At 70.2% G+C, this 57,671-nt stretch carries 46 protein-coding genes (1 of these 46 running past the window's edge); 30 read left to right on the forward strand and 16 right to left on the reverse strand.

Annotated elements, in window-relative coordinates:
• Positions 1 to 113 precede the first annotated feature (113 nt).
• Positions 114 to 1,772, forward strand: a complete 1,659-nt coding sequence (locus tag QOZ88_RS17270; protein WP_306000952.1) for an IS1634 family transposase — start codon at positions 114 to 116, stop codon at positions 1,770 to 1,772.
• Between the two features lie 106 nt (positions 1,773 to 1,878).
• Here QOZ88_RS17270 and QOZ88_RS17275 read toward each other — a convergent pair whose 3' ends face one another.
• From QOZ88_RS17275 to QOZ88_RS17310, 8 genes are all read right to left on the reverse strand, one after another.
• Positions 1,879 to 2,019, reverse strand: a complete 141-nt coding sequence (locus QOZ88_RS17275; protein WP_306000953.1) for a hypothetical protein — start codon at positions 2,017 to 2,019, stop codon at positions 1,879 to 1,881.
• A gap of 84 nt (positions 2,020 to 2,103) precedes the next feature.
• Complete coding sequence (locus QOZ88_RS17280) at positions 2,104 to 4,716, reverse strand: DEAD/DEAH box helicase (RefSeq protein WP_306000954.1); 2,613 nt, start codon at positions 4,714 to 4,716, stop codon at positions 2,104 to 2,106.
• Positions 4,713 to 6,734 carry a site-specific DNA-methyltransferase gene (locus QOZ88_RS17285; protein WP_306000955.1) on the reverse strand — a complete coding sequence of 674 codons (2,022 nt, stop codon included), beginning with the start codon at positions 6,732 to 6,734 and terminating at the stop codon, positions 4,713 to 4,715. Before QOZ88_RS17285 ends, QOZ88_RS17280 begins: the two co-directional genes overlap by 4 nt.
• Positions 6,735 to 6,744: 10 nt before the next feature.
• On the reverse strand, positions 6,745 to 8,247 hold the full coding sequence (locus QOZ88_RS17290; RefSeq protein WP_306000956.1) for an AAA family ATPase: 1,503 nt from the start codon (positions 8,245 to 8,247) through the stop codon (positions 6,745 to 6,747).
• 3 nt (positions 8,248 to 8,250) lie between these two features.
• On the reverse strand, positions 8,251 to 10,974 hold the full coding sequence (locus QOZ88_RS17295; RefSeq protein ID WP_306000957.1) for a hypothetical protein: 2,724 nt from the start codon (positions 10,972 to 10,974) through the stop codon (positions 8,251 to 8,253).
• Between the two features lie 176 nt (positions 10,975 to 11,150).
• Positions 11,151 to 12,506, reverse strand: a complete 1,356-nt coding sequence (locus tag QOZ88_RS17300) for a RecB family exonuclease (RefSeq protein ID WP_306000958.1) — start codon at positions 12,504 to 12,506, stop codon at positions 11,151 to 11,153.
• A gap of 42 nt (positions 12,507 to 12,548) precedes the next feature.
• A complete protein-coding gene (locus tag QOZ88_RS17305) occupies positions 12,549 to 12,962 on the reverse strand; it encodes a 3'-5' exonuclease (RefSeq protein WP_306000959.1) in 414 nt (137 codons plus the stop codon).
• Complete coding sequence (locus tag QOZ88_RS17310; RefSeq protein WP_306000960.1) at positions 12,959 to 13,870, reverse strand: ATP-dependent helicase; 912 nt, start codon at positions 13,868 to 13,870, stop codon at positions 12,959 to 12,961. Before QOZ88_RS17310 ends, QOZ88_RS17305 begins: the two co-directional genes overlap by 4 nt.
• Positions 13,871 to 14,107: 237 nt before the next feature.
• On the opposite strand from QOZ88_RS17310, the gene QOZ88_RS17315 reads away from it, so the two are divergent.
• The 5 genes from QOZ88_RS17315 to QOZ88_RS17335 all read left to right on the forward strand — a co-directional run bounded on the left by QOZ88_RS17315 (position 14,108) and on the right by QOZ88_RS17335 (position 20,998).
• A complete protein-coding gene (locus QOZ88_RS17315) occupies positions 14,108 to 14,584 on the forward strand; it encodes a hypothetical protein (protein WP_306000961.1) in 477 nt (158 codons plus the stop codon).
• A complete protein-coding gene (locus QOZ88_RS17320; protein WP_306000962.1) occupies positions 14,581 to 15,873 on the forward strand; it encodes a 3'-5' exonuclease in 1,293 nt (430 codons plus the stop codon). Before QOZ88_RS17315 ends, QOZ88_RS17320 begins: the two co-directional genes overlap by 4 nt.
• A gap of 67 nt (positions 15,874 to 15,940) precedes the next feature.
• Entirely contained in the window at positions 15,941 to 18,136 is a 2,196-nt protein-coding gene (locus QOZ88_RS17325) for a DUF262 domain-containing protein (RefSeq protein ID WP_306000963.1), read from the forward strand.
• Positions 18,114 to 20,609 (forward strand): AAA family ATPase, encoded by a 2,496-nt coding sequence (locus tag QOZ88_RS17330; protein WP_306000964.1) that lies wholly within the window; start codon positions 18,114 to 18,116, stop codon positions 20,607 to 20,609. Before QOZ88_RS17325 ends, QOZ88_RS17330 begins: the two co-directional genes overlap by 23 nt.
• Complete coding sequence (locus QOZ88_RS17335; protein WP_306000965.1) at positions 20,606 to 20,998, forward strand: hypothetical protein; 393 nt, start codon at positions 20,606 to 20,608, stop codon at positions 20,996 to 20,998. The genes QOZ88_RS17330 and QOZ88_RS17335 overlap by 4 nt, the downstream gene beginning before the upstream one ends.
• A 52-nt stretch (positions 20,999 to 21,050) precedes the next feature.
• Here QOZ88_RS17335 and QOZ88_RS17340 read toward each other — a convergent pair whose 3' ends face one another.
• Positions 21,051 to 21,950, reverse strand: a complete 900-nt coding sequence (locus tag QOZ88_RS17340) for an HNH endonuclease (RefSeq protein WP_306000966.1) — start codon at positions 21,948 to 21,950, stop codon at positions 21,051 to 21,053.
• Between the two features lie 403 nt (positions 21,951 to 22,353).
• Between QOZ88_RS17340 and QOZ88_RS17345 the strand changes: the two genes are divergently transcribed.
• From QOZ88_RS17345 to QOZ88_RS17380, 8 genes are all read left to right on the forward strand, one after another.
• Positions 22,354 to 24,621, forward strand: a complete 2,268-nt coding sequence (locus tag QOZ88_RS17345; RefSeq protein ID WP_306000967.1) for a HelD family protein — start codon at positions 22,354 to 22,356, stop codon at positions 24,619 to 24,621.
• The gene (locus QOZ88_RS17350) at positions 24,605 to 30,709 is read left to right on the forward strand and encodes a DUF4011 domain-containing protein (protein WP_306001057.1); all 6,105 of its coding nucleotides are present in this window, start codon (positions 24,605 to 24,607) and stop codon (positions 30,707 to 30,709) included. Before QOZ88_RS17345 ends, QOZ88_RS17350 begins: the two co-directional genes overlap by 17 nt.
• 1,677 nt (positions 30,710 to 32,386) lie before the next feature.
• The gene (locus QOZ88_RS17355) at positions 32,387 to 33,412 is read left to right on the forward strand and encodes a hypothetical protein (RefSeq protein WP_306000968.1); all 1,026 of its coding nucleotides are present in this window, start codon (positions 32,387 to 32,389) and stop codon (positions 33,410 to 33,412) included.
• A complete protein-coding gene (locus tag QOZ88_RS17360) occupies positions 33,409 to 33,840 on the forward strand; it encodes a hypothetical protein (RefSeq protein ID WP_306000969.1) in 432 nt (143 codons plus the stop codon). The genes QOZ88_RS17355 and QOZ88_RS17360 overlap by 4 nt, the downstream gene beginning before the upstream one ends.
• An 87-nt stretch (positions 33,841 to 33,927) precedes the next feature.
• Positions 33,928 to 34,362, forward strand: coding sequence for a ribbon-helix-helix protein, CopG family (locus tag QOZ88_RS17365; protein WP_306000970.1), 435 nt, complete (start codon positions 33,928 to 33,930; stop codon positions 34,360 to 34,362).
• The gene (locus QOZ88_RS17370) at positions 34,359 to 34,712 is read left to right on the forward strand and encodes a DUF5615 family PIN-like protein (protein WP_306000971.1); all 354 of its coding nucleotides are present in this window, start codon (positions 34,359 to 34,361) and stop codon (positions 34,710 to 34,712) included. Before QOZ88_RS17365 ends, QOZ88_RS17370 begins: the two co-directional genes overlap by 4 nt.
• A 124-nt stretch (positions 34,713 to 34,836) precedes the next feature.
• A complete protein-coding gene (locus QOZ88_RS17375; RefSeq protein WP_306000972.1) occupies positions 34,837 to 38,112 on the forward strand; it encodes a TM0106 family RecB-like putative nuclease in 3,276 nt (1,091 codons plus the stop codon).
• Between the two features lie 94 nt (positions 38,113 to 38,206).
• On the forward strand, positions 38,207 to 39,319 hold the full coding sequence (locus tag QOZ88_RS17380) for a DUF4268 domain-containing protein (RefSeq protein ID WP_306000973.1): 1,113 nt from the start codon (positions 38,207 to 38,209) through the stop codon (positions 39,317 to 39,319).
• A gap of 30 nt (positions 39,320 to 39,349) precedes the next feature.
• On the opposite strand, the gene QOZ88_RS17385 is transcribed toward QOZ88_RS17380, so the two are convergent.
• From QOZ88_RS17385 to QOZ88_RS17395, 3 genes are all read right to left on the reverse strand, one after another.
• Positions 39,350 to 39,505: a hypothetical protein gene (locus QOZ88_RS17385; RefSeq protein WP_306000974.1), complete on the reverse strand. Its 156-nt coding sequence runs from the start codon at positions 39,503 to 39,505 to the stop codon at positions 39,350 to 39,352.
• On the reverse strand, positions 39,477 to 40,925 hold the full coding sequence (locus QOZ88_RS17390; RefSeq protein ID WP_306000975.1) for an ADP-ribosylglycohydrolase family protein: 1,449 nt from the start codon (positions 40,923 to 40,925) through the stop codon (positions 39,477 to 39,479). The genes QOZ88_RS17385 and QOZ88_RS17390 overlap by 29 nt, the downstream gene beginning before the upstream one ends.
• Positions 40,926 to 40,990: 65 nt before the next feature.
• Positions 40,991 to 41,773, reverse strand: a complete 783-nt coding sequence (locus QOZ88_RS17395; protein ID WP_306000976.1) for a thioesterase family protein — start codon at positions 41,771 to 41,773, stop codon at positions 40,991 to 40,993.
• A 284-nt stretch (positions 41,774 to 42,057) separates the two neighbouring features.
• Here QOZ88_RS17395 and QOZ88_RS17400 point away from each other — a divergent pair, with 284 nt between their 5' ends.
• From QOZ88_RS17400 to QOZ88_RS17470, 15 genes are all read left to right on the forward strand, one after another.
• The gene (locus QOZ88_RS17400) at positions 42,058 to 42,375 is read left to right on the forward strand and encodes a DUF3303 domain-containing protein (protein ID WP_306000977.1); all 318 of its coding nucleotides are present in this window, start codon (positions 42,058 to 42,060) and stop codon (positions 42,373 to 42,375) included.
• Between the two features lie 170 nt (positions 42,376 to 42,545).
• Positions 42,546 to 42,938 (forward strand): hypothetical protein, encoded by a 393-nt coding sequence (locus QOZ88_RS17405; protein ID WP_306000978.1) that lies wholly within the window; start codon positions 42,546 to 42,548, stop codon positions 42,936 to 42,938.
• 132 nt (positions 42,939 to 43,070) lie between these two features.
• Entirely contained in the window at positions 43,071 to 43,715 is a 645-nt protein-coding gene (locus QOZ88_RS17410) for a hypothetical protein (RefSeq protein WP_306000979.1), read from the forward strand.
• Positions 43,702 to 44,814 (forward strand): Lsr2 family DNA-binding protein, encoded by a 1,113-nt coding sequence (locus QOZ88_RS17415; protein ID WP_306000980.1) that lies wholly within the window; start codon positions 43,702 to 43,704, stop codon positions 44,812 to 44,814. Before QOZ88_RS17410 ends, QOZ88_RS17415 begins: the two co-directional genes overlap by 14 nt.
• An 88-nt stretch (positions 44,815 to 44,902) precedes the next feature.
• Positions 44,903 to 45,109, forward strand: coding sequence for a ribbon-helix-helix protein, CopG family (locus QOZ88_RS17420; RefSeq protein ID WP_091932094.1), 207 nt, complete (start codon positions 44,903 to 44,905; stop codon positions 45,107 to 45,109).
• Positions 45,106 to 45,477 (forward strand): type II toxin-antitoxin system death-on-curing family toxin, encoded by a 372-nt coding sequence (locus QOZ88_RS17425; protein WP_306000981.1) that lies wholly within the window; start codon positions 45,106 to 45,108, stop codon positions 45,475 to 45,477. The genes QOZ88_RS17420 and QOZ88_RS17425 overlap by 4 nt, the downstream gene beginning before the upstream one ends.
• Before the next feature lie 269 nt (positions 45,478 to 45,746).
• Positions 45,747 to 47,048, forward strand: a complete 1,302-nt coding sequence (locus QOZ88_RS17430) for an exonuclease domain-containing protein (RefSeq protein WP_306000982.1) — start codon at positions 45,747 to 45,749, stop codon at positions 47,046 to 47,048.
• Complete coding sequence (locus QOZ88_RS17435; protein ID WP_306000983.1) at positions 47,045 to 48,703, forward strand: nuclease-related domain-containing DEAD/DEAH box helicase; 1,659 nt, start codon at positions 47,045 to 47,047, stop codon at positions 48,701 to 48,703. Before QOZ88_RS17430 ends, QOZ88_RS17435 begins: the two co-directional genes overlap by 4 nt.
• Positions 48,704 to 48,787: 84 nt before the next feature.
• A complete protein-coding gene (locus QOZ88_RS17440; protein ID WP_306000984.1) occupies positions 48,788 to 49,075 on the forward strand; it encodes a hypothetical protein in 288 nt (95 codons plus the stop codon).
• A 60-nt stretch (positions 49,076 to 49,135) separates the two neighbouring features.
• Entirely contained in the window at positions 49,136 to 50,143 is a 1,008-nt protein-coding gene (locus QOZ88_RS17445) for a hypothetical protein (RefSeq protein ID WP_306000985.1), read from the forward strand.
• Between the two features lie 144 nt (positions 50,144 to 50,287).
• Positions 50,288 to 50,524 (forward strand): hypothetical protein, encoded by a 237-nt coding sequence (locus QOZ88_RS17450; RefSeq protein WP_306000986.1) that lies wholly within the window; start codon positions 50,288 to 50,290, stop codon positions 50,522 to 50,524.
• A 143-nt stretch (positions 50,525 to 50,667) separates the two neighbouring features.
• Positions 50,668 to 51,345: a helix-turn-helix domain-containing protein gene (locus tag QOZ88_RS17455; protein WP_306000987.1), complete on the forward strand. Its 678-nt coding sequence runs from the start codon at positions 50,668 to 50,670 to the stop codon at positions 51,343 to 51,345.
• Entirely contained in the window at positions 51,342 to 52,091 is a 750-nt protein-coding gene (locus QOZ88_RS17460) for a hypothetical protein (protein WP_306000988.1), read from the forward strand. Before QOZ88_RS17455 ends, QOZ88_RS17460 begins: the two co-directional genes overlap by 4 nt.
• Before the next feature lie 75 nt (positions 52,092 to 52,166).
• On the forward strand, positions 52,167 to 53,042 hold the full coding sequence (locus QOZ88_RS17465; RefSeq protein WP_306000989.1) for an NUDIX hydrolase: 876 nt from the start codon (positions 52,167 to 52,169) through the stop codon (positions 53,040 to 53,042).
• A 260-nt stretch (positions 53,043 to 53,302) separates the two neighbouring features.
• The gene (locus tag QOZ88_RS17470) at positions 53,303 to 54,226 is read left to right on the forward strand and encodes a DUF4253 domain-containing protein (protein ID WP_306000990.1); all 924 of its coding nucleotides are present in this window, start codon (positions 53,303 to 53,305) and stop codon (positions 54,224 to 54,226) included.
• Between the two features lie 236 nt (positions 54,227 to 54,462).
• Here the strand turns inward: QOZ88_RS17470 and QOZ88_RS17475 are convergent, their stop codons facing one another.
• Entirely contained in the window at positions 54,463 to 55,098 is a 636-nt protein-coding gene (locus QOZ88_RS17475) for a hypothetical protein (protein WP_306000991.1), read from the reverse strand.
• A gap of 270 nt (positions 55,099 to 55,368) precedes the next feature.
• Between QOZ88_RS17475 and QOZ88_RS17480 the strand changes: the two genes are divergently transcribed.
• The gene (locus QOZ88_RS17480) at positions 55,369 to 55,542 is read left to right on the forward strand and encodes a hypothetical protein (protein ID WP_306000992.1); all 174 of its coding nucleotides are present in this window, start codon (positions 55,369 to 55,371) and stop codon (positions 55,540 to 55,542) included.
• A 46-nt stretch (positions 55,543 to 55,588) separates the two neighbouring features.
• Here QOZ88_RS17480 and QOZ88_RS17485 read toward each other — a convergent pair whose 3' ends face one another.
• The 3 genes from QOZ88_RS17485 to QOZ88_RS17495 all read right to left on the reverse strand — a co-directional run.
• Positions 55,589 to 56,383, reverse strand: a complete 795-nt coding sequence (locus QOZ88_RS17485) for a transglycosylase domain-containing protein (protein WP_306000993.1) — start codon at positions 56,381 to 56,383, stop codon at positions 55,589 to 55,591.
• Positions 56,384 to 56,809: 426 nt separating this feature from the next.
• Positions 56,810 to 57,484: a hypothetical protein gene (locus QOZ88_RS17490; protein WP_306000994.1), complete on the reverse strand. Its 675-nt coding sequence runs from the start codon at positions 57,482 to 57,484 to the stop codon at positions 56,810 to 56,812.
• A 149-nt stretch (positions 57,485 to 57,633) separates the two neighbouring features.
• Positions 57,634 to 57,671: the 3' end of a DUF5925 domain-containing protein gene (locus QOZ88_RS17495; protein WP_306000995.1), read on the reverse strand. The gene runs 1,024 nt beyond the window's last position; 38 of the gene's 1,062 nt are visible here — the last part of the coding sequence; its start codon lies off the right edge, out of view — the gene reads right to left on this strand; its stop codon occupies positions 57,634 to 57,636.

Consider the following 57,671-nt stretch of genomic DNA (forward strand, 5'->3'; position numbering starts at 1 on the left):
CCTGACTTGGCTCACTGCAGCGTGATCGTTCCGACTGCTCGGCGCTGACCTGCGACTACGCGTCGTCTTGGTGCGTGGTTCACGCACTAACGGGGTCGGCCTAGGGTCGTGGTGTGGCGTTCATCCGGCGGGTTCGGACCGCGTCGGGGGCCACCGCCGTGCAGGTCGCGGAGTACTTCGCAGGTCGGCAGCGGATCGTCGCCCACGTCGGGTCGGCGCACACCGACGCCGAGCTCGGAGTGCTGATGGAGCGGGCGCGGGAGTTGCTGGCCGACCCGGCGCAGGGGATGTTGGACCTCGGCGTGGAGCCCACACCGCCGGTGGTCGGACTGGTGGGCACCCCCTCCGGACAGGGCGTCCTCCCCGGATCGCAGACTCCGGCGGTGGCAGTCGGGCGTGATGCCGCCGGCCGGGTCGTGGGCACCGGTTCACGTCTGCTGTTCGACGCCCTGGCCTCAGTGTTCACCGCGCTCGGGTTCGACGCGGTCGACGACGAGGTGTTCACCGATCTGGTCATCGCCCGAGTCGTCGAGCCAACCTCGCTGCTCGACACCGGCCGGGTGTTGCGCGATCTGGACCGGGCCCCAGCCAGCTACGCCACGATGAAGCGAACCCTGACGCGGGCCACGACCGGCAAGTACCGCGACCGGATCGCCGCCGCCTGTTTCACCCACGCCGCCGCCAGCGGGGACCTGTCGTTGTGCCTGTACGACGTGACCACCCTGTACTTCGAGGCCGAGAAGGAAGACGACCTGCGCAAGGTCGGCTACTCCAAGGAGCGCCGAGTCGACCCGCAGGTCGTGGTCGGTCTGCTGGTCGACCGGCACGGTTTCCCGCTGGAGATCGGCTGCTTCGAAGGCAACAAGGCCGAGACCACGACCCTGGTCCCGATCATCGAGCGGTTCCAGGAACGGCACGGGATCGCCGACATGGTCGTGGTCGCCGACGCCGGAATGCTCTCCGCGGCCAACCTGCGCGCACTGGATGACGCGCAGTTGCGGTTCATCGTCGGCTCCCGGGTGACCAAGGCCCCGGTCGATCTGGAGTCCCACTTCCACTGGCACGGGGATGCGTTCACCGACGGGCAGGTCATCGACACCCTCACCCCCAAGACCAGCCGAGGCAGCAAGAGCGCCGGCGGGGGCAGCGAGAACGACGTCAAGCGCAAGGCCGAACCAGTGTGGGACCCCGCAGCCCACCCCCGCTCGTGGCGGGCGGTGTGGGCCTACTCGGCCAAGCGAGCCGCGCGGGACCGCAAGACCCTCGCTCTGCAGGAGACCCGGGCCCGGGAGGTCATCGCCGGCGAGCGGGCTGCCCGCACCCCGCGATTCGTCAAAACCGCCAACGGCACACGCACGCTGGACGAGACCTCACTGGCGCGCGCCCAGTCGCTGGTCGGCTTGAAGGGCTACGTCACCAACATCGGCGCCCAGCTGATGCCCGCCAGCGAGGTCATCGCCAGCTACCACGACCTGTGGCGGGTCGAGCAGTCCTTCCGGATGTCGAAAACCGATCTGCGGGCCCGGCCGATGTTCCACCACACCCGCGACGCGATCGAGGCTCACCTGACCGTCGTCTTCGCAGCCCTCGCCGTTGCCCGAGAGGCCCAGAACCGCACCGGGTTGGCGATCGGCAACCTGATCCGACAGCTCCGGCCGCTGCGCTCGGCGACGATCGCGATCAACGGCACCACCCAGACCTTCGCCCCCGCTGTCCCGCACCCCAGCAAGCGATCCTCGACGCACTCCAAGGCCGGGAAGGTCACGCACTAAGCAAGTGAGCCAACTCGGGAGGAGGATGACGGCGATGATTCGGGAGGCGTTCATGTCGTCAGGTTCACCTCGACGCCTGCGGCGGCCTGCCGACGCGGGTCAGACCTCACCCGTCGAGAGCCGGCTTCCACGTCTCGAACTCCGGTGTCGCATAGGGGCGCCAGAGGACCTCGTAGGCAGCCGGGGAGTCGCTCGCCTGCAGGGTGTCGGGATCGAAGCCGCCTCGGTAGGACCTGACTTTGATCATGCAGCCCTGATCAAGGTCAGGCCGGAGGATGCGCACAACAAGACCCGACTGTGGGACTCAACCTTTCCCGGCGACGTAGGCACGTCAGCTATGCGATGTACCAGCGGGTTTGTAGACGAACGCGACGTCGGACTCGTAGAGCTCAATCGGAGACCGCCCGCCAGCTCGGATCGCTTCCCTCGTTGTCTCGATCTTGAGGTTGAGGACCTGCATGACCGAGCCAATCTTGGTGGCTGACCAGATTCGGTGAAACTCGTCGCCGTAGTGCTCTGCGAAATCGGCTAGGGCTCTAAGCTTCATCTCTGCGTCGTCGAGGTGGTGCCCGTGCGGGTCCACAATCGATGGCCGTACCTGACCGTCGACTTCCTCGAAAAAGATGAAGTCCGGGTGCATGGACCGCCAGTTCCCGTGGCCGTCTCGATACGTGATACCAAGTGAGTCCACCGCCGCGCGGGATGGATTGCGATACCAGGCAATGCACTCCGGGCGCGCCAGCTCGCGCCTAATCACTTCCCGCTCCCAGGGGTTCAGAGAACTCAGTGGGAACTGTCCGTCCGCGTCAGACATGAGGTGGCGGTTCACCAGCTCAGCCATTTCTTGCTGGCCATTGGTGTCCAGCTCGATGTAGTCCTCCATACGCGACCGAGGGCGCTGCAGCTCTCCGCGCTGCGGCTCGGTCGCAAGCGCACGAATTTCTTCATATGCCTGTACCCGCTCGTCCGGGAGGGCCCGGACGGCATCGCGGTGCTCGTCGAACCATGCCATGGCGAAGGCGTCCGCTTCCTGGTCCACCTTCGTTCGCACCTCCGCGACGTAGGCGAGTGCTGAGGTGCGGACGTAGGCCTCGCGGAGCCCGTCGTCATCCTCAGAGTCGTCGGCAGTGAGATGGTTTACGTACGAGATGGCGATATCTGCACCAAAGGCCTTCTTTGCGTCTTCGAACGCAACTCGGATGGCCCGGTCGTCGGCTCGCTCAACGAAGTCCGTGTAGGAGAGCCCATCCGCGTCAACTTTCCCACGAATGGTCTGGCCGCGAACCTGCCGGACCTCCTTGATTGCCTCCTCGACCTGGGTGCGGTAGGCGGCGGTGTAGTCGTCGAAGATGCGGTGCATCACCCGCTCAACCTCCGAAAGAGCACCCGATCGCACCCCGTCGCTCGACAGCGCATGTGCCAGCGTGACAAGGCGCTTGACCGGGCGCACGCCCCGCTGCGGAACAGTAAGGGTCGGCAAACCATCCCAGCACTTCCACACGGCCTCCGATATGGCCGCGTTGACGCTGAGCTGTCGGCCGTCGAGCAAAACCTTCTTGACGCCGCTGGCCGGCATCTCGTCCAGCTTCCCGGTCAGGTACTTGACGACGTTTCCGGCGGTCGTGCGGTCGAAGAAGGGGAGGATGCAGTCGACCGCGTTCAGGCGTTCGTCGCCGGGGACTCGACGAGCGAGTGGATTGCGCACCATTCGGCCGAGCAGCTGCGTGATGTGCGTCGGGTTGTCCTTGGACGACCGTCGGAAGGAGACCAGAACCTCGGCCCTTGGACAGTCCCAGCCAGTCGAGATTCCGTCTTTAGCCACGAGCACGCGCACGCGGGTGGTTTCCTCGACGCGCTGAGGCTCGATCCACTCCACCTCATGGCTACCGAACATCTGGGTGGAATGGTCCCCGAGGACGTGACGGACGGCGTTGCCGTAAAGCTCCGGATACTCCTCGAAGATCTGGTCAAGGGCTCGTCCTACCTCGTCCGGGTCGGGGGTGTTCGGTGTCTGGAGGACCAGCAGTGGGTGGACCTTGTCCTCGATCCCTTGCCGGTTGGTGTATTCCTGCCATCGCTCCGTTGACTCACGGAGTCTGCGGGCGGCCCGACGTACCAGCACTGTGTCAAAGTTCCCCGCCTCTGCTGGGATGTCGAGAACAATCGTGTCCTTGACAAGACCTGACTCCTGAACTCGGGTCGCGTCCACGTGGACGCCCGGCAGCCGCCGGCGGGTCTCATCCGCATCGGCTGCCTTCATCGCCTGATCGAAGTTTTCGATGGTGGCCGAGATGCCCCACACGACCGGGATCGGCGGGTAGCCCGCGTGGCCGTTGATCAATCGCCGCACAATCGTGGGTTTGTCGGAGTTAGCGCGCGTGTTGAAGCCGCGATGCGCCTCGTCGAGGACAAGGTAGACCGTCAGGTCGTCGTCTTGAATCGTGTTTGCGATTGTCTCCCAAATCGTCCAGCCCTGTAGGTCAGGCTGAACTGAGGCACGCAGTTCTGGGATGACGTCCGGGTCGTCGACATGTCCACGGGTGAGCAAAGACGACTTCGTCAGCTTTCCTGTGTTGAGAAAATAGACGTTGCCCGGCTCAAGCTTCGGCTTTGAGAATGGTGGCTTCACGGACACAAGCATCTGAGAGGTGAGTTTCTCCGATGCTTGCATCAAGCGCATGCGGGTCTGGTCGTTGAGGTTCGGGTCGTCGGAGAACCAGATGACGACGGCGCCTTCGTCGGCGTCGAACTCGAAGCGGTCGCTACCGAAGAAGAGAGATTCGATCGCGGCGGCGGCCATGACCGTCTTGCCGGCACCGGTGGTGGCAGTCAGTGAGAACGACGTCTCCTCGCCGTCGCGCTCGTAGGTGGTGCGAGCGCGGTCGAGGCGTTCGAGCACTTCCGCGACGGCGTCCGCTTGATAGTCCTTGAGCGTGAACTTCACCGGGCGCCCCTGCCAGACTCGATCTCGAAGTTTCTGAGGTAGGCCTCGTACAGCCGCACCGGCTCGACGTGCTCGGGCAAATCTCGGACCACCGACTCGAACAGTCGGTCCTCATCGGTGACGATAAAGGCAATGCGGGCATCAGCCTGCTCGCCTAGTGCCGTGACGAATTTGTCTGCTTGGTCAAGGTCGGACAGGACGCCGTAGGTGTCGGCGACGGCCCAGCCGTCCGATAGTGCGTCGATTCGGCGACCAACGGAACCGGCCCGCATCCAAAGTAGCGGCGCTATGCGCTCGAACTCCCTGTGTGACTGGACGCGAAGCGGCGACTCATAGGTCAACGTGAGGAACTCCACGTTGGCCGCCACCGTCTTGTCGTGCGTTGATCCGTCGGGGCGAACGCCTGTAACGGCAGATGTGATTCGCGGCCTTGTCACGTAGTTGTGCACCCCCTTGGTTTCCCAGTCGGAATCGCCGTGACGGTGGCCGGCCTTCGCTAGCGTGCGCGCTTCCTTAATGCCGACTTCGTTGTTTGTGACCAAGATGCACTGACGCGTGCCGCCGTCCTGATGGTTCAGCCGTGTGACTGCTTCTACTGTCGAGCCGGATCCGCCGAAAAAGTCCAAGATAATCGCGCTCGGCCCGGCGACGATGCTGATCCAACGGGCCAGGACCTGGTCGTCCTTGGGGAAGGGGAAACGACTGTCGCCAAGAAGGCCTTCGACCCGCTTCGACCCCGGCATTCGCGCCTGCGTGAAGCTAGGATAGGGAACCTGCTCCGACTGGTCAGTTAAGAAGCGCTTCAAGCGGGGTGATGTCCTCTCGTCGGGCCCAAAGAGGATCGCGTCTCGTCTGATGCGGTCAGCCATCAAGTCTTTGCTATATCGCCAGCCGTTTGGGTGCATTCGGCACGGCTTTCCTGTCGTGGGATGTGGCAAGTCGTATTGTAGGTTAGGGCGAGGAGTCGGACTCATGATATTGTCCGCCTGAAAAATGCGACCGTGAGTATCAATCTGGTCATAGCGAAAGACAGCAGGCTCGAGCGATCCGCGCAGGGATCTCAGTGCCGCCCTGTAAAGACGCGTGGCAGTGCCTGCGTCACCGTCCGCCTCGGACCATGCCTTCTCGCCGGCGGCAATAGCTAGGTCGAGGCCAGGCTTCGTCTCTCGCCACCTAGTCTCGGTCGCAGTCAAGGCCACTTCGTCCCTTGCGTACATCAGCATGTAGTCGACGCCACCGGCGGTGTATCGGGCATCATTCTTGCCGCTTCCCTGCCAAGTAACGTTCGCGAGAAAATTCTGGTCACCAAAGACTTGATCGAGCAGCATACGTAGTCGGTGGTGCTGATCGTCTCCGATAGCGACGACAATGACACCGGTGTCCTTCAGGAGTTCTCGTGCGAGCTCCAGGCGTCGTTCCATAAAGGCCAGCCACTTTGAGTGGCGATACAGGTCGTCCCCGTTGACGTACCGGTCGCTATAGATCCAATCGTCGTTTCCCGTATTGTAGGGCGGGTCGATATAAATGCAGTCGACCTTGCCACGGTGGGTGAACAGCAGCGTTTGAAGAGCGTGATAGTTTTCTGCATTGATGATGCAGTGAAAGGGAGAGTCGCCGCCGTACTCGAGCCGACCGGTCGAGAGGAGGCCCGGGTAGATCGGGTCGCGGAACTCTGCGACTACGATCAGATCCTCAACCGCACAGGTGCTCGTCTCGTCATGGTCCGGGAGTAGCGACAATTCTGCGACTCGTGCGCCTTGCTTGGCGCGCGCGATTGACGTGACTAGCCAGAGTCGTTCGTCGGCACCTGTGGTTGTGCCTCGAGGGGGAAGGACCCGCACCTTGTCGCCCGTGCGCACCTTGCGCCCAGGAAGCTCGACCGCCTCCGGAACGTGACGCTCGAAGTTGAGGCCGAATGACCGTCGGTCGGCAAGCGCGGCGACTTCGCGCCGGATGTCGTCTGCCAACGCGGGGTTGCTCTGCTGGAGCTGACGGATCAAGTCGTTGAGCCGGGACAAGAGCTCTCCTTCAAGCGGGGACGTGCGTGAGGGTGCCGCGGGCAAACGTGGCGAGGATGCGTTCGTGAGTCTGTCGGGGAAGCTGTCGGTTTCCTGGCTCTCCGAGCGGCGTGCCAGGGCGGGCCGGCGCCTCGGTGAGCAGCGTCTCAAGGCCGGGGCGGGTAACCATCAGAAGGCCGTGGGTCGCGCGAGTGCAGGCCACCGCCAGGCGTCCGAAGGCGGAATTGAACTCATCGAGCTGCGTGGCGCCGCTTAGCGGGTGAACGACGACGGTGAGCCCGTTCGTTTGGCCCTGCCAGGAGTCCACGGTCGATGCCAGGAGATCCCGCTCGGTGAGCCCATGCCGCTCACGAAGCCGTTCGACGATGTCGGCGGCGTCGTCCACCGCCTGGTTACGGGTGGCCAGCACAGCGACCAGGGGGTCGGCGTGAGAGCCACCTGGACGCATCTCCACTGTCTCCCCCGTCGGCGTACCCGCGGAGTCGTAGCGGGCCTGACGGAGCGAGAAGCCGGCGGCTAACAGTTCGTCAAGCAGCGATCCGACGACCTCCAGCAACGGAAGGTCGACGTCAGCGGTCTCCGGAGCCGGTAACCCGTCGACCTCCAGGAGGGTCGGTACACCGCTGCTCACCTGCGCCCAGACTTCTCGTGAGACACCGGCGAGGCCAGGGGCTGTCATGCCTCTGTCGTCCGGTCCGGCGACGCAGTTCAGTTCCCTCCATTCGGGATAGAACGCACGCCAGAGCGGCAGGTGGCCCACAGCCGGGCGCCACACGGCGGGCAGCTCGAACGCCGTCGTTCGTTCGTCTCCGTCGAACTCGGTAGGCCACGCTCGGAACGGGTTGAAGCCGGGGTCGCCCCGCCAGGGGTTTGTACCGATCTCGAGCGGGGGCAACTGCCCCACGTCCCCAACTCCTACCGTGACGGGCGCGGCCTTGGAGACCTTGTCAAAGAGGTGGTGGGCGAGTTGCCATGCCTCGTCGACAAACAGCACGTCGTAAGGCGCCGAGCCGTTGTATCCGGCGCCCAGGTGATTCTTCTGCCGGTTGAGCTCGTTGATTGCGCCGAGCTTGTGCGAGGTGGCAACGACCACGTCGCAATTGGTCGGGATGCTCGAGGTTGAGGTGACGACGGTGCAGACCTGGTGGGCCTCGTCGGGGACGTCGCCCCATCGGTCGCTGCTGACGAACAGACAGACGCGACCGCCGGGGAGCTCTTTGCCGAGCTCCACCGCCAAGGGAAAGATCTGTCGATTCATGAAGGCGACGACTGCTACGCGTGCGCACCGCGGGTGTTCGAGCGCGTCCGCGACCAGGCGGCGCAGCAAGTAGGACTTTCCGGCACCCGCGGAGGCCTTGAGCAGGATGCGGTCAACCGGAGCGGTTCCCGACAGCGCGTCCCGCAAGACGCCGCTGGCCTCGTCGGCGACGGCGGCGTTGCCCGCAGCGGCCTGCGCGTGGTGGACGGCATCGGTCGGGACCTGTTCCGTCGGGAGGCTGAACGTGATGGTCACGGCTCAGTCCAGGTCGTCGATCGTCAGGTGATCTGGCACGGGTACCGCCGCTGGCGCGGCCGAATCGGCGGTGGCGGCTCCAACCGGTGAGACTTCGAAGGCGTCCCCGTCAATCACCGGCGGCCATACCTGTGGGTTGAGTTCGCCTCGCGCTCGGCGGTCGGCCAGCTTGTCCGACCACTCAGCCTCCGCCAGCTCGTGGGGGCGGCAGCAGTACTGGTGCTCCTCGGGGTTGTTGACGTAGGAATCGGTCGTGCACGTGGGCTTGGGGGCCGACGTGCTGTCGGGCTTCGGACGGGCTACGGGCAGGTATCGATTGCCCTTCAAATCTCCGAACCAGGAGAAGTCGGCGACGATCAGTGAGTCGCCGACGGACACGCGAGGAGCTTGAGCGGGACGCCAGACGAGACCCGTCCCGCCGTCCGTTCGGTCTTCCAGCGTCCCAATCGCGAGACCGTCGATCTTGAACGATCCGGCGAGGTGAGCGATGCCCACTCCGTCTGCCTCGATGCATGCGCGGTCCCCGACGTGGAGCAGGGCGATGCGGCTGCCGTGTGCGATTCGGCGGGAGTCGATGTCAAGGATGAGCGGCGCGGTCGACACCACTGCGGCGGTTGCGATCTCTCGGCTGCCGGCGTCGGCTGCGACGTCGCGTGCAGCTTGCGGGTTGGCCAGTGCCAGCAGCTGACGGCGGCACCTGTCGTCGCTCTCGAGGATGGGCACGAGCGAGTTGCGCCAGTGGCGATAGGTCCGACCGAAGCGGACCAGATCGGATGCGCGCAGCGAGAGCCGTCTACGCCACACCGCCTGAGCGTCGCCCTCGATCGCCCGGTAGACGTCCCGCAACTTCGAGTCGGGCAGCAAGGCGAGGGTGTGGCGAGCGGACTCGAGCACTTGAGCCTTGTAGTTCAGCTCCTCGTGAATTTGGGCCGCGTAACCCTGAGGGTCTGCAGGACCGTCTTCCGGTGCGCGACGTCCTCTTCCCGAGCCGATGAGCGCGCGGTGGATTGCATCGGACCGGCGGTTGGTCAGTCGTGCGCCGGGAGTGCTCTCGGACGCTTCGATCTCATCGGCGATCGCTCGGTGGTTCACGGGGGCGGCTGGTCCGGCTTTCGCCCACCGGGTCAAGTAGTCCAGGCGCAGTGAGGCGACCGCCGGCCCACCGGCAACCAGGTGACGCGAGAGGACGGCCCGGACGTCGACCACGGGGGAACGGAGAGTCAATGCTCGGGCCCGGTCCTCTTCCAACAGGAACGAGACCGCGGTTCGCTGCGTCTCCCGCAGGGGCGGCGGTTCGGCGGCCGGCTCGCCGTTGAACGTCAGGGGCGGGCGGCCTAGTTCTGCGTCACGCTCCCACCTCAAACGGCTTAGCTCCATGCCGGCCATGTTGTCGGCGATGGAGACCAGAAGGTCCGCCGTCGCGTTGTCGGGCACCACGACGTGGACAGGGGACGGGGCGTCAGGGTTCGCGCGCCGTAGCTCCTTCATCGCCCCGGTCAGTTCTCGCCCTAACAGGTGCATGATCTGGCGGCGGGTGTCGGACGACTGAGGCACATCGAACGTCGTGAAGGTCCAATCGTTGCAACCGTCGAAGGTGACCCGCTGGAGGCCGATGCCATGGACGCCTAAGGCGGCCGAATCTGATTTGGCCAGTACGAGGTTGAGGGTCCCCGGCAATCCAGCCGGGTCGACGCGGCCCTGGCCGGTCGGCTGCGCGACCCCTTCCACCGATGCCGTTACCTGGGCGACCACGGACGTCAGCGCATTGCGAAGCTCTCCCGTCCCGTTGACGAGGCCGACCACGTGGGGCCGTGCCATCTCCGGGATCCCCAGCTCGATTAGGAGGTCGATCGGATCGCTGGAATGGCGCAACTCGTCGCGACAGTAGGCATGCAGCGTGCAGGTGGGACAGGTGGACGGGTCGAACGAGGCGCGCAGGTGCCGAACAAAGGGCGCCAACTCCTGAGAACCGTCATAGGGCTGACTAGCGGCCTCGCGGCGTCGCTCCGCGACACGCATTCGGACCTCGGCGCGGTGATCGTCCAGCAGTTCAACCAGTGCTTCGGGCTGCAGGAAGGCGTTGCGGGGGACGGCGAGCACCCCGTACTCGTGCACGCTCATGCCTACCGGGAGCCGTGACCAGGAGGCCGCGGATTCCGCTCCCAGCGCGACCTGGAGGAATCCCTTGAGCAGGCGCGCGTCATCCACTCGGGATCGCACACGCTCGTAGTCCTTGGCGTCTCCCATCACCAGCCAGGAGCCGGACGCGTCGGCTCGAGGTGCGACGACGGCGAAATCCGGCTGGACATGGGTCGCCTCGGTCTCGTCGAAACCGACGAACGGGAGGGCCAGCGCGTGGATCAGCGTCGCGGCGCCCGATCCGGCGCGCGTATGGGCTTGAGCGAGAAGATCAGCGGTCCGGTCGGCATTGACCCGCCCGTTCGTCGTCACGACTTCCGTCGGCCGGGCGAGGCCCAGGCGCCCTACAGCTGTGGTCGCGACCTCGCTGGCGAACCGCTCGTCCTTGACGAGGCGCTCGAAGGTCATGGCCCGCATCCAGCGGGCTTCCGGAATGCCGCCAGAATCGTCGGCATGGCCGATGTCCCTGGCCAGCTTGCGCCGGGTCATGCCGGTGATCAGTGGGTCGGTGCCGCGGAAGCGGGCACACGCCGCGTGACTCGACGCCGCGACGGCGCTCGAGCCACCCCCCATGTTCTTGACTGCCACGAACTTCCTTCCTCGGTCACGTGACAGTAACCGACCGTGCCGACAACCCCGGCTACGAAACGGCCGAGGAGTCATCCGGAGCTGATCAGCCGATGCCTCAGAGGAACCTGTCGGAGCTGCCTCCGAATCAACTGAGGCAGGGTGCGCGAGTCATGACAGGGATGTTCGCCCGACGCCTACTTCGCGACTCGACACAGCGTCTTCACATCGCAGCGACGGCAGGCCGCTCCGGGCTTCGGAGTGAACCGACGCTGTCGTAGGCCTGCAAGCACGGTCCTGACCTGCTCCTCCGCTGTGGCGATCGCGTCCGATTGGACGTTCACGGGCTCCCGCGTACCCCTCTTGAGGTCGTGCACGTACGCCTCGCGAACGTCCAGTCCCTCACGGCGGCCAGCATCCGCGTACACCTGCAGCTGCAGATCGTGACTGCCCTGCTCGTCGGTCGACGTCTTGTAGTCGACGATCGCCAGGCCGGTGGTCACGCCACCTTCCTGGTCGAGGATCACGTCTGCGCGGCCGGACACCACCGCGTCGCCGAGGTGCAGTTCGAACGGCCGTTCCGTCATCCACACGCGCTGCAGGTCGGACTCGTGGTCCGCGATATAGCGGTTGACCAGGCGCCGGGCGGCGTCCTTCATCTCCCGGTGGGCCGGCTTGTTGGCAGCTGGGAGGAACAACTCGTCGTCCAGAATCTGATCGACCGTCGCGCGGTCCGGCGCAGCGCCCGTTGCCTTCGTGTGCTCGGCGATCGTGCGCATGACGTGGTGGACCGCCTTGCCGTAGCCGAGCTCGGGGACGAGGGTCGGCTGAAAGCCAAGGATGCTGCGAAGCCGATAGGCGAGCCCGCAGACGTCATACGCAGCGAGCTCGCTGAAGGTCACCTGCAGGAGGGTGTCCCCGTCGACGCCCTCAGAGGTTAGAGCAGGAACGGACAGCGGCAGAGGCGCAGCGAGCTGGCTGGGGATCTCGTCCCAGTACGGGGACGACCGCACCTGGTTCCTCGTGACCCGCTCATGGCGCGACAGCGACAGCCAGTCCCGCGCCCGGGTCATCGCTACGTAAAACAGTCGGCGCTCGTCGGCGTCCGAACCCTCATAGCGGTCGGCGTCGAACAGCGTGCGGTCGATCCGCCAGGGGCGAGGACGTCCGGTGCGGGATGACGGAAAGCGCGACTTGGTGAGCGACGGAACGAAGACGACGGGCCACTCCAGACCCTTGGCGCTGTGCACGGTCGTGAGGTCGACGGCGTCCGTGTTGACGTCCGGCTCGCCGTCGAAGCCCTCGTACGCGCCGTTCGCGTAGTTCGTGATGTGAATGCCGAGGTTCTTGTAGTACCAGAGCCCGCGGTCCTGGCCACCGACCTGTTCGCCGGGCGTCGCGTCGTCCGGACGCGCCCGGCGCCGTACCGACTCATAGTCGGCCAGCAGCGTCGTGAACCGCGCCAAGGTGCCGAGGCGCGTGACCGCGTGCATGTCGTCGTGGTTCCAGTGCTTGCAGCCGAGCACATCGACGAGCTGGTAGAAGTCGCGCACGAGGTCGACGCGCCGCTCCTGCTGGTGAGCTGCGCCCTTCCATTAGCGCAGCAGCTGCCGAACTGCCGACACCGCTGAGGAAGGAAGGGTGAAGGCGGTCTCGTAGTCGGCCACGAGACCGTCTTCAGTGATGACCTGGGACTGCACGCCGAATCCGGCAGGCCGGTAGTCGTGCTCGACCAGCCAGCAGTACGTCTTACCCAAGACCTCCGCTTCCGGGCGAGCGAAGAGACCGGTGCGTCCGGCCGGCTGCACGGGGATTCGTGCGTCCTCGAGTGCTGTCAGCAAGGCCGGGTAGCTGGCGCGGCCGCGCACGAGGATGGCGATGTCGCGGTAGGCCAGCCCGTTTCTGTGCAGGTAGAAAATCGCCTCGGCGATCTCGGCCGCCTCTTCGTACTCGTACTCGGCGGACCACTTGACGACTTCGACGCCTGCCGACGACCGAGTCGGCGTCATGACCTTGGCGAGCCGGCCGGGAATGGAACGGCGAACTCGTCGGCCGTGCTCACGATCGTCGGCCGGCTTCGGCGGTTCTGAGTGATGGAGAAGCTGGCGACGTCGTCGTAGCGCTGCGCGAACGAGGTGATGTTGCCGACGTCGGATCCGCGCCAGCCATAGATGGCTTGGTCGTCATCCCCGACGACGACCACGTTGACGTCGGGACCGGCCAGTCGCTGGATGAGGGCTTCCTGGGCGGGGTTGACGTCCTGGTACTCGTCGACGACGAGGTGCCGAAGGTCAGCCAGGACCGTGTTGCGGACCTCGGCGCGGTCCAGTTCGGCTACGGCGCGAGCGATCTGCTGCCCGTAGGTGAGCAGCCGGTACTTCTCGAGTGAGGCGTAGTACCGCTCAAGAACGCTGCGGAAAGGGTCGCTGAGTTGGCTAGGCGCCAGCAGCTCGTTCTCGACGACGTCCAGGTTGTCGAGGAACGTCCGGATGGACTTGAAGAGCGTGCCGTCGATCTCCTTGATCTGGAGGCGGGTCGCCTCCCGGACGAGGAACGCCGTCAGCTGGTTCTCGTCGAGCACGTCGAAGGTCTCGTAGCGCGGGACGTGCGTCTGCAGCAGCCGGAAGCAGTAGGCGTGGATGGTGCCGACGTAGAGCCCGCCGAGCTGGTCAAGCGCTTGCGGACCGAGACGTTCGGCGACGCGGGCGCTGATCCGCTCCTTCAGTGAGGCCGCCGCGCGCTCGGTGAAGATGAAGGCGACGATGCTGCTCGCCGGTTCACCGTCGGCGAGTAGGGCAGCCACCCGCTGAGAAACGACCTCGGTCTTTCCCGAGCCGGCGCTGGCGATGATCTGTACGTGGCCGCCGCGATGCTGAACCGCGGCTAGCGACTCGCCTTGCAGAACTGGGGCAGGCATCCGGTTCCTCCTCGATCGACCGTCCGAGCATCAGGTCCAGGCGGCGAATCGGAGCGCATCGACTCGGACACCTCGGTACAGGAGGGGGTCGTGTGACTGGCGAGGCGTCTTCGGCCACCAATACCTGACCAGATCCGTCTCGCATGGCACGGTCCACGTAGTCGTGAGACGGGGGAGAGTGTGCGCGGGATTGCGGTCGTCGACCAGCCTGAGCGGGATCGAGTGGTCGTTTGGCACGTGAGCGTCGGAGACGGCCTGGAATCGACGATGGCCGGTGCCTGGGTCCTGCCGGCGGACGACGACCGGATCGACGGCCTGCTCGTGGGGCGCCTAATGGTCACCACACCGAACGCCACCCCTCGCTTCGGCGCCGGTCCGGATGTCGCCGGCCTGGCCGCGGCCGTGGATGCGGAGATCGCCGTCCTCGACGCGACCTTCGCGGCTCACCTGGCGACCCTGCCCTCCTCCCGCCGCAGCTTGGTCCGACCCCGCTGGCCGTACGTCCCCGGGGCACCCATGTCAGAGATCGCTGGTGACCCGCTGGCCACCGAGGCGCTCACCCTTGCCCGCTGGGTCTCCACCCTCCTGGTCGCCTGGGATCGGGTGGAGAAGGAGCGGTTGGCCCGCCCGTTCCTCTCGGTCCGCGGTGGCGACCGCCCCCGCGACCTGCCGCCCGGTTGGCCGATCCCCGATTCAAAGCAGGGGGCATCGTGAGCGTCGCCGTCGTCGACCTGGAGACCACCGGCGTCTACCCGAGCGTCGACAGGGTCGTGGAGATCGGCGTCGTCCTGCTCGACGACGCCGGCACGGTGGAGGACGAGTTCTGCACTCTCGTCGACCCGGGACGGGACGTCGGCGCCACGTCCATCCACGGCATCCGCGCCTCCGACGTGCGCGGCGCACCGACCTTCGTCGACGTGGCTCCTTACCTCGCTGCCCTGCTCTCCGGACGCGTCGTCGTCGCGCACAACGCGCTCTTCGACCTGCGCTTCCTGGGCCGCGAGTTCGGCCGCGCCGGCCTGCCCACCGGCCTGTCCCCGGCGCTCTGCACCATGCGGCTCGCCGGCTTCCTCGACCGGTCGATGCGGTCGCTGGCCTCCATCTGCGAGGCGTTGTCCATCGCGCACGATTCGGCGCACGCCGCCCTGGAGGACGCGCGCGCGACCGCGACCGCCCTGTGCCGCCTCCGGGAGCTGCTCGGTGACGACGCACTGATCGACGCCGCTCTCGCCGTGGATTTCGATGTCGACGGCGGCTATCTGGGGACCGGCGGGGTCCGGACCGGGCGCTGGGCGGACCTGGTTGCCGAGGTTGGGCGGGACCGGCGCCCCTTCGCGGAACCGTGCCGGGCCGTGACCCGGTCCGGTGCCGCGGCGGCCCGCCGGAAGCGGGACGGCTACCTGGCCACCTTGGTGTCCGCGCTGCCCGACCTGGATCAGGCCCCGCCGACCATGGCGCCCTACCTCGCCGTGCTCGACCAGGTCCTGGAGGACCGACTGGTCAGCGTCAGCGAGGCCGACCGGCTGATCGCCCTGGCCGCCGAACTCGGGTGCCGGCCGGCCCACGTCCAGGCTGCCCATCGGCTGTACCTCGACGCCCTGGCCACCGTCGCGCTCGCCGACGGCGTGGTCACCGGCGCCGAGCAGGAGGACCTCGACCGGGTCGCCGTCCTCCTGGGCCTGGGGCCCGACGACGTCGACACGGCCCTGACCATGGTCCGGTCCGGCGCCAGGGTGTCCCTCCCGCGTCATCCCATGGCACTGTCCGCCGGAGACAGGATCGTCTTCACGGGCGAGATGTCGTACCCGCGGTCAGCTCTGGAGGGGGCAGCGCACACCGCCGGCCTCCAGCCGATGAGCGCCGTCTCCGGGAAGACCGACGTCCTCGTCTGTGCCGACCCCGACTCCCAGTCGGGCAAGGCCCGCAAAGCCCGGGCACTGGGCGTGCGGGTCATCAGCGAGTCCGTCTTCTGGGAGTCCCTCGCACTCGTACGCCCGACCTGACGGAGCAAGACCCGAACGGTGGGCCCACGTCCGCCACGAATCCCACGCCTCGACGAGCGGAGCCCTCGTGCAGTCGCACACCCACACCCCAGCGGCGATCTTCGGCAACCAGTGCCGGTACGTCATCCCGCTGTTCCAGCGGCCCTACGTGTGGACCCGGGACGACCAGTGGGCTCCGCTCTGGGACGACGTCCGCACGCTGGCCGAGCGCGTCCTCGAGGCACCACCAGGTTACGGGGCCGCCCCCGTGCCGCCGCACTTCCTCGGCGCGATCGTTCTGGACCAGCAGCTCAGCCCGTCCGGCTTCCTGACCGTGCGACACGTGGTCGACGGCCAGCAGCGGTTGACCACGCTGCAGCTCCTCCTCGATGCCGCCCAGGAGGTCATCGAGAAGTACGGCAACAACCTCGATGCCGAGCGCCTCAAGGTGCTCGTCCTGAACCAGCCGCAGGTAACCCAGCATCCCGACGAGGTCTTCAAGGTATGGCCGACGGACCGGGACCAGGCCGCCTTCCGAGCCGCCATGGACAACAGCACGGCGATGCCGGCCGAGCTTGCGGACTCCCGGATCTCCCAGGCACACGCGTTCTTCGTCGCTCAGATCACCGAGTGGTGCGAGCCGGCCGGCGATCCCGACAAGGCCGCCGCCCGGCTTTCAGCACTGGCGCAGGCGCTGCACGCCCACCTCAAGCTCGTCGTCATCGACCTCGAGCCGGGCGACAACGCTCAGGTCATCTTCGAGACGCTGAACCACCGGGGGGCGCCGCTGCTGGCCGCGGACCTCGTCAAGAACCTCATCTTCCAGCGGGCGCAGGCCGAGCAGCTGGACGTCGCTGCTCTCTACAGCCAGCACTGGGCGCCCCTGGACACCGACTACTGGCGGCAACTCACCGCCCAGGGACGCCTGTACCGGCCGCGGATCGACGTCTTCCTCAACTACTGGCTCGCGATGAAGCTGCTCCGCGAGGTTCCCAGCGACCGGATTTTCATCGACTTCCGCGACCACGTCGCCACCGCGCCCGTCGCGCTGCCCGAGCTGATGGCCGAGCTGGCCAGCGACGCCGCGGTCTTCTCCACCCTGGAGGCACTGCCCGTCGACACGGTGCCTGGCCGCTTCTACTACCGCGTCATCCAGGCTCTTGACACCCGCGCGGTCATGCCGGTACTGCTGTGGCTGCTCCGCTGGCCGGGTGACCGGCTGCCGGTCGAGCAGCGGGACAAGGCGCTGAACGCCATCGAGTCCTGGCTGGTCCGTCGCACCCTGGCCCGGCTCACAGGCAAGAACATCAACCAGACGATCCTTGAACTGCTCAAGGCGCTGGACCGAAACGGCCCGGCGAGCGCCGGCGACCGAACCGAGCAGTTTCTGGCCGAGCAGCGCTCGGACGCCCGCCTGTGGCCGGACGACGACCTCGTCCGCCGTTCGCTGGAGACGGGGCCTGTCTACACGGCGCTCCTGCGGGCCCGGCTGCGGATGGTCCTCGAGGCGCTGGAAGACGACCTTCGTACCGACTACGGGGAGGGGCAACCCGCGCCGCGCCGGCTGACCGTCGAGCACATCCTGCCGCAGGCGTGGCGGCAGAACTGGCCGATCGCCTCGGACGACGTGGCCGGAGCGCTCGACCGTGACCGCCTCGTGCACGTACTGGGCAATCTCACCCTCGTCAGCGGTCGGCTCAACCCGGCCCTGTCCAACCGCCCCTGGACCAACGGCGATGGCGCGGGCAAGCGGGACTACCTGCTGGAGCACAGCTCTCTCAAGCTGAACGCCAAGGTCGTCGCCGAACATGCGACGGCGTGGTCGGACGACGACATCCGCGCCCGCACGGCGGCGCTCAGCGAGCGGTTCCTGGCGCTCTGGCCGCGTCCGTCGACGCCGGAGCCGCTCCCGGTATCTGCGTCGGCGTTCGACCCGCAGATCGTCGATGCTCAGCCGGACGATGAGGACGGCGTCGTCATCCCCTCACACACCGGCAAGTACCAGCGGCTGTGGCGGTGGCTCCGGGCTCAGGGCGCTGATGAGATCCCGCTGGCCTTCGAGCAGGTGGAGCAGATCCTCGACATGCCATTGCCGGCTTCGGCTCGCGTGCACCTGACTCACTGGTACGGCTACGAGGGAACCGCCCTCGGCCGTGCGATACGCGACGCCGGATGGCGGTCATCGGGCGTGGACCTGGTGGAGCAGCGAGTGACCTTCATCCGCGCCGACGCGTACACCGGGGACGCGCGAGGAGCCGTGAATGCGGAGGACGTCCGTGAGTGAAACCCAGGAGCCGGTAGCCACCGGGGATCCGCTTCAGCAGCGGCTCTCCGACCGTGTCGAGGAATCCGAGCTGAGCGATGACGCCAAGCTCATCGTGCTCAGTGCCTACTGGGGCGATGAGGAGCTGCGCGCAGCCCTCGATGGAGCCGTTCGCGGGGAGCAGCCGGAAGCACCGAGGCCGGACGCAGCCGAGGTGCCGAGGACGTACCTGAAGAGTGTCACGGTCACAGGATTCCGCGGGGTCGGACCGGAAGCGACGTTGGAACTGCAGGCGGGGCCCGGCCTCACCCTGGTCGTGGGCCGCAACGGCTCCGGCAAGTCGAGCTTCGCCGAGGCGGCCGAGATCGCGCTGACCGGGGTCAACGCCCGGTGGGCGAGCCGCTCCAGCGTCTGGAAGGAGAGCTGGCGCAATCTCCACCTTCCCGAAGCGGCTCCGTCGGTACGGGTGCAGCTGTCCGTCGATGGCGAGCCGCAGGCCACCTCCGTCGTCCGTGAGTGGGACGGCGAGGACGTCACCGACTCGCGGGTCTGGGTCCAGCGGCACGGTGCTCGGCGGGAGTACGGCGAGCTGGGCTGGACCGAGGCCTTGACCACCTACCGCCCGTTCCTCTCCTACTCCGAGCTGGGATCCCTGCTCGGCCGACCGTCCGACCTGTACGACGCCCTGTATCGGATCCTGGGCCTTCAGCGGGTGGCCGATGCCCAGGACCGGCTGCACGTCGCCTTCACCGAGCTCGACGGACGGCGCAAGGCGGCTGCGGAGCAGTGCAAGATCCTGCGCACGGCCGCCGGCGAGATCGAGGACGAGCGAGCCGCGCTGGTCACGGCGGCGCTTACCGGCCGGAAGCCGGATCTGGACGCCATCGCGGAAGTGCTGCGGGCCGACGCGAGCCCGACCGGTGACCTGGCCGCCCTGCGCGCCTGGGCCACCCTCGCCGCCCCGGACACCGCGGCAGCGGCCGAGGCCGCGGACGCCCTCGAGGCCGCGGCGGCCGCCAACGACCAGCTCGCCGGCGGCGACAGCGATCAGGCACGTCGGCTCGCCGCCCTGCTCGAGCGAGCCCTCGACCACGCCGACCACGCAGACGCCACCGACTGCCCGGTGTGCGGCACCGCCGACCAGCTGGACGACGCATGGCGCGTGGCGACCGGCGAGCACCTCGGCCGGCTGCGCCAGGCAGCCGTCGATGCCGACCAAGCCCAAGCCGACTTGCGGGCCGCCCGCGCATCCGCGGCCACGGCCGCGCCCACCGCGCCGGCGCTGCTCACCGCACCGGCGCCAGAGGGGATCGCCGGCGCGGCGGTGCACGCGCAGTGGCGGGCCTGGGCGGAGGGTGCCCGATCCGATGACCTGGCGGTCTCCGCCGCCGCCCTCCGGATCGGTACTCCCGAACTCGCGCGCGCCGTCACAGAGGCGGTGTCCACGGCCGCCGCCGAATTGCGCCGCCGTGAGGACTTCTGGCAGCCGCTGGCTGAGCGGCTGCGCGAGTACCTCGCCCTGGCCAGGACGGTGGCTGGAGAGGCCGCCGTTCTCGCCGACGTCAAGGCTGCACGCCAGTGGCTCCGCAGCCAGGCCGATGCGCTGCGGGACGAGGGCCTGGCGCCGATCGCCGCTCGGGCCGCCGACATCTGGGATCGGTTGCGCCAGGAGAGCAACATCGACCTCGGGCCGGTGCGGCTCAAGGGCACCCGCACCCAGCGCCACGTGGCGGTCGACGTAACAGTCGACGGTGACGCGAGCGCGGCGCTCGGTGTCATGAGTCAGGGTGAGCTGCACGCGCTGGGGTTGGCGCTCTTCCTCCCGCGGGCCATGCTGGAGCCGAGTCCGTTCGGCTTCCTCGTCATCGATGACCCGGTGCAGGCCATGGACCCCACCAAGGTTGACGGCCTCGCCCGCGTACTGGCCGACGCGGCGCGCACCCACCAGGTCGTCGTCTTCACCCACGACGACCGACTGCCCGAGGCGGTGCGCCGGCTGCAGTTGCCCGCGACCGTCTGGGAGGTGCTGCGTCGAGAACGCAGCCTTGTGGAACTGCGCAAGTGCGTCGACCCGGTCGCCCGCCACCTGGACGACGCCCGCGCCGTCGCACGGACCGAGGACCTGCCTCCGACTGTCCGCGCCCGCGTCGTCGCCGGCTTCTGCCGCAGTGCTTTGGAGGCCACCTGTCACGAAATCGTGCGCGCCCGGAGGCTCGGCCGGGGAGACCCGCACGCGGACGTCGAAGCGGCCATCTCTGCCGCCGAGACGCTCACGCGGACGGCTGCACTGGCCTTGCTCGACGATGCTGACCGGGGCGGCGAGGTCCTGCGGGTCTACAACGAGCGCCACGGGCGGTGGGCCGGTGACGTGCACCTCGCCTGTAATCGGGGCGCGCACGGCGGCGCTGCGGTCGATCCGGTGGCGCTCGTGAACGACACACGCCGACTCGCCGGTGAGTTGCGCCGTCGCTTCGGTATCGGAGCCGCCCGGTGAAGGAAGACCTCCTGACCCACGCCGACCGGATGCTCAGAGATGACACCGCCCGCACGGCCGGTTGGTGGCCGCGCACGGTGGCTTTTCTACTCCGCGGCGCGCTCGAGGAGGATCTCACCGCCTTCTGGTTCCGCACCCGTCCCGGCACCGAACGGGCATCGATGCGGGCGCAGCTGCACGTGCTGCTCGAAGAAGACCCACCAGGCACCGAGGTCGGCCGCGACGCGGCGGCGGCTTGGAACGCATTGAGCCGTGCCTGCCACCACCACGCCTATGAGCTCGCACCTACCGCTGCCGAGCTGCGGACTTGGCACACCACGGTGCTGAACATCCGTACCGCCCTCCGCGAGCAAGGCACGGCCGCACCCCCGATGTCGATAACAGCTTGATCCGCACCGGGAGGACTCCGTGTTGAGACGACCCGTCTGTACGGCGGTTCCGTCAGCTGGCCGTGAGGAAGTCCGCGTACCTCTGCTCTAGGCGCTCGCGATCGGGTCGGGCTGCCCGGTGGTGAGGGACGGTCAACTGCACACCGTGCATCTCCTGGATCCCGTGCTTGAGCATCGGTCCGTCGACCTCGAGCAGGACGTCCTTGCGCACCTGGACGACGAAGTCCGGCCGGACGCCGATGATGTCGCGGTCGTAGGCGGCGTGGTGGATCTTGCAGAGGCTCAGCCCGTTGGGGACGACCGGCAGCCCGCCCTCGTCCGAGTCCCGGACGATGTGCGCGGCGTCCAGCAGGTCGGTGTGCTGCAGACGGCACACGGCACACCGCTTCTCGTAGGCCTGAAGAACGCGGGCGCGGAACACCGGCTGGTGCAGACGGGCGCGCACCAGGCGCTCGAAGTAGGACCTACCGTCCTCTGTGAGCGACCCGAACGACTCCGGATCGACGAGGCGTTGGGCCTGGTCGACGGCGATGAGGAAGGCGTGCTCCTCGGCGTGCTCGGCGACGACGTACACGGGAAACTGTGCCTGGTAGACGCTCTTCGCCACGCCGATGAAGTAGGCGAGCGGTCGCTGCTGCTGCATCGCCGTTCGGAGTGCCCTGTTGTCGGAATGGTTCGGATCCGTGCCGCGGTAGGCGTACTTCACGAGGCCGCCAGGCGCGATGGCGTCCTCGTACGGGGGAAGCTGGTTGGGGGCGGTGAAGGTGGTGCGGATCGTCAACGCGGCGTCCAGGGCCGCGGGCTTCCAGATGCCGGGCTGGACGACCAGCTTCAGTGGCTGTCCCGCCACGGTGAACTGATTGATCTCCGCCGACGTCACGCCCTCGGGGTGTAGCGCCGTGAGCCGCTCCAGGTGGGAGAACATCGCCGTCCGCACCTGTTCGTCGTACACGCCCGCTCCTCACCCTGGTGCTGCCGACGGCCGCGACGGGTTGCAGTGCTTGCAGCCCGCGACGGCAGACTAGCGGCCATCTCGCGGCAGGGGAGGCGGCGCCAGGGTCAAGCCCGCTGGTGTTGTGTGTGACGGCTACCGCGTCACTAGCTCGGCATCCACCGGCTGGCAGACCGGGAACAGCCCACGCGGCGCTTGTGGCTCGTGTGCCCAATGTTCGAAGGGATGCTCCTTTTCGGTGACGGACCCGTCCGGGTTTCCGAATACATCGGGGCGGGATGGCAACGTCTCGAAAGACGGCCGCTCCCTGGTCGGCTCGAACGTACGCGGGGGAACACATGCAGCATCAGTCGACGGCGGACGTGGCCCTCGCTTCCCACGGCAGCCTCGATGGAGTCTTCGCGTGACCGCCGTCGTGATTCCGACTGTCGCAACAGGCCCAAGTCAGCATCCTGAGCATCAGCTCGAGCAGGCCTACGTCACGCGGGCGTACGAGCTGCTCGACAAGGGCTTGGCGAGCGTCGAGCAGACCTACCAGAGCTACGAGGAAGGCAACCGGGCCACGGCCACGGCGCTGAGGCGCGCGCTGGAGATTCTCCGCAACAGCCGTGGCTCGGGTCAGCTCGTCTTCGGGCGAGTGGACCAGGACGGGGAGCCGCTCTACATCGGCCGCCGGCGGGTTCATGACGAGTCGAAGAACCTCGTCGTCGCCAGCTGGCACGCGCCCGCAGCGCGGGTCTTCTACGAGGCGACCACACAGGACCCGTGCGGGCTCCAGCTCAAGCGCGTGTTCAGCGAGCAGGATCGTGTGCTGTCGCGGGTCGTCGACGAGATCACCGCCGCAGCCGCCGCAGACGTCAGCGACGAGGAGCTGGACGGCCCCACTCCGATCAGCGACGCGCTCCTGTCCGAGCTCGACCGATCCCGCGACGGCGCGATGCGGGAGGTCGTCGCCACCATCCAGGCGGAACAGTTCCGCATCATCAGGGCGGCCCGGGACCAGGTCCTCGTCGTCCAGGGCGGCCCGGGGACGGGGAAGACCGTCGTCGGCCTCCACCGGGCAGCGTGGCTCGCGTTCAACGACGAGGCTCTCCGCCGGGCAGGGATCCTGGTCGTGGCGCCGAGCACGGCGTTCCTGGCCTACATGAGTGGCGTGCTGCCCTCGCTGGATGCCTCGGACATCCTGCAGGTCGACCTCTCGTCCTTATACGCGGGTGAGGCCACGCCCGCCGCTGTCGACGCACCCGAGGTCGCACGGGTCAAGGGCAGTGCGGCGATGGCTGTGGTCCTGCAGCGTGCGCTGCTGGCCCGACGTGGCTGGGGCGACGAAGACCTCGAGCTCTCCCTCGGGGGTGGGCGCGCGGTCGTGCCGTCGTCACGGATTCGCGCCCTCGTGGAGGACGTCAGTCGACGCGAGCTGCCGCACAACCAGGCGCGTGACGTCCTCCGGCAGGCGCTGTCCGCTGCAGCCTTCGCCGCGTACACGGAGGCGCAGGCGGACGCAGGCCGGGCGGTCATCGCCACGGAGCCGGCCATCCGCCGCCTGTCGACGTTCACGAACGCCCTCGACCGGATGTGGCCGACCTTCACCGCGGAGGAACTGCTCCGGAGCCTCTACGGGACGCAGTCATGGCTCGTGGACGCCTCCGCCGGGGTGCTGTCGGCCGACGAACGCGCCGGTCTGTTCCGTGAGGCGAGGGCGAGCATCGCCGACGAGCCTTGGACCGTCGACGACCTCTTCTGCCTGGACGAGCTGTCCTTCCTCCTGAACGGCGAGGTCCGCACCTACGGGCACGTGGTCGTCGACGAGGCGCAGGACCTGTCCCCGATGCAGGCGCGAGCCCTTGCGCGCCGGTGCCCCGAGGGTTCGTTCACCGTGCTTGGCGACCTGGCCCAGGCGACCGGCCCGTGGATCCGCGACGACTGGGCCGAGCTGACCGATCACCTCTCCGGTGGCACCGCGAACGTCGAGACCCTGTCCATCGGCTACCGCGTGCCGGGCGAGGTACTGGAGCTGGCTTCCCGGCTGCTCCCGCTGATCTCGCCCGGTCTCACGGCACCCCGCTCGGTCCGCGCCGGCGCAGGAGCTCCCACCGTGCACCTCGACGCGATGGAGCCGGGAGAAGACCGCGCGCTCGAGCTGGCGCAGCAGGATGTGGAGAGCGGCATGACCACGGCCATCGTGGTGCCGGACTCGTCCTACGGCGGTCTGCTCGCGTCCTACCGGCAGGTCGACGAATCGATCGGCGACGGAGGCAGCGGCGACTTCGGCCAACCGCTGACCGTCGTCCCTGCCTCGGTGGTCAAGGGGCTCGAGTTCGACTCCGTCGTCCTCCTGCACCCAACCGAGCTCGCCCGCTCTTCCATCGACGGACAGCGACAGCTCTACGTGGCGATGACGCGGTGCACCCAGGTGCTCCGCCTCGTTGACGCCGAGGAGCTTCCCGAGGGGCTCGACCACCTGGTGCCGCCACGGCCGGTCGTGGCGATGGCTGCGTCCGTGGAGGCAGCCTGCGCCGACCTGGAAGTCGCGCTCGACGAGCGCTCCCTCGAGCCGGATCGCGACCCGCTCACCGAACTCATCGCACAGCTGGACCAGGACGACCGGCGTCTGGTCGAGAACCTCGTGCGCCGGCTCCTGCAGGGAGGCATCCGTGACACGCTCTTCTGATCGGCCGGAGTCCGAGGACGCGAGTCTCGGTCTCCCGGATGCCCTGGACCGGAAGCTGCGTCGGCAGATCGCGGAGTGGCGCGCAGCCCTCGTCGCCGTCGACGGTCGGCAACGGCTGGTCTACTTCAAGCACGTCCAGACGGCGTCGCTGGAGATCACCGCGCCCGGGCTCGACGGCTTGCTCGGCGTGGTGGCTACCGGCAAGGCCGTCGTCACCACAGAGCAGGCCGGCGACCTCGACGACGATCGGGGGCGGCTTGCCTCCCTGCGGAGCGATCGGCCGCGGATCGAGGTCGGCAACAAGACGCCCGAGAAGCTTCCCAATGCGCTGCGGCGACTCGACCAGGTCAGCCAGAGCACGTACGCCGACCGCGGGTTCTGGAGCCTGTACATCGGGGCCGGGTTCCTCAGCTGGCTCGATCCTGACGAGAAGCGGGTCGAGAGCCCCCTGCTCCTGGTGCCGGTTCAGCTGCACCGCGAGGGCGACGCCAGCGCGTGGTCACTGGCATCCACCGAGGACGACATCGTTCTGAACCCGGCGCTCCAGCTCCTCATGGAGCAGAACTACGGCCTCGCACTGCCGACTCCCGATGCCGACGGTGTCGTCGTCCGCGACTACCTCGCCCAAGTCGCGGCGGTGGTCGGAGGGCAGCAGGACTGGACGGTTGTCGAGCGCGCCGTCCTGACCAACTTCAGCTTCCACAAGGAGGCGATCTTCCGGGACCTGCTCAACCACGAGCAGCAGGTCCTCGAGCACCCGATGGTGCAGCTGCTGGCTCTCGGCCCGGACTCGCCGACCGGGGAGCAGTTCGACTTCCAGCCCGTCCACCAGGACGACGTCGACCGGGTCGTGCCGCCCGAGCAGCTGATGAGCATCCTCGACGCCGACAGCAGCCAGCGTCGCTGCATCCTCGCTGCACGCGACGGGCGCAGCTTCGTCATGGACGGCCCTCCGGGCACGGGCAAGAGCCAGACCATCGCCAACATCATCGTCGAGCTGATGGCCTCCGGGCGCTCCGTGCTCTTCGTCAGCGAGAAGGCCGCCGCCCTCGACGTCGTCCGCAATCGGCTCGCGGAGAAGCAGCTCAGCCCCTTCCTGCTGCAGCTGCACAGCCACGCGGCGACGCGCAAGCAGGTCGCCGCGGAGCTGCACCGCGCCCTCACGCAGTCCCCGCGCGCCTCTGCTCGCTTCACCGACGTCGAGCTCTCGGCCCTGACCCAGGACCGGTTGCAGCTGAGCGACTACGCCGAGGCGATGAACGAGGTGCGCAAGGTTCTCGGGCGCAGCTTCTTCGACGTCCTCGGCCGCGTTGCACACCTGGAGCCGTACCGGCACGTCGCGGTCCCCGTGTCCCCGAGCTGGGCGGACCTTGGCGACAGCACCTTCGCGGCCATCTTGGACCGATCAGCTCGACTGGCACGGGCCTGGGAGCCGGTTCTCCAAGGTGACGACTTCCTCTGGCGCGACCTCGACGTGGGGACCATCGGGCGGCTCGACGTCGACGGCATGCGGCGATCGACCCAGCACGCGCGGGATGCCGTCGCCGCGCTCAGGAGCCGTTGCTCGGCGGTCGACGCGGACCTCGGGATGTCCTTCGGCAACCGCGACCGGGACGTGCAGCGACGTCACCAGGTGCTCTCGCTCGTGGAGTCCCGTCCGGACGGGGCGCTGGTCTCGTGGCTGTCCGCCGGCGACACGGACTTCATCGCCGTCCACGATCGCGCGGCGGAGCTGAAAGACCAGGTCGCCGAGCACCAGGACGTCACCTCGAGGCTGCTCCGGGAGGCTGGTCCGCGTCACGCCGAGCTGGACAGTGACCGCGCCGACGACGTCCAAACCCTGCTCGATCCGGTGGCCGTGGATTGGGTCCCCGGCGGGGCCACGACCGCCACCCAGTCCCGGCAGCTGGTCCAGTGGCTCGGCCACCTGCCGCAGCGGCTGGTCGAGGTGCTGGGAATGACGCAGCGATTGGGTGGCGCGCTCGGCTTCGGGGCGGAGAACCCGACCCTGGCCGTCGCCCGGCGCCTCGCCGATCTGGCCGTCCTCGGAGAGGTCACGGCACGGCCGCTGGCACCGTGGTTCAACCCCAGCCTCCATGCGGCGCTCCAGGAGTCCGAGCGGGTGCTGGGCACGCTGGTGGCCACCATGCAGGGCCGCCGAGCAGCACTCGAAGGCGTGTTCACCCCGAAGGCGCTCGATCTCGAGCTGGCGGCCCTCGACCACCGGTTCCGAGAGGTGCACACGGGGCTGCGTCGTTGGTCCGGTCAGGCGCGTGCCGATCGCAAGCAGCTCAAGGCCGTCACCGTCTCGGGCAAGGTCACTCCCGACGTCCTCTCGCTCCTCGGGGAGGCGGCCGAGTGGCAGCGGGCGGAGCACGCCCTGGACCAGGGCGAGATCGATCACGCGTCCCGGCTGGGCACTTACTACCGCCGCGGTGACACGGACTTCGGACGATTGGCAACGGCGATCGAGGTCGCCCGCCAGGCCGTTCGTCTGGCCGGCGACGACCTGGACATGCGCGCGCTCTCCAGCCAGCTGGCTGTCGACGGCGATCCCGATCCGATGCTCACCACCGTGGGTGCTCGGCTGCAGACCCTCGCCGGTCAGCTGCACACGGAGATCGAGCAGCAGCTCGGCGCATTCGGGTCCGGTGCGTTGGAGATGCCGCTGCATCAGCTCGCGGAGTGGTGCGCTCGTGCGGCCACCACCTTCGCACTCGGCGTCGAAGCGGCCGAGCACGTCGCTGCCGTGACCGGTCGAGACGTCACCGTGCGGGAGACGCGGGATGTGCTCCGGATCGCCCGTCGCCGAGACGATGCGGGAGCACGCATCTTCGAGACGTACGAAGGCGACCAGCAGATGCTCGGGCCGGCGTACCGGGGCCTCGACACCTCGTGGGCCGACCTCGAGCGTGCGCTCGCATGGGCGGGCGACGTCCGCGAACAGCTCGGCGGTGCGGTCGCCCCGGCCGTCGCCGAGAAGGTCGTCTCCCCGAGCTTGACGGCCGCCGACCTCACCTCGTTGGTCGATCGCTGGTCGGCCGCAGCCGGTGAGGTTCTCCGTCTCTTCCTCGACGGCCGATCGCGGGAACTGGGCGAGGGGTTCGCGTTGGACCTCGAGGACGCCGAGAACCTCCTCGACGAGATGACCGGGCGCGCCGCCACCGACATCGAGGACTGGATCGAGTACACGCGCCTCACCGAGTGGTTCGGCGATCACGGACTGAGCGGCGTCCTGGAGGAGCTGGTGGCCGCCGTCGTTCCCGCCACCGACGTCGCCCCGGCCATCGAGCGGGCGACGTTGATGGCGTGGGTCGAAGCGACCGTGCGCGTCGACGATCGGCTCGAGCGCTACCGCGCGGCTGATCGTGATGCCCTGGTGGAGGACTTCCGGGCACTCGACCGCCGACAGGTCGACGACCGCTACGCCGGCGTCGTCTCCCAGTGTGCAGCTCGGCGGCCGAGCTCGAACGGGAGCAGGGCCGCGCACATCATCACGCGCGAAGCGGTGAAGAAGACCCGGCACAAGCCGATCAGGCAGCTGCTCGCCGAGACCGCCTCGCTCGTCCAAGATCTGAAGCCCTGTTTCATGATGAGCCCGCTGGCGGTGTCCCAGTTCCTGCCGGCCGACATGCGCTTCGACGTCGTCATCTTCGACGAGGCGTCCCAGGTTCTCCCCTGGGACGCGGTCAACTGCATCTACCGAGGAGATGCGCTCATCGTCGCGGGTGACGAGAAGCAGCTGGAGCCGACGGCCTTCTTCACGGCGTCCACCGACAGCGAGGACCTCACCGAGGACCAAGACGAGGCGACGGATTCGTTCGAGTCGCTCCTCCTGCTTGCCAAGGCATCCGGTGGACTGCCCAACCTGCCATTGCTGTGGCACTACCGGAGCCAGCACGAATCGCTGATCAGCTACTCGAATCACCGGATCTACGACGGGGGGCTGCACTCCTTCCCCGGCGCGACGTTCGAAGCGCCGGACCTCGGTGTGGAGAGCTTCGTCGTCGACGGCGTCTACAACCGCGGTACGACTCGCGACAACCCCATCGAGGCGGAGTTCGTCGTCGACCGGGTGCTGCACCACGCGACGATGCACCCCCGCCTGTCCATCGGGGTGGTGGCGTTCAGCTCGACACAGGTCGAGGCGGTGTTTGCCGCCATGGAACGCCGTTCCGTCGACGAACCCGTCCTGCGGCGGTTGCTGAGCGACCACGATCGACTCGACGGGTTCTTCATCAAGAGCCTGGAGAGCGTCCAGGGCGACGAGCGGGACGTCGTCATCTTCACGATCGGCTATGGCCCCGACGAGCACGGCAAGATGACCATGAACTTCGGTCCGCTGAACCGGAAGCGCGGATGGCGGCGTCTGAACGTGGCCGTCACCCGCGCCCGCCGGCGGGTCGAGGTGGTCTCGTCGTTCCGAGCTGGACGGATCACCACGGACGAGTTCCCAATGCCGACGGACGAGCAGAACGGCGTTCCGCACCTCAAGTCCTATCTCGACTTCGCCGCCCGTGGGCTCCCGGCGCTGGCCGTCGACGCCCGGGAGGGCATCACGGCCCCCGAGAGCCCCTTCGAGGAGGACGTGCTCGAGGTCGTCCGGGGTATGGGCTACGCCGTCGACCCCCAGGTCGGGAGCGCCGGCTACCGCATCGACATGGCCGTACGTCACCCGGAGCGCGAGGGGGAGTACGTGCTCGCCATCGAGTGCGACGGCGCCATGTACCACTCGGCCAAGGCGGCCCGGGACCGCGACCGACTCCGCCAGCAGGTGCTCGAAGGACTCGGTTGGCGGATGCACCGCATCTGGGGGCTGAGCTGGGTCCGCGACCGTCGCGGCCAGACGGAGCGGCTCCGTGCTGCCATCGAGGCGGCTGTGCGCGGCGACGCCTCTCCCGCTCCTCGGGCGCCCGAGGAACCGGCTCCCGAAGTGCTGTTCGACGAGGTGGACTTCGAGGCCAAGCCCGATTGGGCGGTGCCGTACCCGGCGCCATCCGAGTACGGCCGCCGACCCGGCGAGCGGACCTGGGCGACGCCGGGATCGAAGGATGCACTGCCCGCCATCCGGACCTACCTGGAGCGTGTGCTCCGCGAGGAGGCGCCGCTGCACCACGGTCGTCTGTTGGAACGCTTCCGCAGTGACTGGGAGGTGGGACGAGCTGGAGCCGCGATCCAGCAGAACATCGACCTCATGCTGTCGAAGGTCACCGTCGATGGCCGGCGGACCATCCGTGACACGGCTGGCTTGCTCTCGCTCTCCGGTGCCGAGATGACGCAGGTCCGGGTGCCGGCGGGTGATGAGGGGGTCCGCAAGGTCGGTTGGATCCCGCCGGCGGAACTCGACCTCGCTGTGCTGCTGCTGGTTCGTGATGCGCGGGCGATGGAGGTCGCCGACCTGTCGACTGCGGTCGCCCGGCTGTTCGGCTGGCGCAGGCAGGGCTCGGACATCCAGACGGCCGTCTCGGCAGCCATCTCTCGGCTCCAGCAGTCTGGCTCGCTGGTCAACGAGGACGGTGAGCTGCGGCTGGGTGACCGCGTTCTGCCGATCATCGACACGGTCGCCGTGCCTCCGCCCACGAGTCCGCCAGCTGCAGAACCGGAGACACTATTCGACGAGGAATTCGCTCAGCCGCAACGGGCAGCCGAACCGCTCGCGGCCGCCGATCGGCTCCGGGAGGAGCGGGCCGATACGGGCGAGGAGTCCGCAGCTGCACCGGTCGGAAGAGCACCCGACCGCCCTTCAAAGCGTCTCCTCAAGTCGTTCGACGATCGCATCCGCGCTGACTTGGCGTACGTGCGCACGGCTTGCGGATACGAGCCCGCTCACTTCACCAGCCGCGTGTTGGCGGCGGGTGCGCGCCAGGCCGTGAAGGAGCTGCTGGCGGACGAGGAAGCGCGCTTCAACTGGCGCCGGTTGGCCAAGAGTTCGCTGCTCCACAAGAGCCCGGCGGCAGGCGTGCTCGGTCCGGAGTTCTCGGGCATGTTCTCGGATCGCGAGCGGGCTGCTGCCAGGCAAAGGCTCCAGGCTTTCGAGCCGATGACGGATGAAGTGGCGGCAATCCTGCGGGAGGCGGAGCCGGGCTGAGACTGAGCAGCGCCCGAAGGCTCATGGCGCTCGAAGACTTTCCCGGGCTACGAGGAAGCGACATCGCGTACGTGACGTGCATCATACGATGCGGTGGCCCCGTCGCCTCGAGCCGACGTGTTCAGACAGCAGGGAGTCGCGGATGAGCAACCTGAACCACGAACGTCCCCTGTTCCGGGTGATGAACGCTGGGGGAGGAGAGCGAGTCCGCACGATCAAGGAGGAGCTCGACAGCGCCTGGGCCGGCGCAGCGGTGGACCAGGACGGCCGTCGGGTGATGCCGCGGTGCGGATTGTGTGGATCCACGAAGGTGTCGAGTCGGCGGCCGCGTTGCAAACAGTGCGTCTCGGACACGGAGAAGGTTCGAGAGGCACGTTCGTATCCAGCCGCCGGCGCGGGCCCTCGAGGCGACTCCCGGTCGACCGTTAGGCGTCGCACCGGGACCTGCCCGGAATGCCACACCGAACTACCGAAGTCAGGAGTCTGCGGCTTCTGCTGGTGACGGCCGGCCTCGCAGGCAAGGTCGGGGCGAGTATCCGACGTTGCTTGTGTCCCGCGCCCGATGAAGTGTTGCGGACCTCAGGGGCGATTGCAGCGGCCGGCGCGTTACCACGCGTCTTGTGATCGATCGATCCTCCGGTCTCGGCGGCTTTCATTAACCCGACGACGACTCCGCCGAGCGCTGCGGCGTTGAACCACCGGGCAGCCGCTGCGCCACCGCGTCCCTGACGCTCGTGTAGTACCGAGGAGCTCGTCGCGGCTGGCTTGGACGTCGACCAGAGGTCCTGCCCGTGCCGCGGACATCGGCGGCGATGCAGAGCCCGTTGTGCGTCTTGTCGGCCGCCGTCATGAGCAGCGCGTCGAGCGGCCTGTCGGCGAGGCCGGCCGGGTACGCCCGCGCGCGCTCAGCCACGCGAAGCCGAAAGATGCTCGGCGAGTCATCGCCCCCTCCGGCCCGCACGCTTTTATGGTGACGCCAAAGGCCGGGGGTCCCTCGAGTAGCGGCGAAGGTCCCGAGCCACCCGGCGCCGGGTCTTGCCCGGAAGCGAGAGGGGCCCTGCCCGCACCGTTGGTGTCCTCCGGTGTCGGGTGGGCCCCTCGTTCTGTCAGCGACTGCTTTCGAGTGCGCAGACCATTCACCTACCCCTGCTTTCGGAGCCGCCGCAGGGCTGCGGTGAAGCTGTCATTCCAGAGGCCGAGGTGCGGCCAGCGCTCGGCGACGTGCGCCGTCGCCTCCTCGACCGACATCCCCTTTCACGCACCAGCCAGCCGCCCAGCACGAGCCCAGTTCTTGAGGCGCCGCCGTGGCAGTGCACCAGCAAGCGATGTCCCTCCTCCTGTAGCGCCGCCATGTCGTCCAGGACCTCGGCGTTGTGCTCGTTGTCGGCTATGTAGGCCATCCGGTGCACCAGGTGGGGGAACGGCTCGCCGAGCCGGCACAGCGAGATGACGGCGAAGTGCTCCCCGGGTGGAAACTCGGGGTGGCGCCGGCTCCGGCAAGACGTCTTCGTGCGCTGAGTGGATCGCTCGTAGAGGGGCCCTTCTGGCGCCGTTGGTTCGACTGAGCCCGGCGGGCAACCAGCCGATATCCCGACCACATTCGTACCGCCGGCACCACCTGCCCGAGGTGCCCGTCCAGACGTCACGGTCGGCATGGTGCGTCCCGGGAATCGAGCGATGAGCACTTACGGTTCGCCGACGACCTGGATCACTCATGCCGGAGGACAAACCGTGGTTCTACCCCTCATCCCGCTCGCTCTGATCGGGCTCGGCACGGGCACGGGGCTCGGCGGCCTGGCCACCGGCGTCATGGGCGCTCTGAAGATGAAGGACGCCGGAGCGACCGCCGACGCCGCTCAGAAGCGGTATGACGAGTCGCTGGCTCGCACCGAGGAGCGCGTCGGGAAGAGCAACGAGCGCATTCACGAGTACGGCCGGCAGCAGGAGCAGGCCCGTCGGCTGGTGATCGAGCGGATGGCTGCCTTCATCGAGCGGCACAGCGCGCAGGTCAAGCAGAGCGCAGCGCAGTTTCTCGCCGGCATCGATGCGGAGCAGCGGGAGATCGAAGGGTTCGCCGGGGCCCTGACCGCGGACGTGAATTGGCTCAAGGGCGCCGGTGTGGCCGCCTTGACCGGAGCCGGCGCTTCCGCGGGCATCCCGAGCGCGGTCACTGCCCTGGGTGCGGCCAGCACCGGCACCGCCATCAGCTCGCTGTCCGGCGCCGCCGCGCAGAACGCCACCATGGCCTGGCTGGGCGGTGGATCGCTGGCTGCCGGCGGGGGCGGTGTTGCGGTCGGAACCGCTGCTCTCGGCGTGGTGACCATCGGCCCGACGCTGCTCATCGGCGGTCTGACCTTGAATGGTCAGGGCGAGAAGGCGGTGACCAAGGCGAAGGAGTACGAGGCGGAGGTGGCCGTCGCGGTCGAGGACCACGCGGCCTTCCGCTCGTTCCTCGACACGCTGGACACGCGGGTCGACGAAGTGAGCGGAGTCCTTGCCGGACTCGTGGAACGTGCCCAGGAGGCTCTCTCCACGGTGGAGCAGTCCGACTTCGACTGGAAGCAGCACCACGCCGAGTTCCAGCGCGCGATGTCGCTGACGCGCGCGGTCCGGGACATCTGCACCGTGCCTCTCGTCGCCGAGGACGGGCAGATGAACTCGGACGTGACCCGCGTGATCCTCAAGTACAAGGAGATGAAGTGACGGTCGCCAAGAAGCCGGTGGAGGGGGTCGTCCTCCCGCCCGCCGCATCCGCGCTGCGTGCGGTCGACGCCCTCGGGGCGCTCAACAACGTCATAGACGGCGCCCGCGATTACCTCCGCCTGCGCGAGGAGGAACAGACCACGCGGGCGAAGATCGACGCCTACGCCAAGGTCGAGGTTGCTCGCATCCAGGAAGCGAGCTCCTTGCTCAAGCACTACTTCGAGCAGGTGTTCGCCGAGCGGTCCACGACGATCGACGGGCTCTTCCGCCACCTCGACGTCGCCATGACCAGCGGAGACGGAAAAGCCACCGACGCTGCGCTCCAGGGCATCGTCGACCTGGCCAAGTCGTCACCGCTCGTCGACATGGGCGACCTGAGCCAGGTCCGGAAGGCGATGGACGACCCGGACCACGTCTGGGAGCTGTAGGCGGCTCGGACGCACGATCGATCGGGAACTGGCGGAGCCTCGGCTGCTTCGGTACCGGCCAGAGCTCACCATGACTACGATGTAGTCATGGCGACGCCTCGTTCCGTGCGGTTGTCCGACGACGTACTCGGTCGCCTCACTGACCTGGCCGGGCGGCGTGGCGCCTCGGTCTCCTCCACCATTGAACGGCTGCTCGACGAGGCGCTGCGCCGGGAGGCTCATCCGGGGATCACCTTCCGGAACGGCCCCAGCGGTCGGCGGGCCGGACTGGTGGCCGGTCCGGACGTCGACGAGGTGATCCGGACTCTCCGTGGCATCCAGGAGGAGCGAGCGCAGGACGTAATCGCCGCGGTCGTCGAGACGACCTCGCTGACCGAGGTGCAGGTGCGTGCAGCGGTCGCCTACTACGCCGATCACCCAGCCGAGATCGACGCCAGGATCGCCGCCAACGAGCGGGCCGCCGAGGAACTGGAGGCGGCCTGGCGTCGCCAGCAGGAGATCCTGGCCGGCCCCAGCCGGTGAGGTTGCTGCTCGACGAGATGTACCCGCGACGGCTTGCCGAGCAGTTGCGGGCTGAGGGTCACGACGTCGTCGCCGTCGTCGAGCTACCGGACCTGGTGGGTCACGAGGACGCCGACATCGCACGCTGGGCCCGGCAGAACACGCGCGTCGTGGTCACCGAGAACATCGTCGACTTCGCCCCGCTCGGCGTCGAGGAACATGCAGGCGTGCTGCTCGTCAACGCCCGCCGCTGGCCGCGTACGCCGAGTGGGCTACCGCGGTTGCTGGCGGCCCTGCACGCCTGGCTCGACGCCCGACCCGGCGCCGACGACCGCAGCAGACGGGGTGCCGGCCTGGTCGAGTGGTTGTGAGCCCGCCGTTCCCCGGGCGGCGCCGTCCGTGACAGGGTTCCGAAGGACCGACTCGCAGCACCACGGGGGAACGTTGCCGCACTCACCGATGTCCGTCGCGCTCGAGCCGAGCGGGAACTGAGCCATGCAGCGCGTCGACGCCCGGCTGGTGCTCAGCCCCAGTGACCTGACCCGGCACCAGGAGTGCCACCACCTCACCGCGCTGAACCTCGCGGTGGCCGATGGACGTCTGCAGGCGCCGGTCGACGGTCCCAGCGACCAGATGGTCCTCGTCGCCGACCTCGGGATCGCCCACGAACTCCGCTATCTCGAGTCGCTGGAGGCTGCGGCCCTGCGCGTCGCCCGGCTCCAGGACGCCCGCAGCGAGACGGCCACCCTCGAGGCGATGCGCGCGGGCTACGACGTCATCCACCAGGCCACGCTTTCCGACGGCCGCTGGGGCGGCCAGGCCGACTTTCTCCTCCGCACGGAGGCTCCCTCGGACCTGGGGGAGTGGTCCTACGAGGTCGCCGACGCCAAGCTCGCCCGCCGCATCAAGGTGCCGGCCCTGCTGCAGATGGCCACCTACGCCGACCGGCTCACCATCCTGCAGGGCCGCGAACCCGAGCACGTCTCCGTGGTCACCGGTGACGGCGGGCGGCACCCGTGGCGGCTGGTCGACGTCGCCGCCTACGCCCGCCGCGCCCGCACCCGGCTGGAGGGCTTCGTCGCCGACGTCCCGCCCACCGAACCCGTCCCCGTCGCCTACTGCGACCGGTGCGCGTGGCAGCCGCGCTGCGCCGGTGAACTGCTTGCCGGCGACGACCTCAGCCTGGTCGCCGGCATGCGCCGCGACCACCGCGCAGCACTGCGGGACGTCGGCGTCGCCACCCTCGAGCAGCTCGCCGACGCCTCCGACGAGATCCTGAAAGCCTCCAGGATCAGCCGCGGGACCCGCGAACGCCTGCGGGAGCAGGCCCGTGAACAGCTGCGCGGCCGGAAAGCCGGCGTCCCCACCCGCACGCTCCTGCCGCCCCAGGAGGCCCAGGGCCTCCTGCGACTTCCCGAGCCCAGCCCCGGCGACCTCTACCTCGACTTCGAAGGTGACCCGCTCTCCGGGGACGGCGACGGGCTCGAGTACCTCGCCGGTCTCGGCGACCGCGCCGGAGACTTCACCGCCCTGTGGGCGCACGACCGCGGCGCCGAACGCCGCATGGTCGCCGATCTGCTCGATCGCATCGTGGACGCCTGGCGTGCGGACCCGGGCATGCACGTCTACCACTACGCCGCCTACGAGGTCAGCGCGCTCAAGCGGCTCACCGCCCGGTACGGCGTCCGCGAAGCCGAGCTCGACCAGCTGCTGCGGGCCCAGCGATTCGTCGACCTCTATCCCGTCGTCCGCCAGTCGATGCGGATCAGCAAGGACTCCTACTCGATCAAGAAGGTGGAGGCGTTCTACGGGCGCGAGCACACCGGTGACGTCGCCGATGCCATGTCCAGCGTCGTCGAGTACGAGAAGTGGTTGACCGACCGCGATCCCGCCCGCCTGCAGTCGATCGAGGACTACAACAAGGACGACGTCGACTCCACCCGCGAGCTGCACGACTGGCTGGAGACCCAGCGGACCGAGCTCGAGGAGCTGCACGGCCCCCAGCCGCGCCCCACCGTGCCCGAGGTGACCGGTCCCGCGCCACGGTCGGACGCCGAGGCCGCCGAGCTCGCGCTGGTGGAGCGGCTCCAGGAACGCCGGCAGGACCTGCTCGGCGACCTCGTGCAGTGGCACCCCCGCGAGGCGCGGCCCGGCTGGTGGGAGTTCTTCAGCCGTGGGGAGCTCGAGGACGAGGAACTGATCGAGGACCGGACGGCGATCGGTGGCCTGTCCGGCGGCACCGAGGTGGGCGCCGAGAAGAGGAGCAAGCTCTACGAGTTCACCTTCCCGCCGCAGGACACGAAGCTCTCGGTGCGCTCGACGGCCTTCGACGTCGACACCCGCATTCGGGTCGGTGAGGTCCGCGAGATCGACCCCGTCGCGGGCCGCGTCGTGGTCAAGAGCACCAAGGCGCCCGCCGCTTCTCGCGGGCTGGGACCGGAAGGGCCGCTCGACGACCGGCCCATGCGCGAGTCGATCGCCGCCACGGCCGAGGACGTCCTCGCCGGCCGGCCCTCGCTCGCGCGGGCGCTGCTCGACCGCGTCGTCCCCGCGGACACCCGGCGGCTGCCGGGGGAGGAGGCCGGGGGCGCCGTCGTCCGGATCGGCCTCGCGCTGGACGGGGAAGTCCTGGCCGTACAGGGGCCGCCGGGCAGCGGGAAGACGCGGGCGGCGTCACGGCTGATCCGTGAGCTGCTCGACGCCGGCAAGGCCGTCGGCGTCACCGCCACCTCCCACGCGGTCATCGGCAACGTGCTGACGGCGGTCGACCGGCCGGCGCTGCAGAAGTGCGAGGAACGCCAGTCCTGTGGCGCCCCGGGCGTGGAGTGGTCGAAGGACGGCGACGACGTCGCCGACCGGCTGCTCAGCGGGTCGGTGTCGCTGGTCGGCGGCACCTCCTGGTTCTGGTGCCGGCCCGACCTGGCCGAGGCCGTCGACGTGCTCATCGTCGACGAGGCCGGGCAGTTCTCGCTGGCCAACGCCGTCGCCGTCGCCCGCTCGGCGAAGTCACTCGTCCTGCTCGGGGACCCGCAGCAGCTGGCCCAGCCCATCCAGGCGCTGCACCCTGGCGACTCCGGCTGCTCGGCCCTCGAGCACCTGCTCGAGGGGCACGCCACCGTGCCCGAGGACCGCGGCGTGTTCCTCGACCGCACCTACCGGATGCACCCGGCGCTGACCGCCTTCGTCTCCGACCTCGCCTACGAAGGGCGGCTGGAGTCAGCGGCCGGACGCGAGCGGATCGCCGTCCTGGACGGGGCAGCCGTCTCTGGCAGCGGGCTCGCCGTCCGGTTGGTGGAGCACGGGAAGCCGTCGGCGGCGGCCTGCGCCGACGAAGCGGCGGCGGTCGCGGAGCTGTGGTGCTCGCTGCAGGGCGTGGGATGGGTGGACGCTTCCGGCGTCGAGCGGCCGGTCGGCGCCGACGACGTGCTGGTTGTCGCGCCGTACAACAACCAGGTCGGACTCATCCGCGAGCTGCTGCCGGACGGCGCGCGGGTCGGGACGGTCGACAAGTTCCAGGGCCAGGAAGCGCCGGTCGTCATCTACTCGATGACGTCGACCAGCGCGGAGGACGCCCCGCGCGGCGTCTCGTTCCTCTACGACCTGCACCGGCTCAATGTCGCTGTCTCGCGGGCGAAGGCGTTGGCGGTCGTGGTGATGAGCGAGCAGCTGCTTGATGCCGCAGTGCGCACTCCGGAGCAGTTGCGCCAGGTCAACGCGCTGTGCCGACTCGTCGAGATGGCGACCGTGTCGGGGCCCAGAAAGCCGTACTGACCGGGTAGGTAGGTCACCCGAGGAGGGCCAGCAATGGCAGGTGGTGTCACGATCACGGCAGCAGGGTGGCGCGCTGAGACGCTACCGTCCAGGAATGAATGACCAGGAGCCCTCCGCGGGTGTCGAGCCGCTACCCGAGACGTCGTCCCAGCCACCATCTGGCGGGGTGCTCCCGGTCGAGGTGGCCGGAAACCCGGTGCTTGCTCAACCGCCACTGCTCACCCTCACGAAGCTGAAGTCGGTGCCGGTGACCACCGTGTGGCCCACCGAGCCTTTCCACTTCACGCCGTGGCTGCTGGCCAACTCCGCGGAGCTCAGTGAGGTGCTCGGCATGGACGTCGAGCTGGAGGAGCGCGAGCACAAGGTGGGCAAGTACTCCCTCGACCTCATCGGCAGGGAGGTGACGACCGACCGTCCCGTCATCGTGGAGAACCAGTTCGGGTCAACCGACCACACCCACCTCGGACAGCTGCTCACCTACGCGGGCGGGACCCTGCCCAGCACCGTGGTGTGGGTGGCCGAGGACTTCCGCGAGGAGCATCGCGCGGCGCTGGACTGGCTGAACGACAACACCGTCCCAGGCGTGCGCTTCTTCGGCATCCGGCTGGCCGCGGTGACATTGGAGGGCGCGCCCGCGGGGCTCGTCGCACCCTCCATGGAGCTCGTGGTGCAGCCCAACGACTACGTCGCCGGAGCCTCGGCGGGTGCGACGGTTGAAGGCAGCCTCAAGGCTCAGCTGTACGCGGAGTTCTGGGCGACGGTGGCACCGCTGCTGAAGGAACGCGGATGGACCACCTCCAAGGGGACGACCCAGAACTGGTGGCCCATGTCAGCAGGCGTCTCCGGCGCGAGCTGGACCGTCTCCTTCGCCAACTTCGGCTGCAGGTCCGAGATCTACTTCGGACACCCGGATCCAGCGGTCAACCAGGCGCGCTGGAAGGCGCTCGCCGAGAGGAGCGATGAGATCCAGGCTGAGTTCGGTGCCGGAGAGGTGGTCTTCGACGACCTACCGAACAACAAGGGGTGCCGGATCGAGACCCGGTTGGCCGGGCCGAAGATCAGTGACCGCTCGACCTGGGACGCAGTCCGGCACTGGATGGTCGACACCCAGGAGCGACTCCGCCGCGCCGTTGCAGCGGTCGGGGGCGTGCCCGCCGACCTGCCGGCCGCGTCCGTTGACGAGGACGGTGGTTCGTTCGCCGGTTGAGGGCTCGCGCTACTCCCCGGGGTTCCACGCTCAGCCTTCAGTCGGCTCGCCGGTGGGCTCGGCCAACGCAGTCTTCTTGTTCAGCGTCACGCCGGACAGTCGATTCGCGACCTCCGTGCCCGCTCCGGCGGCATCGCGATCGGCACCCGGGGTCAGGTCATCGAGGTGCTCCGGCGCGGTGCTCACCGGTCTCCTCCGTCGTCATCCTGGGACGCGCTGCCAGGCGGTGCAGCGCGGCGGTGAAGCTGTCGTTCCAGAGCCCGAGGTGCGGCCAGCGCTCGGCGACGTGCGCCGTCGCCTCCTCGACCGACATCCCCTTCTCGCGCACCAGCCAGCCGCGCAGCACCAGCCCGGTGCGGGAGGCGCCGCCGTGGCAGTGCACCAGCAGTCGGTGCCCCTCGTCCTGCAGCGCCTTCATGTCGTCCAGGACGTCGGCGAGCATGACGTCGAGGTCGGCGTTGTGCTCGTTGTCGGCGATGTAGGCCATCCGGTGCACCGGGTGCGGGAACGGCTCACCGAGCCGGCACAGCGAGATGACGGCGAAGTCCTCCTCGCTGTAGCGCGCGCCGTCGAGGTTGCCGGCCCAGATGCCGGGCAGGACCTGAGTCGGGCCGATACGCGGGATCACGCCCGGCTCGTAGTTCTGCTGCACCCCGCCGTCCAGCGCCGCTGCCAGCTGCTGCAGGTCAGGCAGCCGCCATGCGCGGTCGCCGTGGCCGGGTACCCGGCCGTGCACCACCGAGGCCCACCGGCTCGGAATGCCGCCCATCCCGAACACCGCGCCAGCCAGTCCGCCGGCCACGCACGCCACCGTGTCGGTGTCGCCACCGAGGTCGATGACCAGCCGCAGCACCTCGGCGAAGTCCCTTCCGTGTCGCAGCGCCCACACCGCCTGGCCGAGCGTCGGCCACACCGCGCCGTTCGACTCGGTGGCGTCGGCCGGCGTCCAGTCCGGCGCCAGCACGGTCGCCCATCGCTCACGGTGCTCCGCAGCCACCGCCTCCAGCGCGGACGGGATCGCTGCCAGCGGGTCGCCGCCGTCCAGCGCCGTCCGCATCAGCTCCTGGAAAATCGCGCAGCCCTCGCCCGCCGACGGGTCGCCGTGGGTGAGCGCCGAGATCCGCCGCCCGGCGTCCATGGTCGCCTCGCGCCCCTCCCGGGAGAGCCGGATGGCCGCGGGCGTCGTCCGCATCAGTGAGCCGTTGCCGGCCGCATGCCCGGACCGCGCGAAGTGCTCGGCCGCGGCGACGTCCCACGGCCGGCCGGAGCCGAGGACGGCGCGCGTCTGGTTGCCGATGTCCGGCGGCTCGGCCTCCGCCCACGCCACAAACCGGCCGAAGACATCGGCCTCGTCGAGCCCGCCCCGCTCCACCAGCGAGGTCGCCACGAGCAGCGCCATCTGGGTGTCGTCGGTGAACTCACCCGGCTCCCAGCCCAGCGAGCCGCCGCCGCACATCTCCGTCTTCGACCCGCGCGCCGGCACCGGGAAGCGCGCGGAGAACTGCCCCGGGGGGCCGAACTCGAACGGTGCCCCGAGGGCGTCGCCGACGGCCGAGCCGACGAGCGCGCCGGCCACGCGGTGGGAGCGGTGCATGCGCTGGGTCACTCAGGCATCCTGGCCGACAGCGGTGACGCGCGTGCGTGCGACGCCGGACGAGGTTCGTGGCTCCGTCAGCGGGCCTGGACGAGCAGCGGCTGGGCGACCTCGCCGATCGAGCCGTGCACGTCGGAGAGCTCGCCGTGGCACAGCCCGATGCCGTCGGCGGCGATCTGCGTGCGGCAGGCCAGGTGCACCCACTCACCGTCCGGCTCGCGGGTGAGGTGGGTCGTCATGCCGGGCGGGATGGACCACCAGCTGTCGATGGGCAGCTCCACGGAGATGCCGTTGGCGGCGTCGGCGGCGATGAGCGCGCGGTCGAGACCGGTGAGGGGCAGGCCGGCGACCAGGGGGACGCGCACCCGGGTCCAGACGTCGGCCGGCCCGGGTTCCTGCGGCGACCCGGCGGTGTACCGCCAGTCGATGGCCTGCCCGAAGCCCCAGTCGGGCAGGCCGAACAGTTCCTGCGGCGAGGAGTCGGGGACGGCGGGTGGCGGGCTTAGCTCGGTGACCACCGGCGGCTTGGGCCCGACGGCGAGCGACCACACGCGGGCGACGGCGACCGTGCGGCCGTCGGCGGTCATCACGGCCTCGGTCAGGTCGATCCGCCGCCCCGGTCGGACGGGCGACACCTCGACGGCCAGCTCGCGGCGGGGGATGGCGCCGAAGAAGTCGACGCTGATCCGCGCCGGGCGGGAGCCCGCGCCGGTCGTCCGGGCGGCGTCGGCCGCGAGGTGGGCCAGCAGTGCGGACGGCGGTCCGCCGTGCTGGGCGCCGTGGTCCCACGGGCTCTCGGTCGCCCGGGTGGGCGCGAACCGGTTCTCGCCCAGCGGCAGGTAGAAAGCCTCGAACTCCATGACCGGCAGTCTGGCCGAGGCGCTCGGCCGGCGGCTGGGCGGTAACCGCAGGATGCCCATTCGCTGCTGACCGGCGGAGTCGACGCAACAGCCGGGCTGCTCGGCGTTCGGTGTGTCGACGCGGGCGAGCATCGTCCCGTTCCGGTCGATGCAGTTCCGGTGGGACGACGCGCTGTGTCGACTCGTCGAGATGTCGGCCGCCCGCCCGCGCGGGGACGCAGTCTCCCTTGCGGCCGCCACTGCACTCGCGCGAGCCTCCTCGCAGGGCTCGAAGGAGAGTCGTGATGAAGTACGTCGTCGCCTGGCGGGAGCGGCCGACCGGCTCGGCCGCGGAGTACGAGGCCGCGCAGAAGCGGATCCGCGAGGTCCTCGCCCTGTGGAAGATGCCGGCGAGCCTGACCATCCATCAGTTCGTCGCCCGCGTCGGCGAGTCCGGGTACGCCGCCCTCGAGACCGTCGAACCTGCCGACCTCCAGTACCTGATCGCCGCGTTCGCGCCCTTCTCCATCACCGTGGTGCCGATGATGGAGGTGTTGGACGTAGCCGCCGGCGAACCACGTGGCATCGAGTGGCGGAACGGGCTGCCGTGCACCCAGCCATAGGCCGGGCCCACCGTCACCGCCTCCTGGCGAAGGACGGGCTCGGCGCACGAGCCGTACCAGGGCAGTCGGTGTCTGCGCGGCCGATCGGCCGAGGGTGATACTCGCGGACGAGGTCGGCCGTGCTCCTGCATCGTGGAGCGGGCCGCAACACCGGCTCGAGGAGGCGTGCGGTGCACGCGGTGCTGTCCCGGTACCTCGAGGCCCAGGCGTGGCCGGCCGGGCGGGAAGGACGCATGGTCGACGGGCTGCGACTCCTGCAGGAGTTCGCCGCGACCGGCGCCCGGCCGGTGACCTACAAGGAGTTCGCCGAGCAGCTGCAGCCAGGCCTGGCGGCGCTCGCGGCATCGAGGGTCCTCGCCGACATCGGCGTGTTCTGCAACGCAGCCGGCTGGCCGAACGTCACGTGCTTCGTCGTCTCCGCCAGCACGGGGGAGAGCTCGCCCGGGTGCCGGCACATCGGGGACGAGGGGCCGGTCGTCGCGCGGGAGCGGGCCTGGCTGAGCTACGGGGTCCGCGGGGACGGGCCGCTCGTCGACCCGCATCCGGCTGCGGAAGCCGGCTGACTCGCTCGCAGTCGAACCATCGCCCGTTCGGGTGGTGTCTCCGTCCCACCACCGGGAGCCGCCCGCCGCTGTCAGTGGGCGCTGTCATCGTCCGCCCCGTGCCGTCGTGGGACGGCGCGGAACGGAGGCGGGATGCCGGAGTCGGTGGGAGTGCAGGCCGGGCGGGTGTGCCCCCGGTGCGGGCGGGAGAACTCCATCCCGCTGGTCTACGGGTTGCCGGGGTCTGACCTGTTCGAGCAGGCGGAGAGCGGCCGAGTCGCGCTCGGTGGCTGCCTGGTGATGGACGAGCAGCCGGCGTTCGTCTGCCGCAGCTGCGACCTGGCGTGGGGCGACGAGTCCGACCCCACCGCCGACGAGGCGGAGCTGGCCGGCTTGCTCGACGTCGAGTACTGCGACGTCGTCCGGGCCCTGGGTACCGGGTGGCGGCGGGAGAGCGCAGCGGACGGGCAGGACGGCGTGCGGTGGTTCGTCAGCGGTGAGCCGGCGCAGCTCGCGGTCGGTGTGCAGGGTCCGTGGTTCGTGCTCGACCGCCCGCGGACCTCGTGGGGTGATCGCCGCCCCGGTCCGCTCGCGACGGACGGGTTGCGCTTCACCCGCGACGAGCTGCTGCACGACTCCTGGTTCGTCGGCCAGGTCGCCGAGGACGTCGCCTCCCGACGGCGCCGCTCCTTCCGCTGGTGCCGCACCTGCCGCCGGGCCACCGCGCCCGAGTCGTTCGTCGCCGCCGAGGCTTCGTGCCAGCAGTGCGTGTCCGCCTTCGGCGATGCGGACGAGTAGCAAGCCCGTCCCGGTGGGCGTCTCGACCGACGTGGTCGACGTGACGGCCTTCGCCGGTGTCGCACTGCCCCCGCGCACGCGGCTCGCCGGCCGGGCCATCGCCAGGAAGCTGACGGCGCCGTGCCAGGCTGGAATCGTGGTCGACGACCTGCTCGTGGCGCGCAACCCCGACCCCGACTCCACGCTGCCCTACCTGGTGCGGATCCCGCTGGGGCCGGTCGGCGTCGTCATCAAGGCCAAGGAGCCCTGGCCGCGGACGTCGAAGGTGTACTGCCACCGGGCCGAGGAGTGGCCGGACGACGCGGAGATCGTCGAACGGCACCCCGTCCGCTCCTGCTCCCGCCGTGGTCCCGCGATCGACCTGGTGCTGGCCCGCGCGCGGGAGAACCGCTCGCAACTGGTCATCACGCGGGCCCGCGGCCGCGAGGTCATCTTCTGGCAGTCCCCGCGCACGACGAAGCAGGCCCGCCCCGGTGTGCACCTGCCCACCGCTCGCGCGCACGGCCAGGTGCTCGACATCCTGGTCGACAGCGGCGAGAAGTACCCGTACGCGTTCGGTGCCCAGCAGGCGACCACCCGGCGGCAGCGGCTCGCCGCCGGGGACTACGCCGTCGAGCTCGACGGCAACGCGGTCGCCGCCGTCGAGCGCAAAACCCTCGAGGACCTCGCCGGCAGCCTGCTGTCGGGGAAGCTCACCTACGCCCTCGCCGAGCTGACGGCGCTGCCGCGGGCCGCCGTCGTGGTCGAGGACCGCTACAGTCGGCTGTTCAAGCTCCCGCACGCTCCCGGCGCCGGGGTCCCCGAGGCGCTGGCGGAGGCCCAGGCCCGCTTCCCCTCGGTGCCGGTCGTGTTCTGCGAGACCCGGCCGCTGGCGCAGGAGTGGACCTACCGCTGGCTCGGCGCCTGCCTCGCCGAGCTGGGCGCGGCGCGCGCGACCGAGACGGTCGAGGGCTCGTTCGCTCCCGGCCGGCCGGTGCCGGCCCGGCCCGCGTCGTCCGCCGAGATCCGGGCCTGGGCCCGGACGCAGGGCATCGACGTCAGCGACCGCGGCCGGATCCCGGCCGACCTGCTCCGTCGCTACCACCAGTCGGCGGGCTGATCGGGGCATTCATGGCCGAGCGGCGGCCGGGGGAGCGGAATCGGAAACGGGTTACCGGAGGTGGTATCACGGCGATACCATCGCGCTCATGGCCATGACGCTGCGCATCGACGACGAGCTGGAGCGGGCGCTCGCAGCGCTCGCAGAAGCGGAGGGGACCTCGCGGCAGGAGATCGTCCGGCGTGCCGTTCTGGAGCGGCATGCGCGCAGCGGCCACGCCGCGCGGGTGCAGGAGAGCTCCGCGCGGCTGGTGGAGCAGTGGGGCGACGTCCTGCATCGCCTCGGTACGGCGTGATCGAGGTCGAGTACCTCGACCTGGAGGACCTGCTGGGCCTGACCCGAGTACTGGGCGCAGGCCCGGTCAGGGACATCGGCCTCCTGGACTCCGCTGCCGGCCGCCCTCGGGCACAGGCGTCCGGGCAGGACGCCTACGGGACGCTTCCGCTGAAGGCTGCGGCCCTGTTGCACTCGGTCGTCCGGAACCATGCGTTGGTCGACGGCAACAAGCGGCTGGGCTGGCTGGCCACGGTGGTCTTCCTCGACCTGAACGGCCACGCTCCCGACTTGGACGACGATGCAGCATTCACGCTGGTGATGGACGTGGCGGCCGGCGGCGTCGACGTCGAGGCGATCGCCGACCGACTCCGGATCGCTCCACGCTGAGTTCTCCCGCGGGCGGGCGTCCGGCCCTCCGGTAGGCGCTCTCGGCCGGAGACGGGGCCAGGGAGGCGTCGGCGAGACAACAGGCGAGCCCGTGTGCAACGTGCCGCTCCGCCTGCCCGCCGAATTGCCGGGAGGTGGCCCTGGGGCACGTGTGGCACGAGCGGACCGGTTCGGCCCGAAACCCCGGCTTCCGTCGGTCGGCTGTGTCATGGTCCGCCGCGTCCGCCCCCCCTCGGTCGACGTCCGGCCGCGAGCGCGAAGGAGCCGTCGTGACCGTTGCCGTCGTCGACGTGGAGACCACCGGCCTGTCCCCGCGGACCGACCGGGTCGTGGAGATCGGCGTCGTCCTGCTCGACGACCGCGGTGAGGTCGAGGCCGAGTTCGAGACCCTGGTGAACCCGGGCCGGGACGTCGGCCCGACCGGGCTGCACGGCATCAGCGCCGGCGACGTCGTCGACGCACCGGCCTTCGCCGACGTCGCGCCGCACCTGCGCTCGCTGCTCGCCGGGCGGGTGCTCGTCGCCCACAACGCGCTGTTCGACCTGCGCTTCCTCGCCCGCGAGTTCGGCCGCGCCGGCCAGCCGACCGCCCTGTCACCGACGCTGTGCACGATGCGCCTGGCGCCGCTGTTCTTCGGCTCGGGCACGCGGTCGCTCCAGGCGCTCTGCGGCTTCCTCGACATCCCGCTCGTGCACGGCCACGCCGCGCTCCACGACGCCCGCGCCACCGCGGAGCTCATGCTGGCCATGCTCGCCTCCGACCTCGGTGGCGGGTCGCTGGCCGGTGCGGGTGTCCGCGTCGACTTCGCCGAGGACGGCAGCTACCGCGGCTTCGAGGCCCTCGACGGCGGCTGGACCGACCTCGTCGCCGCCGCGAGTGCCTACGCCGACGGCGGCACCTGCCCGCCGTGCCGGACGCTGCCCCGCGACGCCGCGACCGCCGCCATCCGCGAACGGGACGGCTACCTCTCCGGCCTCGTCGCCGCACTGCCGGCGCTGGACGACGCGCCGCCCAGCATGGCGCCGTACCTGACCGTGCTCGACCAGGTGCTGGAGGATCGGTTGGTCAGCGTCGCCGAGGCCGACCAGCTGGTCTCGCTCGCCGGCGAGCTCGGCTGCGGGCCCGACCACGTCACGGCCGCGCACCGCGTCTACCTGGAGGCGCTGGCCACTGCCGCGTACGCCGACGGCGTGGTCACCGACGGGGAGCGGACCGACCTCGAGCGCGTGGCGGCGCTGCTCGGCATGCGGAGCAAGGACGTCGACGTGGCGCTGTCGGTCGTCCGCAGCGGTGCACAGGTCTCGCTGCCCCGGCGGGCCGAGGTCTTCTCGCCCGGCGACCGGGTCGTCTTCACCGGCGCGATGAGCCGCACCCGCGACGAGCTCGAGCAGGCCGCCCGGGATGCCGGCCTGCGGCCGATGTCCTCGGTGTCGAAGCAGACCGGCGTCCTCGTCTGCGCCGACCCGCACTCGCAGTCGGGCAAGGCCAGCAAGGCGCGGGCGCTCGGCGTCCGGGTGATCAGCGAGGCGGTGTTCTGGGAGGCGCTCTCGGTGACCGGGGCGTGCGCGTGACCGCCCGCCTGTTCCCCGACGACCCGCAGTTCGCCCATAGCTCCGAGGAGCTCTTCGTCCGGACGTTGCGCGACCAGCTGCCCGACGACGCCGCCGTCTTCTGCAACGTCCGGCTGAGCGACGGGCAGCAGGACCGCGAGGCCGACGTCGTCGTCGCCTGGCCGGGCGTGGGCGTCGCCGTCGTCGAGGTCAAGGGCGGCCACGTCACGCTGCAGCGGGGGGAGTGGCGGCAGGGCGGGGACGGGACCGACCACGTGATCCACCCGGTCGACCAGACCGTCGCCTGCAAGTACCTGCTGTGCGGCTACCTCGCCGGTCACCCGCGCTGGTCCGCCGGCCGGCCCCGGACGGCGCACCTCGTCGCGCTGCCGGCCACCACGCTGGCATCGGACTTCATGGCGCCCGGCCTCGCCCGCTGGATGGCGATCGACACGACCGACGTCCCGCACGCAGCCGCCCGGATCAGGGCCGCGCTGGAGAAGGTCCGCGACGAGCCCGACCCGCCCACCGCCGAGGACGTCGAGGCGCTCGTCGACTGCCTGGCCGGCACCGCCATCCCGCAGCAGCACCTGCTCGCCCAGCTCGCCGAGCGCGAAGCCGCCTGCGACCTGCTCACCCGGGACCAGGTCAAGGTCCTCGACCTGCTGGCGTCCTTCCCCCGGGTGGAGATCCGGGGCGGTGCCGGCTCCGGGAAGACCTGGCTCGCCGTCGAGAAGGCACGCCGCCTCGCCGCGGACGGGCAGCGGGTCGCGGTCATGTGCTACTCGCGCGGCCTGGCCGAGTTCCTCAAGCGTCGCGTCGAGACGCTGCCCAAGCGGCAGCGGCCGGCCTACGTCGGCACCTTCCACAACCTCGGCATCGGCTGGGGCGTGGAGCCGGGCTCGGACGACGACAGCGGCTACTGGGAGGAGTTCCTGCCCGCGGCGATGGTGTCGCTGGCGGCGGAGCTCCCGGCGGGTGAACGCTTCGACGCGATCGTCGTCGACGAGGGTCAGGATTTCGCCCAGAGCTGGTGGGACGCCGTCCTGGCGGCGCTGCGGGACCCCGACACGGGCTCGCTGTACGTCTTCTCCGACGAGGGGCAGCGGATCTTCGCGCGGCAGGGCCGGCCGACGGTCGACCTGATGCCCATCCCGCTCAACGAGAACCTGCGGAACACCAAGCAGATCGCCGGCACCTTCTCCAGCCTCGCTCCCGAGCAGATGAGAATCCGTGGCTCGTCCGGTGTGCCGGTGCGGTTCGTCCAGTGCGCCACGGAGGACGCCGTCGGCGCGGCCGACGACGTCGCCGACGAATTGCTGGACGACGGGTGGCCGCCCGAGTCGGTCGCGCTGCTGACCACGCACCGGCGCCACCCCGTCCAGGTGGAGCGGCAGGCCGAGGGGCAGGACGCCTACTGGGCGACCTACTGGCAGGACGACGACGTCTTCTACGGCCACGTGCTCGGTTTCAAGGGACTGGAGCGGCCGGCCGTCGTGCTGGCCGTCAACGGCTTCCGGGACGAGGCGCGCGCCAAAGAGATGCTCTACGTCGCGCTGTCCCGCGCCCGCGACCTGCTCGTCGTCTGCGGCGACCTGGAGCTCATCCGACGCGTCGGTGGCCCGGCCGTGGCGCAGCGGCTGTCGAGCAAGGAGGGGGACGGGCGCGGACGGTGAGCCTCGCCGAACCGCCGATGTACGGGGAGACCCGTCGATCGGACCGATCATGGGGCGCACCGATGCCGCCGTCAGCTGCCGCTGATGCCGTCTGCGCTGGAAGACCAACCCGGGAAGAAGAAGTACGTGACTGCCGATAGCAACGCGCCCGTGCCGGTGTGGACGCTCGCCACCGAGGACGTGAGCGTTCCCGATGTGCTGGGCGACGAAGGTATGACGCCCGCCCGTCTCGCGGAGCTGAGGACAGCCCTGGCGACACTCGCCGCGGCTCCGATCGCCACCCTGGAAGCGCATCCGATGTCCACCCGACGCGACCGGAACGGCGGTATCGGGCTGCACGCGGCGAGCCCCCTGGTGCAGCAGCTGTCGTAGCTGGTCGCGCAGACGGCGAAGTCAGCCTCGCCGACGCTGAACGCCGCCTCGAGCGGTGAGGTGCTGTACCGGATGGTGGTCCCGGCCAAGGTCGCAGCAGAGGTCGGCAAGGGGCTCGTGCGACCCATGGCCGCCAAGGGGGTCGCGGGAGGGATTCGCAGCGCTCTGGTCAACTCCTCCGGAGTCACTTCCCACGCCGCGTTCGTCCCCGTTGCGGGCAAGGCAGCGGCTGCTGGAGCGGTGGGCGGGTCGGCCGCGACCGCAGGGGTGGCGGCCGCGGGCGCCGGGGCTTTGACGGTGGCCGCGCCTCTGGTCCTGATGGCCGTAGCGGTCGGCGTCAGCGCGCATGCCGATCAGCAGCGCCAGGAGTCGATCGAGCGGATCACCGACCTGCTCGAGCAGTTGCACGAGGACAAGCTCGATGCGGAGCGGAGCGAACTCGACGGCTGCCGTGACGCCATCGACAAGGCCACCTCGATCCTCCTCGACCAGGGTCGCCTCGGGCTGTCCCTGGGCCTCGACTCCGCCGTGCATGCCATCGGCAAGGCGATGGAGCAGACCCGCAGGCGGCTCGGCAAGTGGCAAGAAGCGCTGGACAAGCTCCCTGACGGACCGGTGGAGGTCGGCGCGCTCACGAAGGCGTTCCCGGGCATCGACGAGGACGGCGGCGCCTTCCGTGCGCACCTCGAGCTTGCGAGGCTCGTGATCGCTCTCAAGCGCCGGGTGCTGGTCCTCCAGGCCGTCGAGCATGCCCAACTCGAGGGCGGCAACCATCCCTTCAAGACCTTCATCCGTTCCCTGAAGGAAGACGAGCGTCGCGTCGACGAACTGGAGTCCGGGATCACCTCGGTGCTCCACCGGCTGTCGACTCTCAAGGTGAAGCGTTCCGGCGGCTTCCTCAGCGTCGTCGTCACGCCGGGAGAGGTGAACCACCTCCTCACGACCGCGTATCGGCTCCGGGCTCTGGGTGACGGCCTCGATGTCGGCCTCCACCAGGCTGACGTCGCGATCGAGATCGAGCGGAGCCGCGACGGATCGCTCGTCGTCTTCCCTGCGGAGGCTGCTTGATCGAGCCGCTTCCTGCCTCCGGCGGGACCATCGCGGGGCGGCGCTGCGAGGTGCCACCCCGCGATGCGGGCGGTGTGGCGTCAGAAGGACGCATCCCTGTTGTCTCCGCTGCCGTACCGCTGCGACCGCCGTCACCTTGCACGCATGCCGGTGTCCATGACCGTCCCTGACGTTCCCGATGACGTCGCGGCAGAGTTGGCGACGCGCGCGGCCCGAGCCGGTCAGCCGCTGCAGGAGTCCCTGCGCGGGCAACTGGTGGCGCTCGCCCGGCGCCCGAGCCCGGACTCGTTGTGGGACCGCGTGCAGCATCGCGTGCTCATCACCGGCAGTCGGCTGTCCGGTGAAGCCATCCTGGAAGTGCGCGACGCCGACCGCAGGTGACCGTTGGGGTCGTTGCGGTCCGCCGTCCACGTCTGCCCGGTGCGGAACCGTCGCCCCTCCTGCGCGCCTCGGGCACCCGCAGCCGACTCGTTGGCACAATAGGTCGTGCAACACACCTGTTTGTGCCAATGAGGGGAATCGGCATGCTGACCGTGGACCAGGCCGCCGAGCGTCTCGGCGTCGAGCCGGAGCAGGTCCGCCGGCTGATCCGCGCCGGCAAGCTGACCGCCCGCCGGGTCGGGCGCACGCTCGTGCTCGACGAGGACGCCGTGGAAGGCCGGGCGCGCCTGCCGATCACCGCGGGGCGCGCCCTGGCACCCCGGACGGTGTGGGCCGCGCTGTGGCAGCTCTCCGGCGAGGACGTCGACTGGCTGCCGCCCGCCGACCGCTCGCGCCTGCTGGGCCGGCTGCGCGGCTACGACGCCGAGCGCCTGGTCGCCGCCGCCCGCGACCGCGCGGAGCGACACGACCTACGGGTGCTGCCCGCCTACCGGCAGCGGCTCCTGGACACCGACGGCGTCGTGCCCTCCGGGCTGACCGCGGCGGCCGCCGTCGGAGCCGACATCGTCGCCCCCGAGGCTGCGGCCGAGGTGTACTGCGCCGAGAGCACGCTCGCGGGGCTGCGTCGCGACCTCGGCCTGTCCGAACGCGGGGAGCCCAACCTCGTCGTGCGCGTGCCGCGGTACGAGCTGAACCTTCCCGGCCGCGCGCACATGCCGGCCGCGGTCGTCGCCGTCGACCTCGCCGAGTCACCCGACGTGCGCACCCGTCGGGCCGGCCTGGTCCTCCTCGCGGCCGCGCTGGGTGACCTGCCCCGGTGACCGGCGCCGGACCACCGCAGCCGCAGGTCGAGCTACCGGCGCTGGCCGGCCCGCTGGACACCCTCTGGGAGCTCGTCCTCGACCTCGCCGAGCAGCTGCCACCCACCGGGTGGGTGCTCGTCGGCGGCCAGATGGTGATGCTGCACGGCCTGCTCGCCGGGCGGGTGGCGACACGGGCCAGCCAGGACGTCGACGTCCTCGCCGACCTGCTCACCGACGAGGCGGGACTGGCGCGCTGCGTGCGCGCGGTGCGGGAGCTGGACCTCGAGCCGCAGCCGGACGCCGCCGGCAAGGTCTACCGCTTCGTCCGGGCCCGGGACCAGGCGCGCGCCGACGTCCTCGCCCCGGACCACACCCCGCCGCGCCGGCGGCTGCGCACGGTCGGTGGCGACACGATCCGCATCGAGGGTGGCACCCAGGCGCTGCGCCGGGCGATGCGGGTGCACGTCGCCAAAGGCGCGCGGACGGCGCACGTCCCGGTGCCGGACCCCCTCGGCGCCCTGGTGCTGAAGGCCGCCGCCTGGGCGACCGACGCCCGCGACCGGGAGCGGCACAGCGGGGACGCCGCCTTCCTGACCGGCCTCATCGCCGACCCGCTCGCTGAGCGGGACCGCTTCGCCGGCAGTGACCGCAAGCGGCTGCAGCGGCTCGACAAGGTGCTCGGCGATCCGGCCGCCGCCGAGTGGCGCCGGCTCGGCGAGGCGGCCGACGACGGCTACGCCACCTGGCGCCTGCTGTTGAACTGACCTCGTCCCGGACAGCACGCGCCTGAATCCTGGGCGTCGGTTCGTCCCAGGCCTCCCGGTGCGAGCATGACCGCCATGGCTGCCGACCGCACGGAGCTCGTCGCGCGCTACCTGCGCGGGGAGACCGACGTCGTGGCGGCCCGCGACGCCGCCAGCGTCGTCCTGCTCCGCGACGGGGCGACCGGCCCGGAGGTCTACCTGCTCCGGCGCCGTCCGACCATGGCCTTCGCTCCCGGCATGCACGTGTACCCGGGCGGCTCGGTCGACCTCCGCGACCGCGAGGCCGCCGGGCACTGGGCCGGCCCAGCACCCGCCGAGTGGGCGGCGGCGTTCTCCTGCGATCCCGGGCTGGCGACCGCACTCGTCGCGGCGGCGGTCCGCGAGACGTTCGAGGAGTCCGGCGTCCTGCTCGCCGCGCACCGGGACGGCACGCCGGTCACCGACACCACCGGCGACGACTGGGAGCGCGACCGGCTGGCGCTCATCGATGGCACGCTGGCGTTGAGCGACTTCCTGACGGCGCGGTCCCTGCTGCTGCGCGCCGACCTGCTTCGCCCGTGGGCGCACTGGATCACGCCGGAGTGGTCGGCCCGCCGGTTCGACACCCGGTTCTTCCTCGCCGGGCTCCCGGCCGGTCAGCGCACCCGCGACGTCGGCGGCGAGGCCGACCGGGTGACCTGGCTGCCGGTCGTCGAGGCGTTCGAGGGCTTCCTCGACGGGTCGCTGACCATGATGAACGCCACCGCGTCGACCCTGCGCGACCTCACCGCCCATCCGGACGTCGCCTCCGCGATGGCGGCGCCGCGCCGCATCCGGCCGATCCTGGCCCGTCCGGTGCTCGACGACGGCCGGCTCGAGTACCTGTACGACGGGGACGACGGCCCGGCTCCGCTCTCCGGGCTGGTCGAGCCCTTAGGGGCGCATGACACCGACCCGACCACCATCAGTTGAGTCGACCCGGTGATGACGTCGATGCGGTCGTCGGCCGCACGGTCGGGGCCCTCCGCCGGAGAGGCGTGCCCACAGTCGCCGTCGGCCGGCCGACCTTGCGGTTCCCGAAGCTGCCGCCCGGCTCGAGTGGTCCCTAGTGGAGCGGCGGCTCACCGTCCGGTGAAGGGCGGCCCAGTGGCGGGACCTGTGGATGCAGCGGTCGCATCCACAGAGTCCGCCGATGCCTCTCGCTCCGGCAGGCGGTGAGTCACGGTCAGGCCATGTCCCGCTTCCCGCACTCCTCCCTCCCCTCGTCGCTGGACGAGGCCTGCGTCCCGGTTCCCTCGCTGTGGAACGTCGGCGTCCCGTCGGCGCTGCACCCTGAGCTCCCGGCTGCCGGCCGGCTCCGGCTCGGGGACGTCGACCTCGGCGCCGGCCGTCCCGCCGTCGCACGCGGAACCACCCCCGACGCGGCGTCCGTGCCAGTGCTCTGGTTCGCCGACCATCCGTCCGACGACCCGGCGGCCATGTGGCGGCGCCTGGTCGATCTCTACCCGGACACGGGTCTGTGGCCGCTGCTGCTCACCCCGCTCGGTGGTGGGGACCCCGACCGCCCGTGGGACTCCGGAGAGCTCGAGCCGGTTCCCCTGGCGCAGGTCGACGCTCTCCACCCGCTGGCCGTGCTGGCCCGGGGGTGGGCGGAGGGCCTCGTGCCCATGGGGCCCGACCCCTACGTCCAGCACCTGCGCCCGTTCGGCGCGGGGTTCCCCGGGCTGTCGGCGCCGCTGCGCCTCGGGGCCCGGCCTGCTGACGTGCCGGGGGATGCGATCGACCTGCGCGGCTGGGCGCGGATCGGTCTGGTTCCGTGCGGGCGGCCCGCCGACGCGATCGCCGCGATCGGCTGGCTCGGTGCCATCAACAGCAGGAGGGCGGAAGAGGTCTCCGCCGTGCTCCGCAGCTGGGAGGACCGTTTCGGCGTCGTGCTCGCCGGTTTGGGCTTCGCCACCCTCACCCTGCTGGTGCCCCACCCGCCCGCGGAGGTGTCGGTCGCGCTCCCGGTCGCAGCGGAGATGGCCGCGCTCTGCCCCGACGTGCTGGCGGAAGACGGTCCGCTGGACGGCTTCGGCTACACGGCGGGCGGCACGATCGAGGGGCTGGCCCGGCTCCTCGTGGACCGGCCGGTCTGGAAGCTCTGGTGGGACTGACCACCGGACCGGTCGCCAGCACGCCGATCCGTCGGTCGTCCGGATCGGTAGCCCTCGGCGAAGGTCGCTCGCGTCCCGATCCGAGTGCCGGAACGGCCGAGGCCGGCGTGCCCGGCCTGCGCCCGGTTGAGGCCCTCGACGGGCCCGTTGGCACAACAGGGCGTGCGACACCTCCACTTGTGCCAACGGGCCCGCCTCCCGATCGACCGGTCACCGGGCCGCCGAGGGCACCGGCTTCAGGCGTCGACGTCCTCGTGGGTGTTCACCCCGGGGATGCGCCGCACAGACCCCCAGCCGAACCGCGCCCACACCACCAGCAGCGCGGCCCCGACCAGCGACCCCAGGGAGTCACGCACCAGGTCGCCGTTGGTGTCGTCGTTGTCGATCGAGAGGTCCGTGCCCAGCCACGCGTCGGAGCGCCACTCGTAGACCTCCCACAGCGCGCCCAGCGAGATGCCCAGCGCGGCGGTGACGACGGCGATACCGACGTAGTGCGGCAGGTGGGTCTCGTCGCGGGGGTCGGGCACGACCTCCGCCCGCGCCAACGCGATGTAGACGACCGGTGCGGTGAGCATCGGCAGCGTGAAGTGCACCAGGTCGTCGAAGCGCACCCACTCGTCGTAGAGGCCGAGTACCTCGCCGAACCCCTGCAGCGCCATCGCCACGGTCAGCGACAGGTCGTAGGGCCGCGGCAGGTTCAACAGCCGGGCGACGACGGTGATGGCGCCGAAGAAGGCGAGCAGCGCCGCCGCACCCCAGTCGCCGGCCACCGCGTACGTGGCGGCCCCGCCCAGGATCACCAACCGCAGGACGTCGATGCCGTCCCGGATCACCGGCGTCCAGTCGCCCAGCAGCAGAGTGCGCGTGTCCACCTGCGTGAGCTACCACGAGGGGACGAGGAGAACCGTTCGGGCGGCCTCGGCACCGGCGAGCCGCCCGGCCAGGGCACGAAGGGCGTCCCGGTCACCCACCGGATCGGGCACGGCGGAGCGTCCGCGTCGTCGGTCACGCTGCCGCTCGGCCGAGCCGGGACACCCCGGACACCACACCCGTCACAGCCGACCTGCACCTTCGACCGACGTCCCGCGAACCGTCGGCATCCGCTCGTACGCTGACCCAAACCCTCCACGGAAGGACACGGTGTGGGCAAGCACCTGCTCGATGAGACGGCCGAGTTCAAGATGCCTCAGCTGGGGCGGCACGCCGCTCCGGAGACGGCCGAGCTCGAGGCCACCCAGCGGTTCGACGCGGGTCTGCAGCGACCGCGCCCCGTCGTCCCCAACTCCCAGCTCGGCAAGGACGCGGACGACCGCTGAGCGCGACGCCGGGAGCCCACCCTCGGGCTCCCGGCGTGCGACGCCCTCAGGCGGTGCCCTCCGCGGCGATCAGGTCGGTGACCTCCTGCGGGGGCGTCGAGCAGTCGTCGCCCGAGGGTTCCTGCTCGGAGGCCAGCCCCTCGACGCCGGCGTCCTCGACCGGGGTGAAGCCCAGCCGGTCGAGGTGGCGGGGGACCCGCGCCTGCGCGTTCAGCACGTGCGAGCGGGACAGCCAGCCCATGCCGTCCTCGACCTCGAAGTCCATGCCGCCGCCGGGCGCCCGCTGGACGTGCCCGGGCGAGGGCAGCAGGCCGACCAGCATCACCGCCTCCTCGGCCGACAGCTCGGCAGGCGGGGAGTCGAAGTAGTACCAGCCGGCCGCGCAGACCCCGTAGACCGTCGGGCCGAACTGCGCGTAGTTGACGTACAGCTCGAGCATGCGCCGGTCGTCGACGAACGCCGCGAGCTCCGCCGACAGCGCCGCCTCCAGCCCCTTGCGCCAGGCGCTGAGCTCCTGGTTCAGGAACAGGTTCTTCGCCATCTGCTGCGGGATCGTCGACCCCGACGGGTCCTCCTCGCCGGACAGGTGCGCCGTCGCGCGGGCCCACAGCGCGTCCCATTCGAAGGCGCCGTCGCGGTAGGGGAGCTGGGCGTCCTCGTGCGCGATCACCGCGGCGAGGAAGTTCCGCGACACGTGCTCGACCGGCACCGACTGCTGGATCGAGCCCTCCGGGTTGGCCGCCATGAACGCCGTCGTCGGCGGGTCAACCCAGCGCAGCGAGAGCACGACCAGCGCCTGGACGACGCCGAGCACCGCCAGCACCCGGACGATGCGGCGCACCAGCCCGCGCCGGCGCCGCGGCGCGCGCAGGCGACGACGGCGACCGCGCTCCGGACCGGTCGGCGGGGCCGGGCGCGCGGACGGCGGGAAGGGCCCCCGCGGCGGCGGGGGGAACGGGCCCCGCGGCGGCGGTAACGAGCCCCCGGGCGGCGCCGACGGCCACGGGACCTGGGGTGCCTCCCCGGGCCAGGTGCGGGGCGGCGGCGGACCACCGGCGGACGGCGGTCCGGCGTACCAGTCGTTGCCCTGGGGCGGCGGCTGGTCGAACCGCGGCCGGCGCGTCGGCTCCTGCTGCGGTAGCGGCTCGGTGGGCCGACGCCGGAGCCAGCGGGTGGAGCGGGAGTCGGGCGGGACGGAGGCCACGAGGCGGTGCTCCTCAGGTCGGCGTCGAGAATCGATGGTACGGCGGCCGGCCGGTCGAACCGGCTACCGAACGCCGACCGGCTCCCGCTCGGCCGGGACCGGTGCCTCCTCGACCGGGACCGGTGACTCTTCGGCCGGTACCGGCGGGAACAGCTCCCACACCAGGAACGCCGCCGCGGCGAGCACCAGCAGGGACACCGACGGGTCGCCCGCGACCACGTCGAACAGCGGCTGCAGCACCGACTCGCCGCCGGCGAGCGCCGCGATTCCGGAGGCCCCCGCCACGACCACGCCCGCGACCGCCACGACCACCCGCACTCCCGGGTAGGCCCGCGACCGGCTCACCAGCACGACCAGCGGCAGGAGCACCGCCACCGCCGCCAGCAGGGCGAGCCCGGTACCGAGAACCTCCGGCGGCGCGAGCGATGCGCCGGACAGCACCCCGAGCAGCCCGGCGAGCCACGCGGAGCCGTGCCGCGCCAGTGGCCGCACCGCGTGCACCGCCGCCACCACGGTCGCCGCCGCCACCAGCATCTCCAGCGCCACCGCCGGCACCCCGCCCGACAACACGACCCCGAGCGCGAAGCCCCCGCAACACGCGGCGACGAGCAGCCCGGCGCGGGTCAGCGTGCCGCGCAGCGACGGCTCCTCCCGCCACCCGCGGCCGACGGCGGCCAGCGGCGCGGGCAGCAGCAGCACCGCCAGGAACACCAGGTGATCCGCGCTGAGCAGCGACATCAGCACGACGCACCGGCCACGGGGGACCGACGCTGCGCGGAGGGGCTGGGGCTCACCCGGCCGACGATGGCGAGGCCGGATGCGACCGGCCTGGACGGCACCTGTGCACCCGGTGTGAACGCCGGGTCACATCCGGTGTGCGCGCCGGGTCAGAGGTAGCCGCCGGGCTCCTCCCGGTGCGCCGGGT

Origin of the sequence: Blastococcus carthaginiensis (assembly GCF_030731085.1) — a bacterium.
In the GTDB taxonomy this organism is placed as follows: Bacteria; Actinomycetota; Actinomycetes; order Mycobacteriales; family Geodermatophilaceae; genus Blastococcus; species Blastococcus carthaginiensis.

What these genes read in the sequence shown, in the direction of transcription:
- QOZ88_RS17275 (WP_306000953.1), bottom strand. Translation starts at nt 2,019, where the DNA reads ATGATCAAAGTCAGGTCCTACCGAGGCGGCTTCGATCCCGACACCCTG.
- QOZ88_RS17305 (WP_306000959.1), bottom strand. Translation starts at nt 12,962, where the DNA reads ATGACGCCGACTCGGTCGTCGGCAGGCGTCGAAGTCGTCAAGTGGTCC.
- QOZ88_RS17310 (WP_306000960.1), bottom strand. Translation starts at nt 13,870, where the DNA reads ATGCCTGCCCCAGTTCTGCAAGGCGAGTCGCTAGCCGCGGTTCAGCAT.
- QOZ88_RS17330 (WP_306000964.1), top strand. Translation starts at nt 18,114, where the DNA reads ATGCGGAGGACGTCCGTGAGTGAAACCCAGGAGCCGGTAGCCACCGGG.
- QOZ88_RS17355 (WP_306000968.1), top strand. Translation starts at nt 32,387, where the DNA reads ATGAGCACTTACGGTTCGCCGACGACCTGGATCACTCATGCCGGAGGA.
- QOZ88_RS17365 (WP_306000970.1), top strand. Translation starts at nt 33,928, where the DNA reads ATGGCGACGCCTCGTTCCGTGCGGTTGTCCGACGACGTACTCGGTCGC.
- QOZ88_RS17375 (WP_306000972.1), top strand. Translation starts at nt 34,837, where the DNA reads ATGCAGCGCGTCGACGCCCGGCTGGTGCTCAGCCCCAGTGACCTGACC.
- QOZ88_RS17380 (WP_306000973.1), top strand. Translation starts at nt 38,207, where the DNA reads ATGAATGACCAGGAGCCCTCCGCGGGTGTCGAGCCGCTACCCGAGACG.
- QOZ88_RS17395 (WP_306000976.1), bottom strand. Translation starts at nt 41,773, where the DNA reads ATGGAGTTCGAGGCTTTCTACCTGCCGCTGGGCGAGAACCGGTTCGCG.
- QOZ88_RS17400 (WP_306000977.1), top strand. Translation starts at nt 42,058, where the DNA reads ATGAAGTACGTCGTCGCCTGGCGGGAGCGGCCGACCGGCTCGGCCGCG.
- QOZ88_RS17410 (WP_306000979.1), top strand. Translation starts at nt 43,071, where the DNA reads ATGCCGGAGTCGGTGGGAGTGCAGGCCGGGCGGGTGTGCCCCCGGTGC.
- QOZ88_RS17415 (WP_306000980.1), top strand. Translation starts at nt 43,702, where the DNA reads ATGCGGACGAGTAGCAAGCCCGTCCCGGTGGGCGTCTCGACCGACGTG.
- QOZ88_RS17420 (WP_091932094.1), top strand. Translation starts at nt 44,903, where the DNA reads ATGGCCATGACGCTGCGCATCGACGACGAGCTGGAGCGGGCGCTCGCA.
- QOZ88_RS17440 (WP_306000984.1), top strand. Translation starts at nt 48,788, where the DNA reads ATGCCGTCTGCGCTGGAAGACCAACCCGGGAAGAAGAAGTACGTGACT.
- QOZ88_RS17450 (WP_306000986.1), top strand. Translation starts at nt 50,288, where the DNA reads ATGCCGGTGTCCATGACCGTCCCTGACGTTCCCGATGACGTCGCGGCA.
- QOZ88_RS17455 (WP_306000987.1), top strand. Translation starts at nt 50,668, where the DNA reads ATGCTGACCGTGGACCAGGCCGCCGAGCGTCTCGGCGTCGAGCCGGAG.
- QOZ88_RS17465 (WP_306000989.1), top strand. Translation starts at nt 52,167, where the DNA reads ATGGCTGCCGACCGCACGGAGCTCGTCGCGCGCTACCTGCGCGGGGAG.
- QOZ88_RS17470 (WP_306000990.1), top strand. Translation starts at nt 53,303, where the DNA reads ATGTCCCGCTTCCCGCACTCCTCCCTCCCCTCGTCGCTGGACGAGGCC.
- QOZ88_RS17490 (WP_306000994.1), bottom strand. Translation starts at nt 57,484, where the DNA reads ATGTCGCTGCTCAGCGCGGATCACCTGGTGTTCCTGGCGGTGCTGCTG.